Genomic DNA, 57,671 nt, shown 5'->3' on the forward strand with positions numbered 1-57,671 from the left:
ACTATTTATAGCGTTTTAAATGGTACTAAATCAAAAAAAGCCCACTCTTTTTTTCAGACAAATACTAATTTTCAACAAGAATTAATTACACGCTATGCTCTCACTCCTCGTGAGGTAGAAGTCATTAAATTGATTGCTCTCGAATTTCTCTCCTCAGAGATAGCCACCAAACTATGTGTTAGTGAATTTACGGTTGATACATATCGTAAAAATATTACTAAAAAGCTCAATGCCCGAAATGTTGTAAGCATTGTCAACTTTGCTCATCGTTGGCAACTGGTTTAAAAATTACTGAAACTAATAATAAAAGGATTAACCCAAAACACGCTGTAAAACCCAAAAAAATCATCTGCCATGACACAGTTCGAAACACCCAAAAACAATGAGATTACCTATCTTGAAGCGGACATAAATTATACAATTTTTCATTTGAATGGTGGAAAAAAAATTGTCTCCTCATTTACACTCAAAAAATATGAATCTGATAGCCGGCTTTCTGGTTTTTTACGTGTGCACAAGTCAATCTTATTGAATCCAGGATATGTAAAAAGTATAGAAAAACAAGGAAAGAAAGCCACTGTTAAGATGGCAGATGGTACTGTGTTGCAGGTTTCTCGACGTAAGTTATATCTTGTCAACAACCTTAATCTTTTTTAAAATAGTTCTGTATAAACATCTTAATATGTGCTTAAAATATTATTTCTCATGTTATTTTTTTTATAAAATTATTGATGTAGAAGCATGTAAAAAGTTTGCCAAAATGCAAAAATATGATGATTAATTATTAGCTCTCTTAAGCCTTTAAGATAAAATTAAAAATACCACGATTGTGGTATTGTTTACGCAATAAGTAGGTGCCAATTTTACATTCTTATAGAACTTCAAGCCCAATTATAACCATAATGAAAAAACTTTTATTCTTTCTTCTTTTCCCATTCATAATAAATGCACAAATAACACTTTCGGGAAGTAGTTATACCAGTTCAGGTTATATATCTTGTGGAACTGTCAATCGAACTTATGCACTTGCAAATATATACAATGGGAAAAATAGTTATGTGTTTTCCAGTGGTGATGGTACTGTAATATATTGTTCATATATTATCCGATGGAATTCTACAAGTAATATATGGGAATTAGTTTATCGTTCTCTTTCGAGCCCTCCTAATAACTATACAGAACAAATATTTGATACAGTTTCGGGAGCTACAACAGACCCACCTTGTGGAGCTGCTTTTGGAGGTACAATTGCTGGAGCAAGTTGCTCACAAAACTGTATCAATTCGATGACAGTCAGTGGTACAACTAATATTTGTTATGGACAATCTACAACTTTAACAGCCACAGGTTGTGCAGGCGTTGTTACATGGAGTAATGGTACAACTGGCGGTTCAACAACAACTGCTAATAGTGGAACAATTACAGCAAATTGTAGTACATCAGGTGTTTGTTCGGTGAGTAAAACGATTACTGTTAATGATGCAGCTCCTACACCTACGCTCAATTCGGGTAGTAAAACATTGTGTCAAGGTAGCAGCTTTTTACTTACAGCAAGTGGATGTAGTGGGTCACTTTTATGGAGTAATGGTGCTACAACATCTGCATTGACAATTGCATCAAATGGTTCGTATTCCGCTAGTTGTACGGTTAATGGTTGTACAAGTACCTCAACTTATGCCAATTTTACTTTCGTACCAATGGTAACAATAAGTGGAAGTAATTGTTTAGGTACTACACTTACTGCTTCTGGACAGGGAGTATTCCCTATTCAATGGTTGAAAAGTGAAGAGGTAATTGCAGGGGCAACAGCAAACACATATACGCCTATAACTACTGGGACATATCAAGTGAAAGTTGTTGGAAATGACGGAAAATGGACAGTTACTGGTGCACCAAACCTTGCTAATGCTTTAGACATGTTTTTTATTGATGATAATAATGGTTGGCTGCTTAATCAATATAGCTTTTTAAAAACTACCGATGGAGGAAAAAACTGGAATACTTTGAGTTCAAATAATAATAGTTTAAAAGCCTTCCATTTTTTGAATGCAACAACAGGGTTTGCTGTCGGAAATGCTGGTGTTATTAAGAAAACAATTGATGGTGGTATTACATGGACAAGTATTACATCACCTACCACAGCTAATTTGCGGTTTATTCAATTTGTTGATGCCAATAATGGTTTCATTATGGATAACTTTAAAGAGACTTTAAAAACAACTGATGGAGGAACCACCTGGACAATCGTATCGGCAGCAGACCCAAATACTTCAATAGGGGGTATAAATGATATGGTTTTTGTGACTAATACCATAGGTTTTGCGACAGGGAAGACCAATGGAAGTTATTTAGGAATTTGGAAAACGGTAAATGCTGGTACAACTTGGACTGCTCTTTCGCTTGTTGCAGGACAATCTATGCCTACAGAGCCAAGTTATCCTAAAATTTCAATGTTTGATGCAAATAATGGATGGCTTTTTCGAGGAAGTTATATTTATAAAACAACTGATGGTGGAGCCACTTGGGTAAATAAGCCTTTTTTTGAATCCTTATATAATGCAAGATTTATTAATGTAAACAAAGGCTGGATTTTAACAGGTGATAATTTTACATCTGAAAAAAAATTATACTCTACGAATGACGGGGGAAATACATGGACAAAAGAAGAGATTGAAATTGCTCCAAATACCACAGATTTTAATGGAGATTTCTTCGCTTTTAATGCCAATACTGCTTTTTATTCTGGAACAATTACCTACTCATTTTCAGGAAGTACATATCCAGCGATAGGCAGGTATGAAAAGCAAATGTGTTTATCTGCTACAAAAACTATTATTTCTGTTCAGGCTCCAAGTGTCAGTGTTTCAGGAAATGGAGGTGCTACCATTTGTACTGGCTCAAGTATCACACTTAATGCCAATGGGTGTAATTCTCCTGCCATTTGGATTGCTCCTGCTACAACCGCAAATGCTATTACCGTTTCACCCACTACTACTACTACTTATCAAGCAAAATGCGTTGATAGTGGCTGTGAAAGTTCAATGGCGAGTATCACTGTAACAGTCCATAATACACCAACGATTTCAGGTGTTACTTGTGTTGGCTCTACGCTTACAGCTTCGGGTTTTGGTTCTGCTTCCATACAGTGGCTTAAAGATGGTGTAGAGTTAACTGGGGCAACTGCCGCCACCTACATTCCAACGCAAGCTGGTGTTTATCAAGTAGCAACAACTTCATTAAATGGAGCTTGGACATCACTTACATCTCCCACAAATCAATCAATTAATGGCGTGTATTTTGTGAATTCTGAGCAAGGATGGATAGTAGGAGGTGCTGGGATTATCTATAAAACTGTAAATGCTGGAACTTCATGGACACAGCAAACAAGTGGTATAACCTCGTCACTTACCTCAGTTTTTTTTACTGATAACAATAACGGCATAGCTGTTGGTAATAATGGAAAAATTCTTCGGACAACCAACAGTGGTACGTCATGGACAGAGATAACGAGTAATACAACGAATACACTGTATGATGTTTTCTTTATTAATTCAACTACTGGTTGGGCTGTAGGCGGACAATATATTGTACTAAAAACTACTGATGGAGGAGCATCATGGACGACAATAAGTATTGATAATACCGCCTCAACAAGCGATTATTATTCAAAAGTGCAGTTTATTGATGCTAACACAGGTTATGTTTCTGGAGGAAAATCAGATTTTTCGGAAAGTTTTGTTCGTAAAAGTGTTAATGGTGGTACTACGTGGACGTCTTCCTATTCATCGGGCAGTGCTTCAGGTGCCTTTATGTTTGGATTATCATTCATAAATGCTAATACAGGCTGGGTAGGGGGATCAATACAAGGTTCGGCTCCCTATGCACATAAAACTACTAATGCTGGTTCAACATGGAATAGTTTATCATTTGCAGGATTAAATATTTATAATTCAATAAGAAGCATCCAATTTGTTGATGCTAATAGAGGTTGGATGCTTGCTTCAAATAGTTCAATGGGTTATAATATGCTTTCAACAACGGATGGTGGAGCAACATTCACCCGAGATATTACGACTAATGCTTCCCAAATAACTTCCCAAGCCATTGGTAGAAAATTATTTATGCTACCCGATGGAAAAAGTGGCTGGATGGTCGGCTACATTGGTTGGGGGCAAGGCTACCTAATGAAGTTTTCAACCTATAAAATTTGTAGCTCAAATACATTAACTATTGGTGCCACGCCTGATGCTCCTACGTTAAATCTTACCGGAACACAAACACTTTGCCCAAGTGCCAGTATTAATCTTATTGCCAGTGCTTGTTCAGGTACGGTTAATTGGTCTAATGGTTCTACTGGTTCCACACTTACTGTCAGTTTAGCCGGCACTTACTCTGCTACTTGCACGAATCTTTGCGGAACGAGTACCCCAAGTACACAAGTGATTGTTACGAGTGTACCCGCTTCACAGACACTTTCAGGCATAGCCACCGATGGAGTAAAACAAGCAGGTCAAACTATTACGTCAACCCAAACAATCAATTCGGGTATTAATACAAGTTATAAAGCAGGAAAAAGTGTTTTGCTCAATCCTACTTTTCAGACACAAGTAGGTGTAATATTTAAAGCTGAAATTGGGGGATGTAATTAAATATCTCAGAAATCGCTATATTTGACAATGCAAAAATATACCATTTTCTTCATCATTTGTTGGCTCTCAATTAATAGTAATATGTATGGGCAAACAACTTTTAAACCCCAATTTATATTTCCATCAGGACAAGCGTGTAGTGTTCCGATTGAAAATATAAAACTACCTAAATATAACATTGATGCGAATGCCGCTACTATTCCACCACGACTTCGAGTGGCATATATCATACCATCAAACCGTACCGCACAACCTAATGCAGTTGAGAATATTCAATACATGGTAATGTTTGCTCAAGCTTGGTATAAAGAGCAAATGAAATTAAATGGTTTTGGTGAAAAAACTTTTGTGTATGAAAGTGAGCCAAATACAAATAAACCTAAAGTAAATATTGTGAACACAAGCAAAACGGATACCTATATGCGAGGTAATTCTAATGAAGATGCTTTGGGACATGCAATTGAGGAAGCAAATGCTAATGGACTTACCGTATTGACCCAAAATGAAGTTTGGCTTTTATATACTGAAAGTCATTTAATGAATCCTAATGGAACAATATTAGGAACAAACGCTCTCGGAGGGGGTGGAAGTGGGTCTTCTGGGGGAGTTTGTACTGTTGGAAGCGACCATTTATCTTTTTATACTCGCTTAACTGATAATACTCCTTATAACGGACAAATTGTACCGAGTCTTGGCCCTTATCCAATGGTCTATGAAACAACTTATTCATTGGCTGAAGGTTCAACTTTTAGTGGGGTTGCTTCTTCGTTGATGGGAGCTGTTTGTCATGAATTAGGCCATGCTTTTGGTTTGCCTCATGATTATCGAAATGATGGAAATCGCAATGGAAATGTTATGTATAACGGACTTCGAGGCATTCGTGGAAGTGTATATCCATCTCTTTATCCCGACGAACACACACGTCTTGAATATGCAGGTGCTTTATATTTGAATACCAGTCAAAAGTTTAATAGAAATAATAGAATTACCTCAAATCCTATTGTAAATATAACTACAACTTCTCCCGTATCTTTAAATAATGGACAGCTTACAATATCATTTACGGCCTCAGACAGCGATACTTTGGCTTCTGCTACTTTAAGATTTGATGGAAATACAGTTAGTGAGATGAAACTAAATTCCAAAGATATTTCTTCTCAGTTTGTTATTCCTTATTATGACTTATCTTCTACAAAAGAATATCAAGTTGTCATACTTGATAAACAAGGGAATATCAATGACGCAAAAGTAAATTTAGCTGTACTTCAAAATGGCTCAAATCAAGCACCAAAACCATACATAGAGACGATTGAGCATTCACCAAAAAAAGATGCAACGGTTTTAATGAAATCCAGTGCTTCTTCCGATGTGAATGATGGTATAAATAACTGCCAAGTTCAATGGGATACTAACAATGACGGAATTTATGAGACAGGCTGGATGAATGCTAATACAGACTTTAGTACACTATTTCCGAATGAGGGTAACTATCTTGCAAAGTTAAAAATAAAAGACCCAAGTAATGCAGAGGTTATTTCAACGCCCGTTAGTTTACGAATAAGTAATACTTCGGGAGCTTGTCGGTATATCATGCCGCCTATTATTATGGCCGATACATCAAATACCACGATTATGCTTTCCGCAAAAGGATGTCCCGGTACAATAAAATGGTCAGATGGATTCGCAGGTTCGCAACGTACTATTCCACGAACAAGCCCGACTTATACAGCTTTTTGTGAATTACCTTATGAATGTTTGCCAACTTTCTCAACTGCCTGTACACCAACCTATTCTGTTGGTTGTAATAGTTTTGGAATAGGAATAAATGGCGTTACAATTGGAAGTACCGTATTAAGTTCTAATTCAGGTTGCTCACCTAATGCTTATGCTGCCTTTCCAAGTCCTATAATAAATTTAGAGGCAGGGAAAAGCTATAACTTTACCTTAAATTATTTGGGTAATTTCAATGGTATTCAGGTATCAATTTGGTTAGATTGGGCAAATAATGGAACATCCATAAAGTTATTTTCAACAAATGTCTCAGCGTTTGGTACACAAACAGGAAGTTTTACAATTCCTGCAAGTATGTCATCGGTCAATGGTACTAAATTAAGAATTGTTTCAAATTTTTTCTCAACCCCAACAGAACCATGCGGAAGTTATGGTTACGGAGAAGCAGAAGATTATTTAGTAAATATTTGTTCTACTCTAAATGCTCCTACCTTAAATCTTTCAGGAACGCAAACGCTTTGTCCAAATGGTAGTATCAATTTGATTGCAAGTGGCTGTAGTGATACCATCGTTTGGTCGAATGGTTCAACTGGTTCTACATTGACAGTCAATTTGTCAGGAACATATTCGGCAAGTTGTACAAATCTATGTGGTGCTAGTACACCAAGCTCACAAGTCATAATTACGAGTGTACCTGCTACACAAGAGCTCTCAGGCATTGCTACCAATGGCATCATTCAAGCAGGTCAGTCAATTACTTCTACTCAAACTATCAATACGGGAATAATTACAAGCTATCGTGCAGGAAAGAGTGTTTTGCTCAATCCAACTTTTCAAATTCAATCGGGGGCAATATTTAAAGCAGAAATTGTAGGATGTAATTGACTTTTCGAATGTCTGTTCAATGATTGTATGTCATTTAATCAAGTAAAGATTAAAAAAACTTTAGCCTTATACCTTTTTGCAATGCTTTCTTCTATTGGCTTTGCTCTAAAGATGAAGTGATTTTGGGTAAAGTTTTGGTTGTAGAAACTATTCGATTAAATGTAAGACAATGATTGATACATCAGATTAATTGGCTTATTTTTTTTAAAATGGATGTAAGCTTTGCCAATCGTTTTTGTAAAGGTTGTATAATAAATAATAATTGCGTTGTGCTAAAAAATGTTGTAATCAGGCTACAAATACAACAAAAAGTACCGTATAATAAAAATGGTACCGTTTAATAAAAATGATTAGGCATTCATTCCTTTAAGCAATTTATTTGACATTTAAAGATTTGTATATGCTTGCAAGTTGCTTTAGCCTCTATCACTAATAGTATATTAATTTTATTTTTTTATAAACTCAACCGCAAAGCAGTAAAGAATATTTGAAAATATTTACTTATTAAAATTTAACTCCCTAAAATAACATGAAAAAAATATCTACCTTCATTCTTCGTGTGTTTGTGACTTTTTGTTTTTGTGCCATTGTTGGTACCTCAGTTTTTGCTCAAACTGTTCGCCGTGTAAACAAGACCCCAGGCCTGAATGACCCTTCGATTTATACCTCAGTACAAGCTGCTCATGATGCCTCAGGAGCTGGCGATATTATTTATGTTGAACCTACTGATGTTGACGCTGGTAGCTATGGTAATGTCACTCTCAATAGACGAGTAACTATCATTGGCACTGGGTATGATTTAGGGAATACACCTAATACTTCATTTGATAAAAGAGGAGTTTCACTGGGGAACTTAAGTTTTGACAATGGGAGTGCAGGAAGTTTAGTAATGGGGATGTCTATAGGTGGTGTGGGTATTTACGACATAAACTGTACAATTACCCGATGTACAATGAATAGTCTCGGTTTGGGTCAATCTGGTACATTATTAGGTGGGATTTATTCACAAGGTAACTATGCTACTATTACAAATAACAGATTTGAATCTGGGATTTCTGGAAGTGGTGTTGCAGGTGGACAAGCAATCAATTGCATTATAACAAATAATATTTTTAATAATAGAGCCGGTGCCGTATATATTAATTCGTTTTCTGGTGCAGTGATTAACTATAATACCTTTTATTGTAACGGTGGTAGCATTCTCAATGATGTAGATGGCAGTACAGTTACAAATAATATTTTCGATGCACGTGACCGTACTCTTGGGTATTTAGTAATGGGAGCAAATTCAAATGGCACCACAGTATCTAATAATCTTTGTACAAATGTGGCAGGTTTACCAGTGGGTGGTGGTAATGTTAATAGTGCCAATCCCAATTTAATTTTTACGGTAGGAAACCCTTGGAGTCCTTATAGCAATGATGCTAACCTACAATTGGCTACGAGTTCTCCTGCCAAGACAGTTGGTCCAGGAAGCACACCCATTGGTGTTTTTGCTGGTAATAATCCTTATGTGCTATCTGGTGTACCAAATGTGCCAGTTATTACTACTTTTACCAATACAGGTTCGGGTACCACAGCAACGCCACTCAGTGTAACGATCAGTGTAAGATCAGCTAATTAGTAATAAGGTTTAAAATTATTTTTTACCTAACTAATTACCAAACATGAAAAACTTCTCAATCTTATGGGTAAGTATGGCTTTCCTATGGCTATTTGTCATGGGTAAAGCATCTGCCCAGACTATAAATAGTGTCGAATACTTTATTGATAATGACCCTGGTGTAGGGAATGGCACGGCAGTTTCAATTACAACGGGCAATGTTGTCACGCAAACTTTCCCTGTTTCACTCTCGTCAATAAACCTTAAGGATGGTATTCATCGTATCAGTGTAAGGGCTAAAGATAGCAATAACCAATGGTCTTGGGTAGCTAATAGTTTGTTTGTTAAAGAGAGGATTACCAATACTGCCCCTCCCATAGACATCACAAAGATTGAATATTTTTTTAATCTTGACCCAGGTGTTGGGAATGGCGTTGATGTGCCTTTCACACAAGGCACTTCTGTGTCAAATCTCGGCTTTGTTACGCCTTTACCTTCTTTACCTATCGGTTTTCATTACCTAAGTGTACGTGTAAAAGATGCCCGTAATGGTTGGACACGTTGTATTTCTCGCCCATTTTTGAAAGAAGAAATACCTTCTAATATTCCATTGCCCAATATCACTTATATGGAATATTTCTTAGATGAAGACCCTGGCGTGAGCAATGGTACTGCCCTTACTTTTACGCCAGCTACAAGTATTAGTAATTTATCGTTTACCATACCTCTACCAGACAATGTTTCGCCTGGTATTCATACTTTTTCAGTGAGAGCAAAAAATGCCAATAACAAATGGAGTATTGTCACAAATCGAGCTTTTTTAAAAGAAAATATTCAGTCTTCTATACCACTATCGGCTATTAGCAACTTAGAATATTTTTTTGATAATGACCCTGGTGTTGGAAATGGTACTGCGGTCAATTTTACAGCAGGAACGACTGTAAATGATTTGTCATTTAGTGTGCCATTATCAAATTCATTACCCAATGGTATTCATACTGTTACTGTTAGATTTAAGGACAATAAAGGCAAGTGGAGTACTGCAGTTGTCAGACCATTTTACAAAGAAAATACAAGTACACTGGCAATTTTGCCAAATATCAATCGAGTTGAATATTTTATTGATACTGACCCAGGCTTCGGGAATGGAATCAATGTACCAATTACACCCAATTCGAGCTTATCAAATATCAGCTTTACGGCAGATTTGACAGGCCTACAGAATGGTAAGCACCTATTAGAAATTCGTGCCAGAGATATAAATAATAAATGGAGCACAGTAGGTTTGAGAGAATTTGTTTCTTGTATGAATCCATTCGCAGTGGCGATTTCGCCTGCAGCGGAGCAAAATACTTGTGTAGGAGTGCCAATAAATCTAAGTGTTCCTACGGGTTATACTTATCAATGGCGGCTCAATGGGCAAGATATTTTTAATGCAAGTTCAAATACATATTCAGCTACGCAAACAGGTAATTACAGTGTTGTAATTGCACAAAATGGCTGTTTATTTACTTTAAATTCTGTAAAAGTTAATGTTACTAATACGCCAAATCCACCAACAGTTATTACGCAGAATCAAACAATTTGTAACGGTCAAAAAGTTACCCTTGAATCAAGTAATTGCGGTGGCTTAGTTACATGGAGCGATGGAAGCACTGGTGGTGCTGTTATAGTAGCACCAACCACAACCACTACTTATACCGCAACTTGTACCATTGGGGGTTGTACCAGTGGAAATAGTAGCTCATCAGCAATCATTACTGTAAATGCAGCTTTAGCAATACCAACCATTACAGGGCCGAATTCGGTTGTTTGTCCAAATTCGAATGTTTCACTCTCAGCAAACGGATGTGCAGGAGTTATTACATGGAATAATGGACAAACGGGAAGTTCATTAAACTTTATAGCAACGGCATCAGGAACTTATTCGGCTACTTGTGCATCAGGTGGTTGTGTAAGTGTAGCAAGTAATACTTTTTCTGTAAATGTTAGTAATACTACTTCAAACGCCATGACTTTGACTGCTTTGAATGCGAAGATATGCAATGGTCAGTCAACGTCCCTCACAGCATCTGGCTGCGGAGGTAATATTTTATGGAGTAATGGTAGCACAACCTCAACTATTACAGTTTCACCGAGTGTCACAGGTACATATTCTGCCACTTGTACAGATAATGGTTGTACTGGAAATAGTGTCAATATTCTACAAATCCAAGTAGTGCCAATTCCAAATGCACCAACTCTTTACGGACAAAGTCAAATAATTTGTAAAGGAACAAGCATTAGTTTGAGTGCCTATAACTGTATTGGTGGAGTAATTAATTGGAGTAATGGATTTGTTGGGCAAACGCAAAGGATAACCCCAATGACCACAACTACTTATACAGCTACTTGTACGAAGGATGGTTGTCCAAGTGCAAATAGTAGCGGCATTACGCTCACAGTTTCAGAATGTGAAAATCTTGCAGTAAATATTACAAAGATTGAATATTTTATTGATAATGACCCTGGTTTTAACAATGGTATTGATGTACCTATAACCGCTTCTTCTGCTATTAATGACCTTAATATTATTATACCAATTCAGGCGTCGTTTGCCGATGGCTTACACAATCTTTCTATAAGAGCTAAAGATGCCAATGATCATTGGGCTTGGACAATAGTAAGACCATTTTGGAAAGAGGCTTTACCAAGTATTAATGTTTTACCAGATATTGTAAAACTGGAGTATTTTATTGACAATGACCCTGGTTATGAAAATGGTACAAACATTCCGATAACTGCAGGTGTATCAATTAATAATTTGGTAGTGACAATGCCTTTGGATAATTCATTAGTTACAGGATGGCATAATCTTACCATAAGAGCCAAAGATGCTAATGGAGGCTGGAGTATCGTCGTAATTCGACCTTTTTACAAAGATATTTTGCCTTCAAATGCTAATTTGCCAAATATAACCCGTTTAGAATATTACATTGATACTGACCCTGGTTATGATTTGGGGACAGAGATTCCAATTTCTACAAACTCTACCCTTAGTAATACCCCTTTGATTATCAATATGACAGGTCTTACTCCTGGGTCTCATTTTTTGGCGATTCGAGCCAAAGATGTTGATAATAAATGGAGTACAGTTGGTATTAAAAACTTTACTTATGGTACTAATATCGTTTCAATCGGAGCCATTCCCTCGGATTTGTGTGGGCAAACAAATTTAATTTTACCATATACACTCGAAGGAACATTTAATGAAGAGAATACACTTACCGTTCAGCTTTTAGATGCAAATAACAATATTGTCAACGCCAATTTGCTTACGAAAAATGCAACAAAAAGTGGTATATTGACAGTTACACTACCAAATGTAAGTGTTAATACAATTTATAAATTCCGAATCATCAGCTCTTCTCCTTCGTTGATGAGTGATCCAGTTCAGTTTACTTTAAAACCATCTACAATTCCTTCCATCTCTGCCGGAGGTTCCACTACTTTTTGTTTGGGTAATAGTGTTTTATTATCAGTTAGTAATTGTAATGGAACCGTTATTTGGTCAAATGGGATAACTAATGATATGATAAGTGTTACAACTTCTGGTACTTATAGTGCTACTTGTAATACACCAAATACCTGTAGTATGCCTACAAATAATGCTATAATTGTCACTGTTTATGGTGAATCAAGTCCCGTCATAACAGATACATCCGTCTGTGGCATAAATAGTACAGCCACTTTGACAGCATCCGGTTGTACTGGAGGTAATTTTGCTTGGTATTTAACGTCAACAGGAGGTACAAGTCAGTTCGTTGGAAATCCTTATACAACACCACAATTAGGTTCAACAAGTACATTTTATGTGAGTTGTGTTGTAAACGGTTGTGAAAGCACTCGAACACCTGTTACAGTTACCGTAAATATTCCACCAGTAGCGAGTATCACAGGAACAACGAATTTGACGTGTACGAATTTGAGTGTGAGTAGAACAGCGAGTGGCGGGGGTAGTTATTTATGGTCAAATAATTTAGGAACTTCCGCTACAGCGACTATCACGAGTGCAGGGACTTATACAGTGACAGTAACTTCATTGACAAATGGATGTAGTGCAACAGCGACGACCTTTGTTTCGGTTGATAGAACAGCACCAGTAGCGAGTATCACAGGAACAACGAATTTGACGTGTACGAATTTGAGTGTGAGTAGAACAGCGAGTGGAGGAGGTAGTTATTTATGGTCAAATAATTTAGGAACTTCCGCGACAGCGACTATCACGAGTGCAGGGACTTATACAGTGACAGTAAGCTCTTTGACAAATGGATGTAGTGCAACAGCGACGACCTTTGTTTCGGTTGATAGGACAGCACCAGTAGCGAGTATCACAGGAACAACGAATTTGACGTGTACGAATTTGAGTGTGAGTAGAACAGCGAGTGGAGGAGGTAGTTATTTATGGTCAAATAATTTAGGAACTTCCGCGACAGCGACTATCACGAGTGCAGGGACTTATACAGTGACAGTAACCTCTTTGACAAATGGATGTAGTGCAACAGCGACGACCTTTGTTTCGGTTGATAGGACAGCACCAGTGGCGAGTATCACAGGAACAACGAATTTGACGTGTACGAATTTGAGTGTGAGTAGAACAGCGAGTGGAGGAGGTAGTTATTTATGGTCAAATAATTTAGGAACTTCCGCGACAGCGACTATCACGAGTGCAGGGACTTATACAGTGACAGTAAGCTCTTTGACAAATGGATGTAGTGCAACAGCGACGACCTTTGTTTCGGTTGATAGGACAGCTCCAGTAGCGAGTATCACAGGAACAACGAATTTGACGTGTACGAATCTGAGTGTGAGTAGAACAGCGAGTGGCGGGGGTAGTTATTTATGGTCAAATAATTTAGGAACCTCAGCGACGGCAACTATCACGAGTGCAGGGACTTATACAGTGACAGTAAGCTCTTTGACAAATGGATGTAGTGCAACAGCGACGACCTTTGTTTCGGTTGATAGGACAGCACCAGTAGCGAGTATCACAGGAACAACGAATTTGACGTGTACGAATTTGAGTGTGAGTAGAACAGCGAGTGGAGGAGGTAGTTATTTATGGTCAAATAATTTAGGAACTTCCGCGACAGCGACTATCACGAGTGCAGGGACTTATACAGTGACAGTAACCTCTTTGACAAATGGATGTAGTGCAACAGCGACGACCTTTGTTTCGGTTGATAGGACAGCACCAGTGGCGAGTATCACAGGAACAACGAATTTGACGTGTACGAATTTGAGTGTGAGTAGAACAGCGAGTGGAGGAGGTAGTTATTTATGGTCAAATAATTTAGGAACTTCCGCGACAGCGACTATCACGAGTGCAGGGACTTATACAGTGACAGTAAGCTCTTTGACAAATGGATGTAGTGCAACAGCGACGACCTTTGTTTCGGTTGATAGGACAGCTCCAGTAGCGAGTATCACAGGAACAACGAATTTGACGTGTACGAATCTGAGTGTGAGTAGAACAGCGAGTGGCGGGGGTAGTTATTTATGGTCAAATAATTTAGGAACCTCAGCGACGGCAACTATCACGAGTGCAGGGACTTATACAGTGACAGTAAGCTCTTTGACAAATGGATGTAGTGCAACAGCGACGACCTTTGTTTCGGTTGATAGAACAGCACCAGTAGCGAGTATCACAGGAACAACGAATTTGACGTGTACGAATTTGAGTGTGAGTAGAACAGCGAGTGGAGGAGGTAGTTATTTATGGTCAAATAATTTAGGAACTTCCGCGACAGCGACTATCACGAGTGCAGGGACTTATACAGTGACAGTAAGCTCTTTGACAAATGGATGTAGTGCAACAGCGACGACCTTTGTTTCGGTTGATAGGACAGCACCAGTAGCGAGTATCACAGGAACAACGAATTTGACGTGTACGAATTTGAGTGTGAGTAGAACAGCGAGTGGAGGAGGTAGTTATTTATGGTCAAATAATTTAGGAACTTCCGCGACAGCGACTATCACGAGTGCAGGGACTTATACAGTGACAGTAAGCTCTTTGACAAATGGATGTAGTGCAACAGCGACGACCTTTGTTTCGGTTGATAGGACAGCTCCAGTAGCGAGTATCACAGGAACAACGAATTTGACGTGTACGAATCTGAGTGTGAGTAGAACAGCGAGTGGCGGGGGTAGTTATTTATGGTCAAATAATTTAGGAACCTCAGCGACGGCAACTATCACGAGTGCAGGGACTTATACAGTGACAGTAAGCTCTTTGACAAATGGATGTAGTGCAACAGCGACGACCTTTGTTTCGGTTGATAGGACAGCACCAGTAGCGAGTATCACAGGAACAACGAATTTGACGTGTACGAATTTGAGTGTGAGTAGAACAGCGAGTGGAGGAGGTAGTTATTTATGGTCAAATAATTTAGGAACTTCCGCGACAGCGACTATCACGAGTGCAGGGACTTATACAGTGACAGTAAGCTCTTTGACAAATGGATGTAGTGCAACAGCGACGACCTTTGTTTCGGTTGATAGGACAGCACCAGTAGCGAGTATCACAGGAACAACGAATTTGACGTGTACGAATTTGAGTGTGAGTAGAACAGCGAGTGGAGGAGGTAGTTATTTATGGTCAAATAATTTAGGAACTTCCGCGACAGCGACTATCACGAGTGCAGGGACTTATACAGTGACAGTAAGCTCTTTGACAAATGGATGTAGTGCAACAGCGACGACCTTTGTTTCGGTTGATAGGACAGCTCCAGTAGCGAGTATCACAGGAACAACGAATTTGACGTGTACGAATCTGAGTGTGAGTAGAACAGCGAGTGGCGGGGGTAGTTATTTATGGTCAAATAATTTAGGAACCTCAGCGACGGCAACTATCACGAGTGCAGGGACTTATACAGTGACAGTAAGCTCTTTGACAAATGGATGTAGTGCAACAGCGACGACCTTTGTTTCGGTTGATAGGACAGCACCAGTAGCGAGTATCACAGGAACAACGAATTTGACGTGTACGAATCTGAGTGTGAGTAGAACAGCGAGTGGAGGAGGTAGTTATTTATGGTCAAATAATTTAGGAACTTCAGCTACAGCGACTATCACGAGTGCAGGGACTTATACAGTGACAGTAAGCTCTTTGACAAATGGATGTAGTGCAACAGCGACGACCTTTGTTTCGGTTGATAGGACAGCTCCAGTAGCGAGTATCACAGGAACAACGAATTTGACGTGTACGAATTTGAGTGTGAGTAGAACAGCGAGTGGAGGAGGTAGTTATTTATGGTCAAATAATTTAGGAACTTCAGCTACAGCGACTATCACGAGTGCAGGGACTTATACAGTGACAGTAAGCTCTTTGACAAATGGATGTAGTGCAACAGCGACGACCTTTGTTTCGGTTGAAGCCTTACCTCCAACACCAATCATTTCGCCAATAAATCCCCCTGCAATTTGTTCTGGGCAAAGTATTTCGCTTACAGCAAGTGGCTGTTCAGGTTTAGTGACTTGGTCAAATGGTGCAACTGGAAGTACCATTTCAGTTTCTCCTACAGGGACAACTACTTTTACAGCAAATTGTACCATTAATGGATGCGTGAGCAATAATAGTCAGCCAACAGTTGTAACTATAACAGCAAATTGTAATAATTCAATTAAAATTTCACCATCAAAAGTTTTTGTTTGCCCGAATACGCAATTAACACTTACTGCAACAGGTTGTTCAAGCATGATTACATGGACTGGTGGAATAACAGGTAATGTTCTAACAATTACACCAACTGTAACAGGATCTTATACTGCAACTTGTTCGGCAGGAGGAAGTAGTACTGTTGTTGTAACAGTTGGAACAACTTCCGCTATATTAACAAATGCTGATAATGTTTCAACTGGGAGTGTTAAATTTCAAGTTACAGAATCAATCACTTCAAATAGTATCATTGGAGAAACTTCTGTTATTCCTAAGCCGAATGTTTTATATCAGGCGGGTAAATCTATCATTATGCAACCCGGTTTTAGTATAACCGCAGGAAGTGTGTTTAATGCTAAGATTCAAGGCTGTAATTAGATTATCAATAATTCTATCTAAGTTTTCAAGATATTTAAGCCAAAGTTTAATATTTTTTGAAATTAGTATCTCCTTCCTCTCCTTTTCTTATCAGGACAAGGGGAGGAAGATTTTTTTTATCATAGAAACAACAATCAAACTTTCAAATCTCTTCAATTGATACTAAAAAAGTTTACTACATTGCTGATTATCAATACCTTGGTGAAAACGGTAAAATTAAAGAACGGTTATTAGATACGTGAACATATTGGAAAGATAATTTCAAGAGGTAATACTCATTAGATTTGAATTGCTAACTATTGCTATGTAATATTCGACTATAAATAATGGCTAAAAAAAAGTTGAATAAAAAGCTTAAAAAAGCATAAAAAATCATCAAATTTAATGCTTTAAAAAAGACAAATAATTACTCAAACTCAATCATGATTCAAAATAAACTTTATAACATCAATTATATAGCAATACCTAAAGCAGTTTTATTACATATCTTGATAATTTGTCTTATTCCATTTTTTGCAATATCACAAACTCTCCAATTAGTAAAGGATATTAATAGTAATTTTCTGCCATCATCTTCACCTACAAATTTTATCAATATTAATGGAATTTTATATTTCTCAGCGACTAATCAGAAATTTGGAATGGAGTTATATAGAAGTGATGGCACATTGTTAGGAACTAAATTAGTAAAAGATATTAATCAAGGTTTAAATAGTTCTAATCCTACAAATTTTACAAATATCAATGGAACTCTTTATTTTAGTGCTAATATAGGTTCTGGCTATGATTTGTGGAAAAGTGATGGTACTGATGCTGGAACAGTTTTAGTTAAAGATATTTATAATGAATTCTATTCGTATCCAAAATTTCTTACCAATGTCAACGGAACTTTGTTTTTCACTGCTGGAGATGAAATAAATGGCACTGAGCTATGGAAAAGTGATGGAACAGAGGCCGGAACTGTCATGATAAAGAATATTTTGTCAGGTCGTGGAGGATCTGCTCCAGAAAACTTATTTAATCATAATGGTGTACTTTACTTTTTCGCTTATCACAATTTATATGGGTACGAACTTTGGAAAAGCGATGGTACTGAAGCAGGAACAGTTATGGTCAAAGATATATATACGGGGCCAAATAGTAGTCATAGCTTATACTACCCAAATAATTTTGTAAGTATTGATAATACCTTATATTTTACTGCAAATAATGGAATAAATGGCTCTGAAGTTTGGAAAACAAATGGAACCGACTTAGGTACTGTTATGGTGAAAGACATTTATGTAGGAGCCGATAATGGTGTAAATCCTGCTATTGATAGATTAATAAACATGAATGGAAACATTTATTTTTATGCAAATGATGGTAATTTTCAGGAAGAATTATGGAGAAGTGATGGTACTGAAGCAGGAACAGTGATGGTCAAAGATATTGCGGTAGGAAGTAATTCTTCTTATCCACGAGATATTACAAAGGTGAATAGTACGTTGTTTTTTTCTGCAGCAAATGGCATAAATGGGGTAGAGCTATGGAAAAGTGATGGTACGGCTGTAGGAACAGTGATGGTAAAGGATATCTATGAAAATGATAATAGCTATATTAATTCACCTAAAGGATTTGTTGATTTGAATGGTACCTTATATTTTGTGGCAAATAATGGAATCAATGGTTATGAACTCTGGAAAAGTAATGGTACGAATGCTGGGACAACGTTAATTAAAGATATTTATGAAGGGACAAATAGTGCTTATGATTTTTCGCCAAAGCTTTTTGCTTTAGGAAATACATTGTTTTTTAGTGCCAATAACGGAATAAATGGCTATGAACTTTGGAAAAGTAATGGTAAAGAGGAAAGTACTTTAATTATTAAAGACATAAATGTAGAAAGTTCAACACCTTCAAATTTGATAAATGTTAACAACATTTTGTATCTATCAGCCAATGATGGAAAAGTAGGACAAGAATTATGGAAAAGTGATGGAACAGCTGTGGGAACTACTCTCGTAAAAGATATAAATATTGGAGCTGGTAACTCAAATATTTCAATGCTTGGTACGGCTAATAATAATCTTTTCTTTAATGCAAATGATGGAAATACTGGTCTTGAACTTTGGTCAAGTATGGCTAATAATACTCAATTAGTGAAAGATTTTTTCAATGGATACAACGAATATTCGAGAATAAGTTATTTTGCAAGCATCAATAACATTATGTATCTTAGTGTTACTGATAATGGTGTTTTAGGGACTGAACTCTGGAGAACAGATGGAACTCCTGCTGGAACAGTTTTGGTTAAAGATATTTGGCCAGGGAGTGGAAGTTCTGAACCAAAGTTTTTGACAAACCTTAATAATACCCTATATTTTCTTGCATCCAATCCTGAGACTGGATTCCTTGGGCTTTGGAAAAGTGATGGAACATCGGCTGGAACATTATTGGTTCGTGATACTGGAGGAATTCCCAGAGAGATGATAAACGTTAATGGTACATTATTTTGGACAACAATTAATAATCAGATCTGGAAAAGTGATGGTACAGAGGCAGGAACAGTTCCTGTGAAAACAATACCCAGTGCATTTTCAAATGATACTTATTTTTTGACAAATGTCAACGGTACATTATTTTTTGTTTCTAACAATGGATTAGAAGGTGGAACTGGAAGCGGTGTTGAGCTTTGGAAAAGTGATGGCACAGAAGCAGGTACTGTATTAGTTAAAAATATTAATCTAACAGGTAATTCTTACCCTCGTGATTTGGTTGATGTTAATGGAGTGTTATATTTCTATGCCGATGATGGAATACACGGAATGGAACTTTGGAAAAGCAATGGCACGGAAGCGGGTACGGTGCTCGTCAAAGATATTAATATTGGAACCTCAAATTCATCTGACGGTACGTATCCCTTTGATACCTATTTAACCAATTTAAATGGTACTTTATATTTTGTAGCCAATAATGGTGTAAATGGGAGAGAATTATGGAAAAGTGATGGAACTACAATTGGTACTGTAATGGTCAATGATATGAGTCAAGGCATCGAAAGTTCTACCCCTAAAAACCTTACAAAAGTAAATGATGCACTATATTTTTCGGCAGATGATGGAATATATGGAAATGAATTGTGGAAATTAACACCGCCACCTTGCCCAGTAGAAATTATCTTGCAAAGCCCCACTAATGATTACACAAATGGAATTCTTATTCAAGAAGTAAACCGTATCATAGGCACAATTGCTGCTGCCAATAAAATAACCAATACCGCTAAAGTTACTTATCGGGCAGGAAAAAGTATTACCCTTCATTCTGGATTTATGGTTGATAGTGGAGCGGTTTTTAAAACCGAATTTGGTGGTTGCAATAATTGAAAGAAATATTTTAAAACATTTTCCCTAACTTGCTCAATAATCTTTGAGCAAGTTTTTTTATGCAAACAGTCATCATCAACGCCACTATTCATACTGGCACTGAAGTACTTGAGAATCAATCAATTGTCATTGAAAATGGCATAATTTCAGGACTTAGTCAAAATCAATCGGCATCGGAAGTAATCGACCTCCAAAACAAACATATTTCCGCAGGATTTGTTGATACGCATATCAATGGAGGAGAAAAATTTTACTTCACCCAATATGCCAACGAAGAAACGATTCAAGATATTTATGAGTCAAGTCTGAAATTGGGTACGACACACGTTTTGCCTACGCTCATTACTTCTCCACTCGAAAATATCTTGAAAGGTATTGAAGCCACTCGTAGCTTTTTAGAGAAAAATCCAAACGCTGGCGTACTCGGAATGCACCTTGAAGGTCCTTTTTTGAATCTTGCTAAACGTGGAGCTCATTTAGCAGCCTATATCAGAAAACCAACCAATGATGAGTTAGCTGAAATCATCAAATATGGCAAAGGTATTATTAAACTTATGACGGTTGCTGCTGAAAACTTTACTACGGAACAACTGGAGATGCTACTCGAAAGTGGCATAAAAATATCGCTGGGTCATTCAAATGCTACTTATAAACAAGCAAAAAGTGCTTATAATCATGGGATTACGCTTTGTACACATTTGTATAATGCCATGACCCAAATGGGGCATCGTGAGCCTGGGGTAGTTGGAGCAACTTTTGATAGTACTGATGTTTATGCTCCTATTATTTTAGATGGTTTTCATTGTGATTATGCAGCAGCTCGCATTGCCTATAAAATAAAAAAAGACAAACTTTTCTTGATTTCAGATGCACTTTTTGTGGGAGAAAAAGTTAAACAATTTCAATGGGAAGAATTTGATGCGTATTTAGAAAATGGGAAATACCGAAACTCGGAAGGAAATTTGGCAGGAGCGGCGGTTTCGATGGCAGATTGTGTTAGAAATGCTGTGCATCATTTAGGAGTTTCATTGGAGGAGGCAATCAAAATGGCAACGATTCGTCCAGCAAAAGCATTGGGAATTGATGATGAAATTGGTCAGATAGATAAGGGGTTTCCCGCAAAATTTGTTGTATTTGATGAAAACTTGAATGATTTTAAACCTTTAGTTTTTTAACCCAATTTTTCAAATCGTAATGATTATTCTGAACAATTTGGAAAATTGTATTACAATACTCAAACCATTTCTCGATTAAATCCGTTATTCAAAGAAGATAGTTTCAATGTCCGAAAATTATACATTCCCCAAAATACATTATACATTAAATTCATGCCTTTCGATAAGAATATTTTAAAAATCAAGACACTCGGCGAATTAAAAGCCAGTGGCTACCGCCCAAAATCAATTAAACAAGAACTTCGTGATAATTTAGTTGAAAAACTTAAAAATAAAGAGTCTGTTTTTCCAGGAATTTGGGGTTATGAAGATACCGTTATTCCTGATGTAGAAAAGGCAATTCTTTCGATGCACCACATCAACTTGTTGGGTTTGCGTGGGCAAGCAAAAACTCGTATCGCTCGTTTGATGGTTAATCTTTTAGATGAATTTGTTCCAATCGTGGCGGGTTCAGAATTAAATGATGACCCTCTCGAACCACTTTCAAGATTTGCTAAAGATTTAATTGCCGAACACGGTGATGCTACCCCCGTTTCGTGGCTACCTCGTGAAGAACGTTATAATGAAAAATTGGCAACACCAGATGTTTCTATTGCTGACTTAATTGGCGATGTTGACCCAATCAAGGCGGCAACGTTGCGATTGCCTTACTCTGACGAACGAGTCATTCACTTTGGTATGATTCCACGTTCGCATCGTTGTATTTTTGTTATCAATGAATTACCCGATTTGCAGGCACGTATTCAAGTTTCATTATTTAATATTTTACAAGAAGGCGACATTCAAATTCGTGGCTTCAAACTCCGAATGCCGCTTGATATCCAGTTTGTATTTACAGCAAACCCTGAAGATTATACCAATCGCGGAAGTATTGTAACGCCACTAAAAGACCGTATTGATAGCCAAATCGTAACTCATTATCCAAAATCTATTGAAATAGGACGCAAGATTACAGAGCAAGAAGCAATCATTAAAGATGGTCAGAAGAAAATTGCTGTCAATGATATTTTGAAAGATTTGGTTGAACAAATTGCCGTTGAAGCTCGCCAAAGCGAATATGTTGATGCCAAAAGTGGCGTGTCGGCTCGTATGACGATTTCAGCTTATGAAAACTTGTTGAGTTCAGCAGAAAGACGTTCATTGATTAATGGCGAAAAAAATGTAAATGCCAGAATATCAGATATATATGGGGCAATTGCTGCCATCAATGGAAAAATAGAATTGGTTTATGAAGGTGAAGTAGAAGGCCCTGTTTATGTAGCTCAAAGCCTTATAGGTAAAGCAATGCGAACAGAGTTTTTGAAATATTTCCCCAATCCTGAAGCAGTCAAGAAGAAAAAATCAGGTAAAAATCCTTTTCAGCAAGTATCAAATTGGTTTGGCGAAGGAAATGTAATTGATTTTACAAATGACTTAACTGACCGTGAATACCGTGCCAGACTAAAAACCATCGAAGGTTTGGAAGAATTGGTAGAAGGTTACCACGGACGTTTGAGTGAAGATGATAAATTATTTATGATGGAATTTGCTCTGCATGGATTAGCAGAATATTCATTAATCAGTAAGCAAAATTTAGATACAGGCCTACAATTCAAAGATTTATTGGATAGTATGTTCGACCCTAATAAGATGAAGTTTGATGATGATGACGAGGATTTTAGGTAAAAAGCCGTCAAAAATTTTGAATAAAAGGGTTAAATCTAACATTCAGATTTAACCCTTTTGGTTTATGAGTCATAAACATCTCTATGATGTCCGATTTTTACAATACTCTATAATCTCCAATTCTTATTCGATAACGATTTTCTTCTCCTTTCAATTTTTTACAATTAGTAGGTCTTGGCTCAATAGCAAGTAATTGTATTTCAGGAATTATTCGAGCAATCAACTGATTAGATAATTTTCTTAATTCTTTAGCTGCTGATTTTGTGAAAATTATGCTATACATCTCGTTAATTTTTATATCTACCTTAAGCTTTTAATTCACTTAAAAGAGATTCTAAAGAAATTGTTTCTTCATTCTTTCTTTCTTCAAAAACTAAGAAATCAAAAAAGTCTTCTAAACTTTTTCCATGTTTGCGAAGGTTGATAACAACATCTGTCCGCTCGCCCTTTTCATCGGTTATATATTTTACTCCCGTCATACTGATATTGATTTTATACAAATATAATACTATTTATTAAAATCACCCCAACTTAGCCAACGCTTCTTCCAAAGCTTTAATTTTAGTTTCGGCATCAATCAATTTTTGGCGTTCTTTTTCAATGATTTCTGGTTTTGCATTTTGTACAAATCGTTCATTTGATAATTTAGCTTCGGTTGATTTCTTGAAACCTATGATATAATCTAAATCTTTTTGCAAAGCAGCTTTTTCTTCCTCAATATCCAAATTTTTTCCTAAATCAATTGTCAATTCATCACCTTTAATGACAAAACTCATACCATCAGTTTTATCGCTAACGTATTGAATAGCAGAGATATTTGCCATTTTTTGGATTAAACCCGCTAAAGTTTCATAGCGAGCTTGATTGTCAGTTTTTACTGCTAAAGGCAAGGCTTCTTTTGGCGAAATTTGCTTGGCATTTCGAGTATTACGAACTGTCGAAACGATTTCAAACAATAATTCAAAATCAGCTAAAAGGCTTTCGTTTACTTCGCCACCTGTTGGGAATGCTGCTAAACAGATCGAATCATTGGCATTTCTTTCTTTAATCGACTGCCATAATTCTTCTGAGATAAACGGCATCCAAGGATGAATCAAACGCATTAATTCATCAAAAATTTCGAGTGTTGCATTGTATGTTTCTTGGTCAATTGGCAAGCCTTTTCCATCAATATAAGCGGGCTTTATCATTTCCAAATACAATGAACAGAAATCATCCCAGATAAGATTATAAGTACTCATCAAGGCATCCGACATTCTGAATTTATTGTAGTGGTCGAGTGTTTCAGCAACAACCTTATTCATTTTTGTTTTGAACCAAGATACAGCCAGTTTATTACTCGCAGGAGCTGCTTCTGCACTTGTTTCCCAACCTTTAATTAAGCGGAAAGCATTCCAAATTTTATTACTAAAATTACGGCCTTGTTCACATAATTTTTCATCAAAAGGCAAATCATTTCCAGCGGGCGAACTAAACAACATTCCTGTACGCACACCATCTGCTCCATATTTTTCAATCAACTCAATTGGGTCAGGTGAATTACCCAATGATTTCGACATTTTTCGGCCTTGTTTATCTCTTACAATACCCGTCAAATATACATTTTTGAATGGATAGGTACCTTTGTATTCATAACCCGCAATAATCATTCTGGCTACCCAGAAGAATAAAATCTCAGGGGCAGTTACTAAATCATTGGTTGGGTAATAGTAGTTAATATCCTCATTATCAGGGTCTTTGAAGCCATCAAAAACTGAAATTGGCCATAACCATGAACTGAACCAAGTATCCAAAACATCTTCGTCTTGCGTAAGGTCTGTTTCGCTTAAAGCAAATAATTGGTACTTATCACGAGCAATTTTCAAGGCTGCCTTTTTATCTTTTGCTACGATACAAGTACCATCGGGCATATAAAATGCAGGAATTCGATGCCCCCACCAAAGTTGGCGACTGATACACCAATCACGTACATTTGCCATCCAGTGATTGTATGTATTCTTAAATTTCGGTGGAATCAGTTGAATGGTATCATTCATTACATTTTCCAATGCAGGTTCTGATATACGTTTCATTTTCAAGAACCATTGTAATGAAATCTTAGGTTCGATAATCGCCCCTGTTCTTTCTGAAGTTCCAACAGTTGATTTATAATCTTCTTCTTTGACTAAATTGCCCGATTCAGCCAATAATTTTGCAATCTTCTTACGTGCCACAAATCTATCCTCACCTACCAAAATCAAGGCTTTTTCATTCAATTTCCCATCATCTGTCAAAATGTCAATGATTTCTAAACCATGTTTTTGTCCGAGAGCATAGTCGTTTTGGTCGTGGGCAGGTGTTACTTTCAAGCAACCCGTTCCAAATTCCATCGTTACATATTCATCAGCAATGATCGAAATCTCACGATTGATTAAAGGAATTTTTACTTTTTTACCAATTAAATCTTGGAAACGCTCATCGGCTGGATTAACACAAATCGCTGCATCAGCCATGATTGTTTCTGGGCGAGTAGTGGCAATCGTAACGCTCCCTTCTTCTCCATCATAACGAATGTAATACAATTTCTGTTGAACATCTTTCATGATTACTTCCTCATCCGAAACAGTAGTTTTGGCTTGAGGGTCCCAGTTTACCATGCGGTGTCCACGATAAATATCTCCTTTGTTATGTAAATCAACAAAAACATCAATTACGGCATCATACAAACTTGGCTCCATCGTGAAGCGGGTTCTGTCCCAATCACATGAAGCACCTAATTTGCGGAGTTGTTGCAAGATGATTCCACCATATTTTTCTGTCCATTCCCAGCAATATTTCAAGAATTCTTCACGAGTAAGGTCAGCTTTATTGATTCCTTGCTCTTTCAGCATCGCCACAACTTTCGCTTCAGTTGCAATAGAAGCATGGTCAGTTCCTGGTACCCAACAAGCTTCTTTGCCTTCCATCCGTGCTTTACGAGTCAATACATCTTGAATAGTATTGTTGAGCATGTGTCCCATGTGAAGCACACCCGTCACATTAGGTGGGGGAATCACGATGGTATATGGTTCTTTATCGGGATTAGGTTTCGACTTAAAGTATTGATTATCAATCCAATACTTATACCATTTGTCTTCTATCTCTTTCGGATTGTAAGTTTTGCTGATTTCTGCCATTATGCTGAGAGTCGATGGTCGATAGCCGACGGACGACAGTTTTTGTTTATAATAATGCAAAAATACAGAATTTTTAGGCATAAAAAAACCTGTAAGGTCTTTTTCGGACGGTGTCGTCCAGACCTTACAGGTTTTAGTTTTAGCAAATTTACAATCAATTAGCATTGAAAATTTTCCCTGAACCAGAAATATATTTGCTAATACGTGGATTTCCTCTGAACCATACACTTCCACTTCCCGAAATATTCACATCAAGATTACTCAAAGCAGTAGTTTCACAACGTCCCGAGCCACTGATGGCAACATCTGAATTATCGGCGTGCATATCAAACGACTCAATTTTTCCACTTCCTGAAACTGTATAAATTGCATTATAAGTATCTCCTTCCATGAAAATTAAACCCGAACCATTCAAATCGGCAACTAAATCATTTTTTACATCGAGAGCCATGTCAATTAAGCCACTTCCTGACAAACGTAAACTCATGTTTTTTGAAAAAATCTTGTTATCGCTGATAACTTTTCCACTTCCTGAAACATAAACAGCATTCAAATCAGGCACTTGGATATAAATTTTGACATTATTAATGCCACGCAAGCGACCATTATCATCTAAAATCAATGTATTTCCGCTTACTCGACTAATGACGTAATTAATAATATTACTTTCCGCAACAATTTCAATGTCTTTGGCAATGCCTTGACGTACGATGACTTCGGCAGGAAAATATAATTCTAAACGATTAAAATAAGCAGTGCGACGATATTCTGTTTGCACAACACCGCTTCCTTCAATATAATTATAAGTATTACAAGATGACAATCCAAATACTCCCAAAAGGACTGTACACATTACGACGAACGAACGTTTCATGGTTTCGATTAAGTTTAGCTTTTTATAAAAATTGTTGTCTTTGAGGATAAGATGCTATAAGTTTGTAAGGCGTTGCTTGTTGATTTGTTAATGACAAGTTAATAAAGTCCACAGTCCACCGACGACGGTCGATAGTTAAACATTCGGCATTATTTATTTTACATTATCAATTAAAAAAATCAACCTTATTTATAAAAATGAAGACACTTTGGGGCGTAGATTTAGGCGGTACAAAAATCGAAGGCGTTGTAATGAATGCCGAAAACAATGAAGTTTTATCAAGGAAAAGAATTCCAACTGAAGCCAATAAAGGCTATGAACATATTATCAGTCAAGTTGCCAAATTGATTGATTCTATCAAAGAAGAAGTAAAAATCCAGCCCACAGCCATTGGTTTTAGTACGCCAGGGACAACCGACCCTACTACGCAAACCATGAAAAACTGTAACACCACTTCGATGAATGGCAAACCGATGAAAGCTGACCTTGAAAAAGCCCTCGGTGTACCTGTTGAACTCGCCAATGATGCCAATTGCTTTGCTTTAGCAGAAGCCACTATGGGAATTGTGAAAGATGTTTTACCTGATGCAAAAGTAGTATTTGGAGTAATTCTTGGTACAGGCGTTGGTGGGGGAGTAGTAGTAAACGGACAAGTAATCAATGGTCGTCATGGCATTGGTGGCGAATGGGGACATAATTTCTTTGAAGACGATGGTGTGATGTGCTATTGTGGAAAAGTGGGTTGTAACGAAAATGTATTTTCAGGCCCAGCTTTGCAGCAATATTATAAGAAACTAAGCGGAAATGACCTAACCATGAAGGAAATTTATGAACTTCACAAAGCAGGAACCGACCCGAACGCAACAGCTACGTTACAACATTTAATTAAATCATTCGGAAGAGCCATTTCTTCTATTGTGAATGTGCTTGACCCTGATGCGATTGTGATTGGTGGCGGAGTTGGTAATATTGATATGCTTTATACCGCATTCCCAGAAGAACTGAAAAACTGGATTTTTAATAGCAGAAAAGTAGAAACACTCTTCCTAAAGCCAAAATTAGGCGACAGTGCAGGTGTTTTTGGTGCGATTGAATTGGTTAGGAGGTATTGAAAGGGGAAATTTTTAAAAAAAGCAAAACCCAAAGCCAATGGCGAAACAAATTATCACTACTGATAGAATTGAAAACATATTAAGCGGAAAAGAGTTAGTTTTCATTGATAATTCAGGCGTTCAACCTCGAATATTGGTAAAAGAATGTGAATTTGGCTTTTTTGCTTCAAATAATTCAATTAAAATTCCTTACGATTTGATATTTGAAGGATGCAATTTTATGCAAACTTTTTATTTAAACGGTATTTCAAATAAATCTATTTTTTTTAAGAATTGTTCTTGTTATGAAGACTTGTCGTTAGGAATAATATGTGATGAACTACATATAACTTATTCTAAATTTTCCATATTCCTATCATTAGGAGGCTGCAAAATCAATAAAGTCATATGTATTTTAATGACCTCTTCTTTTAGAGTTAGTAGAGGAGAATATGGTCAATTTTCTGTAATTAACTACGATAAAAATAATACTCTTTCACTAGATTTTAATGCTCCAACCTTTAAAGAATATTTAGAAATAATTAGTCAAGATGATAAGATAAAGAACATTTTTAAAATTACTTATTTTAAAAATTTAATAGCAAAAAAAATTAAGTTTTTGAATTTGATTATTGAAAGTAAATTTGATATACAAGGTGAAGAATCAAACATTGAAAATTTTGATTTTCAAAAAATAATTTTTAAAGAAGTCCTGAAGGTATTTGATGGAAAATTTGGCACACTGTCAATTTTGGAGTCATCTTTCGAAAAAAATCTTGAACTTAATAAAGGCAATTTTAAAATTGTAAAAATTGATAAATTAGAAAAAGTAGGTACTATTGAAATCCAATCTCCTGTTTATATTGATGAATTTGAACTCGCTTCAACAACTAAACCTTTTACTCTTTTACTTAATAGTAGCAGTCATAATAAAATTTATCTCAAAAATTTAAACTCCAGTAAGGATAATTTTATCTGTTTTAATCAAATAAGAGTTAATGATTTAATGTTCAACAAGTTTATCAATTTTGGCAATATTTATCTGATAAATCTAAAGCAAAGCAATAATCCAGTAAATAAAGATTCAACAATCTTTATCTTAAATTCTGATTTAGGGAAGACAACTATGATGGATTGTAACCTAGAAAATTATAGGCTTGATTTCCATTCATCCAAAATCAGTGAAGTTTTCTTGGCAGGAACTAAAATGCCCTCACACAATAAAATAAATCGAAATAGTGGAGATAAAGAGCAAAAACGCCTTGCATTAAGCCAAATAAAGAAAATTTATGAAAATAGAGGTGATTCATTGTCTGCAAATGAATATTATGCAGAAGAAATGAAAACTTATATGAGCCAATTGTTTAGTAATTTTAAAATCTCTAAAATTCCAGAATTACTAAATCTGTTATTTAATTATATCTCAAATAATTTCGGACAAAACTGGCTTTTAGCTCTTATAAGTACAATTTTAATAGTTTTTATCAGCCTTGAATTATTTACCCGTTCTTTAAACTTTCCAATAACTGACAATATTTTTGAGGCTTTAAAATGGAAAATGGGGCTAATGTTTGAGTACATTAATCCTACAACTAAAATCAAAGATTTTGCAGATAGTTTAGGGCTAGCACATGAAAAATTGACCTCAAACAGCAAATTTATTTTCGGAATAACTCGATTTGTTGTTATTCCATATTTTGTTTATCAATTAATTGCGGCCTTCCGTAAGCACGGTAAAAAATCATAATTTATGTTTAGCGACGCTGAAAGCGTCAAACATGAATAGCACCGATTGCAAATCGGTGTAGGAGATTCTAAAGCAAACGAACCCTAAATGGGTTCAACCCTTTCAGGGTGGAGTTCCTTTTTATTATTTCTCCCCCGATTGCATCGAGGGCTAATCAAGTTAAACACTTTCAGTGTTTTTTATTTAATTTATTTAAGTTTGAGACATATTTATTTAATTTTAAAAAATAATCCTCCTCTCAGGAACTAATCAAATAATAAAACTGTAATATTAATAATTACAGAATGAATAACGCAAGATTTCAAATATCGGTACATATTCTTACATTGCTTGCAAAGGCAGATGGCGAGCCTATGTCTTCCGAGTTGATTGCTGGAAGTATCAATATCAATCCTGTTTTGGTGAGAAAAGAAATTTCTGTTTTACGCAAGGCAGGTATGGTACAAAGCAAAGAAGGTAAAAATGGTGGTTGTTTTCTGGCCAAAAATGCCCAAAATATTTTACTTTCTGATGTTTATCAAGTCGTTAGGCAAGATGCGAGTGTTTTGGGTAAAAGTAAAAATATGCCAAATCCCGCTTGCCTTGTTGGCAGACAAATCAATCATCACATTGAAGGAATTTATCAGATTGCTGACGATGCCATTTTGGAAAGTCTTGGTAAAATCAGCCTTGCGGAGTTCACTAATAAATTTGAATAATTTTTTTAACAAAAACTGTAATATTTTTAAATACAGTTAATTTAAAACAACAAAATAAATATCATGAAAGTAGCAATTATTGGAGCATCAGGCTTTGTTGGTTCGGTATTATTAAACGAAGCTCTCTCACGTGGACACCAAGTAACCGCCATCGTACGTAACCCAGAAAAAATTACAGTAGAAAATCCCAATCTAACCATCAAACAAGGCGATGCTTCAGATAGCGATGCTTTAGCAACTTTGCTTGAAGGAAATGAGGCTGTTTTAAGCACTTTTAATGCAGGTTGGACAAATCCGAATTTGTATGATGATTTCTTAGCAGGTTCAAAAGCAATTCAAGAAGGGACAAAAAAAGCAGGAATCAAGCGTTTATTGGTTGTTGGTGGTGCAGGTAGCTTGGAAGTTGCTCCCAATTTGCAATTAGTGGACACCCCACAGTTCCCTGCTGAATGGAAAGCAGGTGCAACAGCCGCACGTGATTATTTGACTTTCTTGCGTGAAGAAAAAGACCTTGATTGGACATTTTTAAGTCCAGCTATCATGCTCGAACCCGGTGAACGTACAGCTAATTTCCGCTTAGGTGGCGACCAATTATTGACTGATGAAAAAGGCGATAGCAAAATTTCAGTGCAAGATCTTTCAGTCGCTTTGGTAGATGAATTGGAGAAAAACCAATTTATTCAAAAGCGTTTTACAGTTGCTTATTAATTCTGAAAGGCTGCCTCAATCATTTTATGCTATCAAGCATTTACTTTTTGGGGCGGCCTTTTTCAAGAAAAATCTACCATTCAGTAATATCTTTTTATAATTTAAAACTTGATTAAAAAAAAATATAAATTTGGCTATTAATCTTAAAACGATTCTTAGTTATGAAAACTTTCTTCTTTACTACAATTTTGTTTTTATCTTTCCTTCTCGGAAAATCTCAATCAATAACCATCTTACCGAGCAATGGTATTGCGTTGTCAGACGCACAACAAAGTATTAAATTCCCCGAACAATATGTAGCCAATGTGCCAATGATGTACTTGTTTGCTGGTGGTACTCAAAATACAACAAGAATGGTAATTGCCCATTCACCTACTTACCAAAATTATGGGTTGCAATACAATGATGTACAAGATAAGTTTTATTTTGTTGGTGCAGGAATAAATGCTTGTTCGATTGATTTATATAATCGTATTGTCGATGTAAACGGCTTGACAAAAACCAATAATCTTCAAATTGCAAATGGAGGTAGTTCGAAAGACTTTTTAGTTAAAAACGATGTAAATGGCAATGTTGGTTTTACCAAAGGCAATAATCGAGTAGGAATTAGCTATATCATTTCGTTAACGGGAGTATTCCCATCAAGAGAATCAATGTCATCAAGAATGAAATCAATTGATGGAGTAGCTGGTTTAAACCCATTCTATGGTGAAATAACAATGTTTGCGGGTAATTTTGCACCTATGGGATGGGCTTTTTGTGATGGACAATTGCTATTAATAAGTGAAAACCCTGCATTATTCAGCATTTTAGGAACTACTTATGGAGGCGATGGTAGAACAACTTTTGCTCTACCAGATTTAAGAGCCGCAACACCAGTTCACGTTGGTACTTCAAATGGAATTACTTATGAATTAGGTGAAAAACATTAGCATTTAATTAAATCCAAAGGTATAGCTTCCCCAATAACTTTGCCAGTCGGCTTCGGTAGGTTTTGTGTGTGGTACCATGTTTACTGCACTCACCATCCATGCACCTTTTGGTTCAAAACTGAAAGTTACTTTTCCATTGGCATCACTTCTAAAATTTCGCTTATTTGGTTGCTCAATTCCCTTTTGCCAAACTACAACCAAAGCATTTTTCAGTGGTTTGTTATCAAATAAAACCTTGAAAGTCAATGATTTATCACTACTATATGGATTTTGCTCAGGAATAATTTCGAGCCTCATGCCAGTATTGATTCGATAAGTTTCGTCATGAGTATTGCCCACTTGTAATAAGGTTTTTACACATCTCTGGTATTGTTCAGTACCTCTTTTGTTTAATTGACCATGTTTTTTTCGGTAAGCCGCCACATTATCTAAACCATCATCTTTCAGATATTCATTAAATTTATCAGCTTCCAGTTCGATGTGTTTGTTTGAGTTATTAAAGGCAATCAAGTGATTTCCTTCGGTTTCAAATTTTAGAAAATCACTCAGGTTTTGTTCGGTCAAATCGCCTTTGGTATTTTGTTGGCCTTTTGAGCTGTAATGGGTAAATTTTGTCACTTTAAACTTGGAAAAATCTACTTCTTCACCAGTAAAATTTTCGCCGACAAAGACCCTGAAATGAATTTTTTCACCGATTGCCAAGAGAAATTTTTGTGGTTCAAGCCAAAACTCGTGAGCAAATGCAATGATTGAGGCAAATAGAAAGAAGAGTAAGAATGTAGTTTTCTTCATAAATCAATGTTTTATATAGTTATAATCAAATTTTAATGAAAAAAAGACCTTCCAAATCATCGGAAGGTCTTAGTGACTATGAAATAAGTTGGACTTGTGTCCTTCGGAATGTTCGGTTAAGGATTCCACGATAGATGCTTCCAAATTTTTCGTAGCACCATTTTCTTAGTTCTCTAATTTCACGGAATGTCAAAGCCTTTATTCCTTTTTTCAATTCTTTTTCAAACAAACTACTTTCAAAGCTGACTTTTTCTAAAATCAACTTTACGTATTCAAGCATTTTCATGGAAACCTGTTATAATTAAACTGATGGATTTAAGAGGAATTCTAAGTAAATTTAAAAAAGAAAATACTATTTATCAAAGAAAAATTGAGAAATAATCTTCGCTTAATCGTATATACTTTTGAGTTCCATTTTATAACGTTTCCAATACGTCTTCTATTTCTTTTGAGGTGTTAAAAAATGATAAAATTTTCAACATTACTGCTTCCATTACTGCATCAGGGCAAGAGGCTCCACAAGTAAGCATAATTATAGTTTTTTCTTTTTCTGGCAGAAAAATTTCAATAATTTCCTGTTTATTGTGCAAATCGTAGCGTTTAATTTTGTTTTCAGGCAAGATACTTTCTTGTGATTGGATAAAAAACGTTGGCAATTTTTCTTCACAAAGCTCAACCAAATGTGATGTATTGGAGCTATTATAACCACCCACCACTACTGCAAAGTCGGCTTCGTTTTGGAGTAGAGCATAAGTTGCTTCTTGGTTGTCGTTGGTAGCATAACAAAGCGTATCACGAGTATTGGCAAAATGTTTGTCTACTTCAAGGGGTTTCAATTGATAATGTTCAATAATAATTTGTTTCAGATAATCAGAAATACCCTGCGTATCAGAGGCAAGCATCGTAGTTTGATTGACGACACCAATGCGTTCTAAATCTCGCTCGGGGTCGAAGTTTTCAGAGTATTGCCCCGCAAAATCTTGATAAAATTGTTCTTTGCTTAAGCTTTTTGTGATGTATTTGGCCAGTACTTGTGCTTGTGCTAAGTCTTTGACAACCACCGTTGGTGCATTTTGTTGACTGTGCGAAAAAGTTGCTCTTGTTTCTTCATGATTTGGTTTGCCATGCACAATGATGGTATAACCACGTTCACCAATTTGTGCTGCTCGGTTCCAGACTTTTTCAACAAATGGACAAGTAGTATCAAATTTATAAGGGTCGATTCCTAAGCTTTCTAATTGCTTTTGAATCTCTAATGTGGTGCCAAACGCAGGTACGATTATAGCATCTTCGGGTTTTAAATCTTGCCAATCAATGATTTGATTTCCTTTGGTATCCATCAAAAAACGCACACCTTGTGATAATAAGTCTGCATTTACATCGGGATTATGAATCATTTCACTCAATAAAAAAATCCTTTTATCGGGATTTTCATTGATGGTTTTATAGGCGATTTCGACTGCATTTTCAACACCATAGCAAAAACCAAAATGTCGAGCAATCAAAAATTTTACTGGGCCAAAATCCAAAACTGAAGGGGTAAAATCTTTTTTTAATTTATCTTTAGAACGACGAATTTCTTTGATTTTTCCAATGATATTGCTCTTGTAGATTTCTGGAATAACGAATGATTTCATATTTTTTTTGCTGTTAGCCTTTAGCTTAAAAACTGTTTATGATTTCTATTTTTGGGCTAAAAGCTAAATGCTAATCGCCAAATACTATTTTAAATTACAAAACTAATAGATGAATGAGACAAACTAAGGAATTATCTGTATTTTCGCACTAATCAATTAAGAAAGCAGTTTTATGCGTTTGAATCTTACTATTCTTTTTGGAATATTTTTATTAAAAACATCCGCCCAAAGTACATATGCTCCTTTGAATGACGAATATTCGCATTTGATTGAGCGATATGAGATAAAAAGTGGTAGTTTATTAAATCTTCACAGCAATATAAAACCCGTACGTAGAAAAGATTTAATAAAACTGAGCACAGATTTAGAAAAAGATACAAAAATAAAACTTTCTAAAGTCGATTCTTTTAATTTGTCTTATCTTCAAAACGATAGCTGGGAATGGCTTGATGATGAAAAACTGACGCAAAGCAATAGCACAAGAAAGTTTTTAAAATATTTTTTTAAGAAAAAATCAGATTTTTATAATGTTCAAAATAAAGACATTGATTTTCATATAAACCCTATTTTTCAGCTCGCCTTTGGCAATGATAATCTCGTAGAAAGCCAGCCTACAACCAATACTCGTGGTATTGAAATTAGAGGGACAATTAATAAAAAATTGGGTTTCTACTCCATGTTTTCCGAGAATCAAATCGTTTACCCTGAATATGTACGTCAGTATGGTCGTTTTTATAGTGCCAATCCTTACGAAGGTTTTACTAAGATAACAAATTCCGACTCAACAAAGTTTGCAACTGATTTTTTTTCAGCAAGAGGTTATATCACTTTTCAGGCTTTGAAAAGTATTCAAATTCAATTTGGACACGATAAAAACTTCATTGGTTCGGGCATAAGATCTTTGATTTTGTCCGATTTTTCAGCTCCTTATTTACATCTCAAAGTAACAACACAAATTGGAAGATTTCAGTATGTCAATATTTTCGCACAAATGCTCAATAAGCAAATACCACTTGCAGTTGATGGTACGGAGCAGATGCCGCCGAAATATTTTTCATTGCATCATCTGAGCCTAAATATTTCAAAAAACTTCAATGTTGGTTTATTCGAAACAGTTGTTTTTGGAAAACGTCCGATTGGTTTTGATATTAATTATTTAAATCCAATTATATTCTTACGTTTTGTTGAAGGGAATTTGGGTAGTGTTGATAATTCGATTGTTGGAGCAGATTTTAAATACAATTTTAAAAGACATTTCTCATTGTATGGACAATTGGTTTTAGATGAATTCAATTTAGAACATTTTAAAAGGAATAAGTGGTGGGCAACAAAATATTCGACACAAATAGGAGGAAGATATATTGATATGTTAGGTATCAAAAACCTCGATTTTCAGGTAGAATACAATGTAGTACGACCTTATACATATAGTCACTTCTCTTCATTTAGCAATTATGTCAACTATAACTTACCTTTGGCACACCCACTGGGGGCTAATTTTAGAGAAACATTACTTGTATTGCGTTATCAGCCAATTAGAAAATTATTTTTAAACTTGACAAGTATGTCGGCCAAGCATGGGGAAGATTTCGATAATCTGAATTGGGGTGGAAATATTCTTCGTAATTATATGATTGCTCGCCCAAGAGAATATGGCAATGAAATTGGGCAGGGGCGTTTGGCAAAGATTCATCATTTGAGCTTTGGAGCATCCTATATGCTCAAACATAATCTATTTATTGACTTTAAATTTCAAAATCGTAATATCCAGTATTCAGATGAGGTGGATGCGACTAAGAGTAAGATTTTTTCTTTTGGAATTCGCTTGAACTCTGCACAAAGACAACTATTATTGTAAATATTTTACCAAATTAACTCTGAAATCAAATGTTTGTCTTGACTGAAAACAACTCTTTAGCCAATCGTTTTCTTGCCGAATTGCGAGATAAAGAAACACAACAAAATGCCATGCGATTCCGAAATAACTTGGAGCGTCTGGGTGAAATTTTTGCTTATGAAATCTCCAAAACATTATCGTTTCAAAAACAAGATGTAGAAACGCAATTAGGCATAAAAGGCACATATCAGATTTCGCAGGACGTGGTTTTAGTTACGATTCTTCGAGCGGGACTTCCTCTGCATCAAGGACTTTTGAATTTTTTTGATACAGCAGAAAATGCTTTCATAGGTGCATACAGAGGCAAACATGATGATAAAGAGGCATTTGAAATAGAAATGGATTATATTACCAGCCCTGATATTCATGGCAAAGTCTTGGTAATCAGCGATCCTATGTTGGCTACTGGAAAATCTATTGAAAAAGCGTACCATGCTATGCTTCGCTATGGCGTGCCTGCAAAAACACATATAGTTTCAGCTATTGCCAGTCGTAGAGGAGTACGATTTATTCAAGCACGGTTGCCACAATGCCGTTTGTGGGTAGGTGATGTAGATGAAGAAATGAATTCAAAATCATATATCGTTCCTGGTTTGGGCGATGCAGGTGATTTAGCTTTTGGCGGGAAAGTGTGAATTTGTTATCGGTTACTTGTTATAAGTAACCGATTGCTTAGTAACCAGTTTTCCAGTCACAAATAACCAAATTATTTCAGCCTTTCAAGGGTAGCTTTTAAGCGATATTGGAATACTACTTTTTTTCCAGAGACATTTTCTAAAAGAGGCTTTAAAACTAAATTGGCATTCTTTTTGGTTTGTTCTAATATTCCCATTTCTAATGCTGATTCTCTGATTTTGTCTTCTGCACGTGTATAAGCTTCATTCATGAGCGACTGTTCGTTCATAAAGGCATATTCCGTATCATAAATTTTGGATTTACTATGGTCAATTTTATAGCTGCATAGTTCGGGGTCGGGTAAGTGAATAATGAGCGTATCATTTTTGGAAGAAATATCTTCAGCTTTTACTTTAGATAAATCAATACATCCGATGGCTTCTCCTTGAACAATTAAAATTGCCTTTGGATTAGGCAAATAATCTCTTACCAATTCTTGCTCTACAATATCCCGAAATGCAAAATTGGCTAACTCCAATTTTCCTAAAAGACTCATTTCTTTTAATACCATATTATGCGTTGTTTTTACTTCTTTAACTGAAAAAAGGCTAAAAGTTTTTAGTTTTTCCCAAAGAAAAATCGAAGCGACAATGAGTATGAAAATAAAAAATATTTTGAGATAATTTCTAAACATTGAGAAAGGTGATTGTGTTTACATTTGGAATCATTTTATACAAATTTACGCATCATTTATCAGAAATAATACCAGTATTTTACAAGGTATGAGCGATTGTGTGTGAGTAGTTTGATTTTTTTTTAATATTAAAATTATCAATGTTTTAGCCTAATGTATTATTCACAAAAACAGGGTTATAATCGTATGATTATCAGATGTTTGAGCATATAAAATTGTTTTTTCTTGCTTTGAAAATTAGCTCATAACATCCAATCAAAATATCAAACTGTAAATTATATGATGTTTTTTTATATCTTTGTCGAGTCAAATTAATCCAAAACTTATTTAAAGTGACGCTGATAAAATCAATTTCGGGTATTAGAGGAACTATTGGAGGTAAAAGTGGTGAAGCCCTTACTCCATTAGATGTTGTGAAATTTACTGCTGCTTATGGTTCTTGGCTCAAGAAGAAAAATAGTAAAAAAACTTTGAGAGTTGTGCTTGGTAGAGATGCTCGTTTATCAGGGAAAATGGTTTCTGATTTAGTTTCTTCGACACTTGTAGGTATTGGTTTTCATGTAATAGATTTGGGACTTTCTACTACGCCTACAGTCGAAATTGCAGTTCCACTTGAAGATGCTTTAGGTGGTATCATTCTTACAGCCAGCCATAATCCGATACAATGGAATGCTCTTAAATTACTCAACGAAAAAGGAGAGTTTATTTCAGGAGCTGATGGAGAAGAATTATTGCAAATGGTTGATAATGAGGATTTTGATTTTGCTGATGTAAAAAACTTAGGTAAAGTTGAGGCCAATGATACTTATATCAAGAAGCACATTGAAATGATTTTGGCTTTGCCATTGGTTGATAAAGCAGCCATTGCAAAAGCTAATTTCAAGATTTGTATTGATGCAGTAAATTCAACAGGTGGTATAGCAGTACCGTTGTTGTTGGAGGCTTTAGGAGTAAATGAAATCAAGAAAATTAACTGTGAACCAACTGGGATTTTTGCTCATAATCCAGAGCCACTACCAGAAAATTTAAGAGAAATATCGAGCGAACTTCGTAAAGGTAGCTATGATTTAGGTATCGTTGTTGACCCTGATGTTGATAGATTGGCATTTATTAGCGAAGATGGCGAGCCTTTTGGCGAAGAATATACTTTGGTTGCTGTTGCAGATTATATTTTGAGCAACACAAAAAAGAAAAAAGGCTTAACAACCGTTTCAAATCTTTCTTCTACATTGGCATTGAAAGATGTGACATTGAAGGCAGGAGGTGAATATTTTTCAGCTGCTGTGGGCGAAGTGAATGTCGTAACAAAAATGAAAGAAGTCAAAGCCATTATTGGAGGAGAAGGAAATGGGGGGATCATCTACCCTGAATTCCATTATGGGCGTGACGCATTGGTTGGTATAGCTTTATTTTTAAGCCATTTAGCCAAATTTGGTAAAACAATAGGGTTTTTACGTAATACATACCCTAATTATCATATCGCTAAAAAGAAAGTGGAGTTAACGGCTGATTTGAATGTGGATGAGGTACTGAATGAAATCAAAGCGAAATATGACCGCTATCCAGTCAATACCGAAGATGGTGTGAAAGTAAATTTTGAAAAAGAGTGGGTGCATTTGCGTAAATCAAATACAGAACCTATTATTAGAATTTATGCAGAATCAGAATTTGAAACGACTGCCTCAAACCTTGCTGATAAAATAATTAGAGATATAAAAGAAGTCATTTCTCTTAAATCATAAGGGAGAATTAGTTACAAAAAAACTGCATTAAAATATCATATCGCTGCATTTATAAAAAAGAGATTGAGATTGGCTCTTAAAAAAAGATTTAAGCCAATTTTAATCTCTTTTATCCAATTATTTAACGCTTAGTGCGTTACATTTGTAAATTATTTAAAATTCGTGCTTGCCTTAAACTACTAATTAAAATTGTTTTTTAAGTTCTTCTCCGTTATTCCTTCGGGTATTCTTCGGTCTATGATTGCTTTTGGCACTGATTTTGTGCAAAGATTTTATGTATTCGGTTCGCTATATGAATGATTTGTGCAATCATACTATCAATTTGTTTTTAAGATGTTTAGGAAAAAAAGAAACGCTCAAATTATAGCATTTGTATTAATGCTGATAGGCAGTTTGCATTCTAATGCTCAGGGTTTGCCAACTATTATCGAATGGCAAAAGTGCTATGGATGGAATGGCTGGTATGCTGATGAAGGGAGTAAAATTATATCCATCTCCAACGGTAACTATGCAGCCGTTGGAAAAAAAGCCTTAGACGGCTTTGAAACCATTTGGATATCTAACATAAATAGGAAAGGTGACCTGATATGGGAAACAACCATCTTTGATGATCAGTCCTATACTGGCTTCAAAGGGATAGATATTATTCAAAGTACCGACGGTGGTTTTATTGTATTAGGAAGAGTAAACAATTTACAGAAACTAAGATTTAATGCTACCAATGGCCGTCAGATAGCTGAGCAGAAAGGACAAGGTTTTTATGATAATTTAGTCGTTAAGCTCAATAGTGAGGGCAGAATGGTTTGGTTTAAGGTTTTGGGAGGTTCGGGTGAAGATATACCTGTAAAGATTATTCAGACTGGTGATAATAATTTATTATTATTGAGTTACACAACTTCATTGGATGGAGATTTAGTAAACTCTAATAAAAATACTGTTGGCTTTAATCGTGATTTGTGGGTCGCAAAGCTAAACCAAGATAATGGAAATATCATTTCAAAAAAATGTATCGGTGGTAGTGGGGATGAAATAGCTTCCGATATTAAACAAACTTCTGATGGGGGGTATGTGATTGTTGGTAGTACCACTTCTAATGATGCTGAAATTAGTCCAAATAAGGGTGGGAAAGATATTTTGGCGGTGAAGATGGATGCTTCATTGAATGTCTCATGGAAAAAAACTTATGGGGGAAGTCAAAGTGACGAAGCTCGTAAGATAGTAGCCTTATCGAATGGGGATTTAATTGTTGGAATTACTTCTAATTCAATGAATAATGACTTTGATAATCCCATAAGTGGTGATTTTCCAAACAATTATGAAGGAAATATTTGGTTGTTTAAGCTCAATTCGAGTGGAGATTTTCAAAAAAGAAAAATTTTAGGAGGTTCAGGGAATGATGTATTAAATGATTTAATACCTACGCAAGATGGTAACTTTGCAATCACAGGGTCAACCAAATCATCCAATGGAAATATCACTGATCGTGGACGAATAGCCAATAATAATTTTGCAAGTTATGATGTAGTTGTGATGAAAGTGACAAGCAATTTTGATCTTATTTGGGAAAAAACGGCTGGTGGTTCGGCTGATGATGAAGGGAATGGATTGGTTGAAAGCGAAGATGGTACATTTGTTACAATTGGTACCACCCAATCTTTTGATGGGGATGTATCAGGTAATCATTATCATGAACAAGATAGCCATGATATATGGTTGGTAAAACTCAATTATAGTTGTCAGGCAAATATTACAACCGATAAGGATTTCATAGCTACCAATACTGATATACTTGCCTCTGAAACAGTGAGTACCTCAGATAAAGTAACTAAAAATTCTTCTATTCACTATGGAGCTGGTAAAAGCATCGATATTACTTCAGGTTTTGATTCAGAATTGGGAAGTGTATTAGAATTTAATTTGAGTGGATGCAATGATATTTCAGCAACTGAGAGCCGTCCAATTCAGATAAAAATAGCCAATGAATGTAGAGAAGGTGGCATGAAATTTAAATTTTTGCCTTTTACTCCTAATTCGGACTTATCACAATACCGGATGTCTATTCAAAATCTTAGTCCTAAAATTGAATTTAATTTTTCTGGGAATACACTTATTACGAAAAATAATATTCCAGATAATGGAAATGCCTATTTTGTATTGACGGTATCAAGGGATGGATATGAAGACTTTAGTTATCAAGGATATACCAGTACCTGTGAGCATGATAATGCTCCTATCAATTGTCCAGAAAACAATGAAAATGTGATTCTTGATAAAGATTACTATCAAGCTGGTGAAACTTTTACTGCAAAATGGACTGGGACCTTATTGCCACAACAGTCATTGAATTGGTTTATTGAAAATGTTACAATAATATCTAATTCTGGGACTTCATGTACGGGTAGAATTGACGCTTTTCCAGCTCACATTCAAGCACAACCAAGTTCGTTACCTGACGGTTCTCGTCCTTGTCATGGTGCGATAAGAGTTGATTTTAGAGGTAGTAAGTAGCAAATGTATGAAATTATAAGTCCTCTCAGATAAACCTTATCTGAGAGGATTTTTTATTTTGCTTTTTACTCGTTATTTTTGCAGATATTTTAAGTACCCAATGATATAAATTATTCACTTAGCAAGATGTTTTGCAAGGTATATAATTATCAACGAAACAAATTGTTTGATGTTGATTTCTCACTTAACCAAAGAATTCTGCTGACAATGCGAAAACCAAGCATTACCATTCTATTATTATTGATTGCCTTTACAAGTTTTTCTCAAATAACAATCAATTTACCGTTATCAAGAAGTGTATTTCAAAGAGATAATAAAAACTCATCTGCTATTTACATCTCTGGGAACTATGATGATGTCCTCGAAAAAATTGAGGCAAGGCTAGTACCTATCAAACAAGGTCAAGGTACAGCTACTGATTGGGTAATATTAACTGACAAACCAGAGAATGGAACTTTTGTAGGTACTATCAAAGGTACAGGTGGATGGTATCAGTTGCAAGTGAGAGGCTGGAAAAACGGGGTAATAGTTGCTCAACCAATTGTAGATAGGGTAGGTATCGGCGAAGTATTTCTAATTACAGGACAGTCAAATGCTGAAGGAAAACGTAATTTTGGTGAAAAACCTTCAATTGATGACCGTGTTAATTGTTTTGATTACCAAAAAATTGATTTTTTAGATGACCTTCCACCTTTTAAAGCTTTTTCTCATTTAGAAACAAACTCATCAATCGCTCCACGTGGGCAAGGACCATGGTGCTGGGGTGAATTAGGTGACCTCTTAGCTAAGCGACTTAATGTTCCTATAATGTTCTTTAATGCGGCCTATGAAGGGTCTTCAATTGAAAATTGGTACAGTAGCTCTATAGGAGTTCCAACAATACACCCAGGTTTTTTATTTACTTATCCTCATGAAACACCTTATTCTTATATAAGAACCACCTTGCAGTATTATGTATCGCAATTAGGAATGCGTGCTGTTTTATGGTGTCAAGGTGAGTCAGAATTGGACTTGAAAACGACAGAGGATTACTATGCAACGGCATTAAAAAAAGTAATTGATAAAAGTAGAGCCGATTCTGGAAAAAAACTTAGCTGGGTCATTGCTCGTACTTCGCTAACAAAATTTGACCAGACAAGTCCTGCTATTATTAAAGCACAAAATAGACTAATTAATCCGGCAGATGGCATTTTTGAAGGACCATATACTGACTCGATACAAGTTCCTCGAACCGAAGGTGTTCATTTTCAAAATTTATCTTCTAATAATGCTGGCATCACTGATTTAGCAAAAGCATGGGATAAAAAACTAAATGATACCTTTTTCAATCAATCTGTTCCTTTTTCAGCAGCACCTATTTTGGCTTTGAAAGCTACTTGTGCTACATTCGATAAAGTTACGTTAAGTTTACCTTCAAATTATACATCTTTGCAATGGTCGAATAATACAAATGCAACTACTCTTACTGCTGCTAACGGCGTGTATAGCTGCCTTGCTCGTGACCAAACTGGAAATTACTTTTTTACTTCCAGTATTGATGTAAAGAATGCTTTTCCAACCAAAATTCCTTTTGCTTTTCCTAAGAAAAGTGCTTTTTTCTGTGAGGGGACTAGTACAGATTTATTGACAGATTCACCTGATTTTAACTCTTTTTTATGGAGTACCGGTGAAACACAAAAGCAAATTTCTGTAAAAACATCAGGCACATTTACGGTTCGTGGTATCAATGCTATTGGATGTGGTTCGCAGGAGTCTAATTCAGTAGTTACGCAGTCACTTATCCCTCCTGGAAAGCCAGTAATTTATCAAAGTGATAATGTGATTTGTGAAGGCAATTCTATCACACTGGCCTCGACAAGTACAAAAGAAAATACATGGAGTAACAATGAAATAGGACCTGTTATTTCGATTAATAAAGCAGGGGATTATAGTATAACGGTGAAGGCAAAAGACGAAAATGGATGTATTTCAGTGAGTTCAGACCCAGCCATATTTTCAATTAAAGCACGACCTGAGACGCCAGAAATAACCCAAGTAGGAGCGTTTACACTTCAAGCAAAACAAAAAACAGAATTGCTCAATTTAAGTTATGAGTGGAAAAAAGATGGTGTACTTTCTCCAAATAAGACAGCTTTTTTGAAAGCAACCCAAGCAAGTTTTTTTACTGTATCTTCAATCAAAAACTATACGCTGGCTGATAACAAAAGTATTACATGTCGCTCGAATCTTTCAGGTGCATTTTCTTTTATTCCAGATGTTAGTATTGAAAATGTTATCATTTATCCAAATCCTTCACCTGATGGTCTTGTAATGTTTGAAGCAAAAAGCGATGTATCAGATTTTACATTAATAGTTTACTCTTTAAAAGGACAAATTGTTTATTCAGCTCCTATCCCTGCTCTCACCGAGCGTCGTGTAGTAGATTTGTCATTTTTAAATGAAGGTAAATATTTTGTTAAAATACTCAATGATACTTTTGAAGAAACCAAGCAAATTTGGATTGAGAAAAAATGATCAACTTTCTTTCTCAAGAAACTCTTTGATTCGATGTGTTTTGTCTTTACCAATCAATTGAATAAGTTCTTCTTCTGGAGCATTTTTTATATTTGAAATAGTTTTGAATTGTTTCAAAACCTTTGTCGCTGTGAGTTTGCCAATGCCATCGGCACTTTCAAGGCTACTAATTAAAAAATTCTTACTTCTTCTATCTCGATGATGAGTGATACCAAAACGGTGAGCTTCATCTCGGCAGCGTTGGATGAGTTTCAACGATTCTGATTTTTTGTCTATGTACAAGGGCAATGTATCCTCAGGAAAATAGATTTCTTCCAAACGTTTGGCAATGCCCACAATTGGGACTTGTCCATAAATGTTAAGTTCTTTGAGTGCTTCGCAAGCTGCTGAAAGTTGCCCTTTGCCACCATCAATGATGATAAGGTCAGGTAAATCGGCTTTTTCTTCCAAAAGTCGAGCATAACGCCTGCCAACTACTTCTTTCATTGTCGCAAAATCATTGGGACCTTCTACTGTTTTAGGAATATAATGTCTATAATCTCGAACTGATGGTTGACCATTAATGAAACATACCATCGCCGAAACAGGATTAGTCCCTTGAATATTCGAGTTATCAAAACACTCGATGTGGCGTGGAATGGTTTTTAGTTGTAAATCTTGTTTCAACTTAACCAATACTCTGTCTCGTTTATTGGTTGCTCCGCTTGCTGCAATTGCCTCACGTTCTGCTTTTTCTCTTTGGAAATACATCACATTTTTCAATGACATATCCATTAGTTTTCGCTTATCTCCGATTTGAGGTACCGCAATTTCAGCTTTCATATCAATATCTAATGGAATATTTGATACGATTTCCTTCGATTCACTTTCATATTTCTGACGAAGCTCAATGATAAGCATCGTTAAAATTTCTTCTTCTGTTTCATCTAACTTCTTTTTTACTTCAAGCGTTTGGCTTTGCGTAATTGTACCATTGATGACTTTGAGATAATTGATATAAGCCGAATTTTCGTCAGAAACTATACTAAAAACATCCAAATCTTTGATTGCTGGATTAACAACAGTTGCCTTACTTTGGTAGTTTTGTAAGAAATCTAATTTTAATTTAAATTGATGGGCATCTTCAAAAGCCAATTTTTGAGCTGATTCTTGCATTCGTTGCACAAAATATTGCTTGGCAGGGGCAAGACTACCTCGTAAAATATTATGTACTTGCTCTATCTCTTTGTTGTATTCTTCTTCCGACTGACGGTTTTCGCAAGGTCCTTTACAGTTACCAATATGGTATTCTAAGCAAATTTTGTATTTTTTGGAGGCAACATTCTCTTCCGAAAGATTCAAGATACAAGTGCGAATGGTGTATAATTGACTGAACATTTCAAGCAAAGCATACATGGCTTTTGAATTGACAAACGGGCCATAAAGCTTACCTTTTGTTTTATCTTCAATCCTTCGTGTAGTGATTACTCGTGGAAAACGCTCATTGGTGACACACACATAAGGATACATTTTATCGTCTCTTAGCAAAATATTGAAACGAGGTTGGTATTTTTTTATGAGCGTATTTTCGAGTAAAAGAGCATCAAATTCGGTAGGTACGATGGTGAATTCTAATTTGCGAATACAAATAACCAAACGGCGAGTTTTACGGTCGTGTCGATTGAAGTTATAGAAATAACTGCTAACTCTATTTTTTAAATTTTTGGCTTTTCCAACGTAAATCACTTCACCTGTTTCATCAAAATAACGATAAACCCCTGGTTCTTCGGGAAGTTTGGATAATTCGGCTTTATAATCGAATATAATTTCAGACATATTGTGAAAGTAAAATAGGCGTTCAAAAATAACAGTTCTTTGTGCAAATGCGTTCGAGTTGAGGAAATAATTTGACCCGAGTGTATTTATTTTTTCTAAATTTCCACATAAACGATCTACATATCTATTAAACCTGCTTTGCGTCAAAAATAAAATGATTTAATGGTTCAATAATTTTTTGAATCTTAACCTTTTGGCGAGATAATATTTATTTTTGTTTTGGAAATCCCAATGACAACTGATATGAAAAATATGACAACGCTGTGGCTAAAATTAACAATTTTATTGATATTTTTTGGTTTAATAAGCCAAGCACAACCTTCTGGATTTATTGATGAGGTAATCTCAAATGAATGGAATTCACCAACCGGTCTCACCTTTGATGCCAATGGAAGAATGTATGTTTGGGAAAAAAGTGGTAAAGTTTTTATTGTCGAAAATGGGATAAAACAAAAGCTTCCCATTATTGATATTTCGGAAGAAGTACTCAATTATGGCGACCATGGACTCAATGGTTTTGCTCTTGACCCTAATTTTCAGAAAAATGGCTATGTTTATTTGATGTACGCCGCTAAACGCCACCATGTATTGTTTTTTGGAAAACCTTCATATAATCCTGATGATGATAGCCCGTTTCAGAATACTATTGGGCGAATTACCCGATATACACTCATTGCCAGCAAAGATTTTAAAACAATTGATTCTACTTCAAGAAAAATATTAGTTGGTGAATCTGCTACTACAGGTATTCCCATTTTGGTTGATAATCATGGCGTAGGTTCATTGGTTTTTGCTGCTGATGGAACACTTTTGGCCACCGTCGGTGATGGTGCCGTTGCCACCGAAGGAGTGGTAGATGATTCACAAAACGCATGGTTTCAAGAAGCTATCAAATTAGGTTTTATAAGTGCTGATCAAAATATCAATGCCTTTAAAAGCCAATCTTTAAACTCATTATCAGGTAAAATCTTGCGAATTGACCCAAACACTGGTGATGGAATTGCCTCAAATCCATATTTTGAAAGCAACAATCCTCGCTCTGCCAAATCACGGATTTGGAGTATAGGGCTAAGAAATCCATTCCGTTTTTCAATTAAACCTAATACAGGAAGTAGCAAAGTAAGCGATGGAAATCCTGGAATGATATTCTTAGGTGATGTGGGTTGGTTTCATCGTGAGGAAATTAATATTGTCACCAAAGGTGGGCAAAATTTTGGTTGGCCAACTTATGAAGGTATTGATTTTGTCAATAAATCATATCAAAATTCCCCTTATGCTGCTCCAGCTACTTTTCAAAAGCCAGTCATTGATTGGCGTGGAACGGTGGCACAAGGCTTGATTAATGGTGAACCTTTTGCTGTAAATTCGCCACAATTCAAAGGTAATTCGTTTAATGGAATTGCATCTATTGGGGGGCTTTGGTACAATTATTCACAGTTTCCAAGAGAATACCAAAACTTATATTATCATGCCGATTATGAAGGTTGGATAAAAGCCTTTAAATTTGATGAGAAAAATAATCCAGTTGAAGTCATTGATTTTGTGGATGAGGTACATCCTACTTGTTTGGCTATTAACCCTAAAGATGGAGCGATTTATTATACTAATTATTTTTACCCAAATATTCAGGAAATAAGACGATTGTCATACAATCCCAATGCTAATCGTAAACCTAATATTGTACAAACAGCAACACCCATTTATGGAAAATCTCCTTTGAAAGTAAATTTTAAAGCAGACCAATCAAGCGATCCAGAAGGTACATCTTTAAAATATGAATGGGACTTTGGTGATGGGAAAACTTCAAATGATGCTAATCCTGAACATATTTATGAGTCGAAAGGCGTTTCTGCTACCTATTATGCCATTGTAAAAGTAACTGATGCAGCAGGACTAACAGCTACAAAAACACTGAGGGTTTTTGTAGATAATTCACCACCTGTCATCCAAAGTACAAGTATTGATAAGATAGATTCTTTTGATAATTTGAAAGATTTTCCAATAATACTCAATGCTCAAGTCAGCGATGCTGAACAAACTCAAATAAATTATGTGTGGTCAGTAATGCTTTACCATGATGACCATGTGCATCTGATTACAAGTTTCTATAAATCAAGTGGCGAGGCGATTTTAGGAACTGTTCCTTGTGATGCTCAAACCTATTTTTACAAAGTCTCACTTACTGTGACTGATTCAGAAGGGCTAAGTTCTACTTTTGAAAAAAAAATAAGACCCAAATGTTCAGGCTCAGAACCAGAGCCCTTGAGTATTTCGCCAGAAACTTCTCCTTTAGTAATTTTCCCTAATCCAACGAATGCTTCAATTGATATTTTCCCGATAAATGAAATAACAAATCGGAAAATAAAAATGGCTCTTTTTCAAACAAATGGAGTTATATTGCTTGAAAAAGAGGGTTTTTGGCAAGAAATGAAGCCATTAATCGAAAATGAATTGAAAAGAGTAGGGGAAGGGAATTTTTTATTAAAAATTAACTATGAAAACTTCTCGAAAACATTTAAAATTGTTAAGAATTAAGCTCCAAAATTAGAAATGTCTTTACAGAAAACAGTTACTTTAAGTTTTTTTGCTCTATTGATTTGCCTACATGTAAATGCCCAAAGTCTTTTCATTGGGCAAGATGAAGATGCGATTTATCATTATTTTCATATCGAAAAAAATGATGATTGTCTCACCTACCGTAATTTTCCTCAACCTGTTGGTTTGACACAATACATTGATATTTTCAAGTTAGAAGGTCTAAAAAAGCCTGTGGATAATGGTGCTGGCTCGAATTGTGTCAAGAATATTTTGGATGATAATTGCCTAAAGCGATATAATAAAAATATCCCTTTTAATATGGCTATTGGGGTTTGGATGAATAATGAATTAGAAATACAAAACCTTGTCAATGGCCTTTATGATGCAAAAATCAATGAATTGGCTGATTTTCTGAAAACTTATCCAAATGTGAAGTTTTATCTCAGAATTGGGTATGAATTTGATGGGCAATGGAATAAAGCTTACGAAGACCGCCGTAGATATATTGTAGCTTTTCAAAGGATTCATGATATTTTAAGGGTTAATTATGAAAAAACTAAAACCAATCGAAATTGGCTTTCAGTTTGGCAGGCTTGTACCTCTCCTATAGATGATATTATGGAAAATAAAATCGAAAATATAGGTGATTGGTATCCAGGCGATAAATATGTCGATTTTTGTGGACTTTCTTGGTTTTTGGCAGGAACAAAAACTGCTCCGAAGTATGCTAATAGCACCAATGTAGTGTATAAACGTAGCCAAAGAAGTTTAGCCAATGAAATGATTTATTTTGCCAATTACAAAAGTAAGCCTGTGATGATTTGTGAAGCTACTCCTCAGGGCTATAACCTAAGCGGACTTTACAGGAAAAATATTGGCCCCTATTGGGATGGAATTGCTGGTGAAAATATAGTAAAACTTACACCTTTGCAAATATGGAATGAGTGGTATAAACCTTTCTTTGAGTTTATCGAAAAAAATAAGCAAACCATTAAAATTGTCGCCTATATCAACCAAAATTGGGACGAACAAACCAAGTGGACTTTGACAAAATCAGGTACTTATTGGGGCGATTCTCGCATTCAGACAAATGATAAAGTGAGCCAATGGTGGTCTGAGATGATCACAAATACTTGGGAGAAATAATGAAAAATTTTAATCAATTCCTACTGAAAAATGATACCCAACACCTTTGAGAGTAGTAAGTTTGATTGAAGGGTCATTTTTTAGATATTCTCGCAATTTAGTGATATAAACATCCAAATTGCGAGAATTGAAAAATGAATCATCACCCCAAATTTTCATCAAAACTTCCTTTCGACTGATGGTGAAATTACGATTTTCGGTGAAAATTTTTAATAACTCAGCTTCTCTATAAGAAAGTTTTTTTATGTTTTCTTGAAATATAAGTTCGTATTTTTGAGGAAAAAATTCGTATTCGCCTAATTGAACACTCATCCCTTGTGAAATCGTTTTTTTATTGGCTAAACTTAACAAATTATTGATTCTAACAATCAATTCTTCCATGCTAAATGGCTTTCTAATATAGTCATTTCCGCCCGACTGAAAACCCTTTAATACATCTTCTGTTTGCGTTTTAGCAGTCAAAAAAATGATAGGCATAGCCGAATTTTGCTGCCTGATTTCATTCCCAATTGTATAGCCATCTTTGTTTGGAAGCATGACATCAAGTACACAAATATCAGGTTTAAATTGCATAAATTCTTTTAAAGCAAAACGGCCGTCAGTCACCATTTTTACTTCAAAATATCTACTTTCGAGACTTTCTTTGACGATTTTTCCTAAAAAAGGCTCATCTTCGACATAGAATATTTTAGTTCCTGTATTTGACATTTTTATAGCTTTTAACTATTAGCGGTTAGCTTTTTTTATAATTTAAATTTTGACTATGAAGTTTAAATGACTGAGAAGAAGTTTTTTGCTAAAAGCTTAATGCTAATAGCTAAACCGCTAAAAGCTAAAAACTCAAAGTAAAACAGCTCCCTTCTCCAATTTTACTACTAACTTGTATTGTTCCATTGTGTTTTTCGACAACACTGTGAACATAGCTCAAACCTAATCCATAGCCTTTTGTATTATGAACATCGCCCGTTGGTACACGGAAAAACTTTTCAAATATTTTAGGCAAATATTCCTCTGAAATACCGATACCATTGTCTTGAATGGCCAATTTTATTTCTTGATTTTCTTCAGTCAAACGAATCGAAATGAGTGGATTTGGACTATATTTTAGAGCATTTTCTAATAAATTATACACCACATTGGTGAGATGTATAACATCACCTTCGAGCGTGAAATAATTACCTAAAAAATCATAATCAATTTGAGCATGGTATTTTTCAAATTGGAGTTTCATCGTTGCCAATACATTTTCGACCAATGATTTAAAGTCTAATATTTCTATTTTTAAAGCTAAATCTTTCTGCTCAAAAATGCTCATTTTTAGTACTTTATCTACCAAAATGGTGAGGCGATTCAACTCGTTCTTTGATATTTCCAGATATTCTTTTGTCTGTGCAGGATTTTGTAAAACATTAAAATTACTTAACGCTTCAATCGCTACACTTACTGTCGAAATAGGCGTTTTGAGTTCATGAGTAACGTTGCTAACAAAATCATTTTTGAGTTCAGTCAAGCGGCGTTGTTGTTGCAGATTTCTAAAAATGAGTAGAAATGAAATGGTTGTAATGGCGATTAGAAAAAATGAAAACAAAATTTGAGGAATGATTTTTTTTGTTAAAAACCATCGGAAATTGTCAAAATTTGCTTGATAAGTGAGCAATCCTAAGGTAGCTTTTGCCGTAATTACATTTGGCGTATTGTTTTTTTCTTTTGGATTGACAGTGATGGAAAACGGTAAAATTATCTGTTGTTTTTGAAGTTTTGAACGATATTTTTCTTGTATTTCTGCTGTTTTTAAGGAGTCATTGACCAATTTGATTACAATATTATCAGATTTCTGAAACTTTGTTTTGAGAGCTATTTTTTTTGGAGTTTGTTCTATTTCGCCTTTGAGGCTCGACATCACCATTATTCGATTGGGAGTATTGAAGTTGTGCTTGGAAGAAGAGTCTAATTTTAACTCAATTTTTATGCTTCTTCCCCCGGAATCTAAGCGAAAAGACTTAATCATTGAGCTTAGAAGTCGGCGACCCATCGAATCAGAAAGATGCTGCCTATTGGTTGAATTGACTGAAATTTGTTCAAAAAAGACCGAATCACGCTTTAAAATTGGCTTATTGTTTGGTTTACTGATATATACAATACTTCGGTTATCTTTTTTCAAATTTATATCAGTTACAGTCTTTTTAAGTTGATATTTTTGAGCCTTTTGGCCTTTCATTGCTTCATCTACTTGCTTTTTTATGAGCGAATCTTGCATCGAAGCAATGGTTTTTTCAAAAGTATTATTTATATCTTTTTGTAGATTATTTTGCTGTTCACTATAATTTTGCCGTAGCCAAAACAAATTGAATAGCGTCAGCAATAATACGCTCACGCACATCAAAAATAAGGAGGTTTTATTTTGCTTGAAAAATTTCAAGGGCTTTGATAAATTTAGGCAACTACCAATTGGCTTTACTAATGTTCAAAAATAACAGAGTTTTTTGTTATTCTATGCTTTCATTAACCTTAATTAACATTATTGTAAGGCAGATTAACCTTTGAAGCAAGATTAGAATAATACTTTTGTGACATAAAACTTATCACGAAATCAAAACCTATATGAAACCTTTTTTCAAATCAATTGCCAAGGTTACTTTTGGCACTCTTTTAGCACTTATTTATAGCCAGTTTTCTTTTGCACAAAGTCAAGAAGGTGTAATTGAGTTTGAATTCAAAGTAAATATGCACAAAAGTATCACAATGGATAATGAACAAATGAAAAGCATGATTCCAGAATTTAGAACGAGTAAAAATCGCTTGTTTTTTAAGCCTAATGCGTCATTTTATACAAATGTTGAGGAAGAAGACCAAGAAATTAATACAACTTCGGGTGGAGCGAATGTTCAGATGAAATTTAATCGACCTCAGCAGGATATTTATCGCAATTTTGATAATACACAATATACCATGTTGACTGATTTTGCAGGAAAGAAATTTCGTGTGGAAGATTCTTTGAAAACGATGGCATGGAAATTTGTTGATGAAACGAAGAAAATTGCTGGATATGATTGTAAAAAAGCTACCTATCACAATGACGAAACCAAACAAGATATTGTAGCATGGTTTACTGACGCTTTGGTGTGTTCGTCGGGGCCACAAAATTATTGGGGATTACCAGGAATGATTTTAGGAGTTGATATCAATGATGGATTACAAATGATTACTGCTCAGAAAGTTACTTTGACTGATGTAAGTAAAGATTTAAAAGTACCCACAGGCGGCAAAAAAGTAACTGCCAAAGAATTCAAGAAAATCAGAGATGATTACATGAAAGAAATGGGTATAAAAGATGGCGGCCCAGGAGGAGCGAGAATCATTATCCGAAATAATTAAAAGTATAATTTTCTAAATTATGAAAGGTGGAGTGCAATCGCATTTCACCTTTTTTTGTTTAAAAATTACTGATTTTGAACTAAAAATTTACTTTAATATAGACATGTTTCATTGAAAATTTGTATAAGTATTTTTGTATATTTAAAACTTGGTGATGCCTTTTAGCCAGTATTTAGGATTAATTTGATATAAAATATTGTGTTTTTTGAATATGTTATTCAAATGCTCTTAAATCATTTTATAGCAGGCAAATTTTTTAAAAATAACCTATTATTTATATGTTAAATTACCTAATTAATTCCTTTAAAAGGAAGCTTGCTCGAAGAGTGACCAAAGAGTATTCAACGACATTAGATTCGTTTGAAACAAATGCTTATGGCACGATAAAATTTGCAAATTGGAACAATCCTCTCGTTGAAAAAAAAGACATCCCAGAAGCATCAATAGCGTTTTTTAAGAAATTTATTAACGAAGGCGATTTAGTGATTGATATTGGAGCAAATATTGGTCATACTTCTGTACCCATGTCGATTGCTTGTGGCAAAACAGGATTAACGTTATCATTCGACCCAAACCCTTTTGTATTTAAGGTTTTAGAACAAAATGCTACTTTAAATCTGCAATTGTCTAATATTCAGCCTTTCAATTTTGCGATTACTGATTTTGATGATGAATTTTTCTACACCTCATCAGAAGCTTCGTTTAATAATGGAGGTATTTCTAAGGAGAAATCTGGAAAACATGGCAAATATGTGCTTGAAAAAAAGATAAAAGGTATTAATTTGGAAGCTTTTTTAAAGAAAAATTTTGCCCAAAAATTACCTAAATTACGTTTTATAAAGATTGATACTGAAGGTTATGACAAAGAAATCATCAAATCAATCAGAAATATTTTAATCGAATTTAAGCCAATTGTCGTTTCGGAATGTTTTTTCCAATCTTCCCCTGCTGATAGATTTGAGCATTTTGAGGTGTTAAGTTCAATCGGATATTCATTATTTTATTTCAATGATTTTGAATTAAATACAGAAATTGTCCCAATTTTGCAAAAAGAAGATATGCTTAAATGGAAGCATTATAATTTTTATGCAATTAATCAAGGGTGATTTATTTTGAATACGACTGTTTTTGCCATAACACCGCCTTTTACCCAACTGAATACACCGTATCCAGCGACGGCCTATATTAAGGGTTTTCTGAAGACAAAAAATATCTCCTGCTTTCAGGCTGACTTGGGAATTGAGGTAATTTTAAAGATTTTTTCAAAAGAAGGTTTAATAGAATTATTTAGCTCCTTGCCCCCCGATGGAGGAGCTTTCTCCGCAAATGCGGCAAGAATTATTGCTTTACAAGAAGATTACGCCAATACAATTGATGCCGTCATCTTATTTCTTCAAGGTAAAAATCCGACTTTAGCCAATCAGATTTGTCAAGATAATTTCTTGCCAGAAGCATCTCGCTTTGCCCAGCTTGACGACCTCGATTGGGCATTTGGTTCGATGGGAATGCAGGACAAAGCCAAACATTTAGCAACACTCTATCTCGAAGATATTTCTGATTTAATCATGGAATGTGTTGACCCACATTTTGGATTTAGTCGTTATGCCGAGCGTTTGGGACGTTCAGCCAATAGTTTTGATGAATTATATGGCATTTTGCAGCAAGATTTTACTTACATTGATACAATCCTGATTAAAATTTTGGAAGAAAGGATGGCCGTGATTCAACCAAAATTAGTGGCTATTTCAGTGCCTTTTCCTGGAAATCTATACAGTGCGTTTCGCATTGGACAATGGATAAAAAAGTATTACCCCAATGTAAAAGTGGCAATGGGAGGTGGTTTTGCCAATACCGAACTTCGCTCGCTTTCGGATGCTCGTGTTTTTGAGTTTTTTGATTTTATTACGCTTGATGATGGAGAAGCTCCGATTGAAAATTTAATTGATTACATTGAAGGCAAACGCTCAGTTGAACAACTTAAAAGAGCTTTTACCTTAATTAATGGTGAAGTATCATATACCAATAATAGTCTAACAAAAGACTACAAACAATCGGAAGTTGGCACACCTGATTACAGCGATTTATTATTGGACAAATACATTTCGGTGATAGAAATCGTCAACCCAATGCACCGCATGTGGAGCGATGGGCGTTGGAATAAGCTGACTATGGCTCATGGTTGTTATTGGGGAAAATGTACTTTTTGCGATATTTCACTTGATTATATCAAAATTTACGAACCTATCGCAGCTAATTTACTTTGCGATAGAATGGAAGAAATGATTGCCCAAACAGGTGAAAATGGCTTTCATTTTGTAGATGAAGCTGCTCCGCCAGCATTGATGCGAGCATTAGCATTAGAGATTTTACGCCGAAAACTCACCGTAACTTGGTGGACAAATATTAGATTTGAAAAAAGCTTTAGTCAAGATTTGTGTTTATTGCTGAAAGCGTCTGGTTGCATTGCTGTTTCGGGAGGTTTGGAGGTTGCTTCCGATCGCTTGTTGGAGTTGATTCAGAAAGGCGTTACTGTTGCTCAAGTGGCACAAGTCACTCGCAATTTTACCGAAGCAGGTATTATGGTTCATGCTTATTTGATGTATGGTTTTCCTACACAAACCGCCCAAGAAACCATTGATTCGCTCGAAATGGTACGTCAGATGTTTGAAATTGGCACTTTACAATCTGGTTTTTGGCATCAATTTGCTATGACTGCTCACAGTCCCGTTGGACTTTATCCCGAACAATTTTCGGTACAACGTGAAAGTGATGAAATAGGAACTTTTGCCAATAATGATTTGGTTTTTTCTGACCCCAAAGGTGCTGACCATGACGCTTTTAGTTATGGTTTGAAGAAATCATTACTCAATTTTATGCACGGCATTTGTTTTGATTATCCACTTCAAGAATGGTTCGACTTCAAAGTTCCACGCACCAAAGTACCGAAAAATTATATTGAAAATGCCTTGTTGGAAGAAGAACCATACATTTTAAAGCCTTCTGCAAAAATTGTTTGGTTGGGTAAAAAGCCTTTGATTACATACGTTACAAACAAAAAAGGGGTAGTAGCTAATTTGACTTTCCACGACAAAAAAGAAACCTTCAGTATCAAACTCAATCAAGCTCAAGGCGATTGGTTAGCTGAAATTTTAGATAAAATCTCTCCCAAAAATGTCAAAGTTTATACCCTTCAAGAAGTAAAAGCACACTACGAAGCTGCAGGATTAGAAGATTTTGAACTATTATGGTATAATAAACCTGTCAATACTTTAAAAGATTTTGGACTTTTGGCTTTGTGATGAAATATTGAAGAATTCTTTACAAATTATTAGAAAAGATAGTTTATTCGAGTTTTTAGTTAATTTTATATCAAAATGGCTATAAAATGGGAGAGCGGAAAATAATTCGACACAAACATATTGGTGACCAATATCTGCATTTATTGGAAATGGGGCGAAAAATCACACCGACCGAAAGACTAATAAGTCTATTTCAAATGCAAGAAGAATATCGCCAAATTCATAATGAACCTACCAAAAAAACTCAACGTACAATCATTATCAAAAAGCCTACATGGATTTAGAAAATTCCGAATTTATGCGTTTTGTTGAGAGTGCCAATTGATATACTTACATTTGTACATAAGAAATTTGATTTTGATAAATGTTATAATCGAGCAAGAGTTCAACAAACCCAAGGTCATACAATTCGGGTACTTCATATCAACGATTTGCGTGAGATAAAGGTTTTTGCTAAAAGAAACCAAGATTTTCGAGATGTTATTATGATTGATGATTTTTTGAAAGAAGAAAAATCTGGCCAAAAGCAAATGAATATTTGGGCTAAAATTCAGTTTTGGAAAAGAAAATAATTTTATTGGAATCTTCAAAGAGCTAAATCAATTGGCTCTTTTTTTGTTAAGTTTGAATCAAACTAAAATAAAATTTAAAAGTATGTTTGTAGATGCAATTGAGGAGGTAGGCCAATATACAAGAGCAATTCAGTTTATTTCAAGAAATTATAATGAAAAAATAATAACAGGTGGA

Annotated in this window: 37 protein-coding genes and 1 pseudogene (2 of these 38 running past the window's edge); 27 read left to right on the forward strand and 11 right to left on the reverse strand. The window is 35.5% G+C overall.

Annotated elements, in window-relative coordinates; translation table 11 throughout:
- The 9 genes from ACQUQZ_RS06145 to ACQUQZ_RS06185 form a co-directional block, all read left to right on the forward strand.
- A protein-coding gene (locus ACQUQZ_RS06145) for a response regulator transcription factor (RefSeq protein WP_435353915.1) crosses the window boundary here: on the forward strand, positions 1-285 show its end. 342 nt of this gene lie to the left of the window's left edge; the window shows 285 of its 627 coding nt (coding positions 343-627); the start codon falls outside the window, past its left edge; the stop codon is at positions 283-285.
- 69 nt (positions 286-354) lie between these two features.
- Positions 355-657, forward strand: a complete 303-nt coding sequence (locus ACQUQZ_RS06150) for a LytR/AlgR family response regulator transcription factor (protein ID WP_435353916.1) — start codon at positions 355-357, stop codon at positions 655-657.
- Between the two features lie 245 nt (positions 658-902).
- Entirely contained in the window at positions 903-4,649 is a 3,747-nt protein-coding gene (locus tag ACQUQZ_RS06155) for a WD40/YVTN/BNR-like repeat-containing protein (protein WP_435353917.1), read from the forward strand.
- 27 nt (positions 4,650-4,676) lie between these two features.
- Entirely contained in the window at positions 4,677-7,265 is a 2,589-nt protein-coding gene (locus tag ACQUQZ_RS06160; RefSeq protein ID WP_435353919.1) for a 3-coathanger stack domain-containing protein, read from the forward strand.
- Between the two features lie 529 nt (positions 7,266-7,794).
- Entirely contained in the window at positions 7,795-8,889 is a 1,095-nt protein-coding gene (locus ACQUQZ_RS06165; RefSeq protein WP_435353920.1) for a right-handed parallel beta-helix repeat-containing protein, read from the forward strand.
- A gap of 43 nt (positions 8,890-8,932) precedes the next feature.
- Positions 8,933-16,942, forward strand: a complete 8,010-nt coding sequence (locus tag ACQUQZ_RS06170) for a beta strand repeat-containing protein (RefSeq protein WP_435353921.1) — start codon at positions 8,933-8,935, stop codon at positions 16,940-16,942.
- Positions 16,943-17,364: 422 nt separating this feature from the next.
- Positions 17,365-20,307 (forward strand): ELWxxDGT repeat protein, encoded by a 2,943-nt coding sequence (locus ACQUQZ_RS06175; protein ID WP_435353923.1) that lies wholly within the window; start codon positions 17,365-17,367, stop codon positions 20,305-20,307.
- Between the two features lie 59 nt (positions 20,308-20,366).
- The gene (gene nagA / locus ACQUQZ_RS06180; protein ID WP_435353924.1) at positions 20,367-21,482 is read left to right on the forward strand and encodes an N-acetylglucosamine-6-phosphate deacetylase; all 1,116 of its coding nucleotides are present in this window, start codon (positions 20,367-20,369) and stop codon (positions 21,480-21,482) included.
- Between the two features lie 153 nt (positions 21,483-21,635).
- Positions 21,636-23,147 carry a magnesium chelatase gene (locus ACQUQZ_RS06185; protein ID WP_435353925.1) on the forward strand — a complete coding sequence of 504 codons (1,512 nt, stop codon included), beginning with the start codon at positions 21,636-21,638 and terminating at the stop codon, positions 23,145-23,147.
- Between the two features lie 97 nt (positions 23,148-23,244).
- Here the strand turns inward: ACQUQZ_RS06185 and ACQUQZ_RS06190 are convergent, their stop codons facing one another.
- The 4 genes from ACQUQZ_RS06190 to ACQUQZ_RS06205 all read right to left on the reverse strand — a co-directional run bounded on the left by ACQUQZ_RS06190 (position 23,245) and on the right by ACQUQZ_RS06205 (position 27,176).
- A complete protein-coding gene (locus tag ACQUQZ_RS06190; protein ID WP_435353926.1) occupies positions 23,245-23,430 on the reverse strand; it encodes a type II toxin-antitoxin system RelE family toxin in 186 nt (61 codons plus the stop codon).
- Between the two features lie 22 nt (positions 23,431-23,452).
- On the reverse strand, positions 23,453-23,626 hold the full coding sequence (locus tag ACQUQZ_RS06195) for a hypothetical protein (protein ID WP_435353927.1): 174 nt from the start codon (positions 23,624-23,626) through the stop codon (positions 23,453-23,455).
- Positions 23,627-23,668: 42 nt separating this feature from the next.
- Positions 23,669-26,302 (reverse strand): valine--tRNA ligase, encoded by a 2,634-nt coding sequence (locus tag ACQUQZ_RS06200; RefSeq protein ID WP_435357641.1) that lies wholly within the window; start codon positions 26,300-26,302, stop codon positions 23,669-23,671.
- A 154-nt stretch (positions 26,303-26,456) separates the two neighbouring features.
- A complete protein-coding gene (locus tag ACQUQZ_RS06205) occupies positions 26,457-27,176 on the reverse strand; it encodes a head GIN domain-containing protein (protein WP_435353928.1) in 720 nt (239 codons plus the stop codon).
- A 197-nt stretch (positions 27,177-27,373) separates the two neighbouring features.
- On the opposite strand from ACQUQZ_RS06205, the gene ACQUQZ_RS06210 reads away from it, so the two are divergent.
- The 5 genes from ACQUQZ_RS06210 to ACQUQZ_RS06230 all read left to right on the forward strand — a co-directional run bounded on the left by ACQUQZ_RS06210 (position 27,374) and on the right by ACQUQZ_RS06230 (position 32,352).
- Positions 27,374-28,288, forward strand: coding sequence for an ROK family protein (locus ACQUQZ_RS06210; RefSeq protein WP_435353930.1), 915 nt, complete (start codon positions 27,374-27,376; stop codon positions 28,286-28,288).
- Positions 28,289-28,325: 37 nt separating this feature from the next.
- Positions 28,326-30,014, forward strand: coding sequence for a hypothetical protein (locus ACQUQZ_RS06215; RefSeq protein ID WP_435353931.1), 1,689 nt, complete (start codon positions 28,326-28,328; stop codon positions 30,012-30,014).
- Between the two features lie 284 nt (positions 30,015-30,298).
- Entirely contained in the window at positions 30,299-30,712 is a 414-nt protein-coding gene (locus ACQUQZ_RS06220) for an RrF2 family transcriptional regulator (RefSeq protein ID WP_435353932.1), read from the forward strand.
- Between the two features lie 63 nt (positions 30,713-30,775).
- Positions 30,776-31,420 carry an NAD(P)-dependent oxidoreductase gene (locus ACQUQZ_RS06225; RefSeq protein WP_435353933.1) on the forward strand — a complete coding sequence of 215 codons (645 nt, stop codon included), beginning with the start codon at positions 30,776-30,778 and terminating at the stop codon, positions 31,418-31,420.
- A gap of 161 nt (positions 31,421-31,581) precedes the next feature.
- Positions 31,582-32,352 carry a tail fiber protein gene (locus tag ACQUQZ_RS06230; RefSeq protein ID WP_435353934.1) on the forward strand — a complete coding sequence of 257 codons (771 nt, stop codon included), beginning with the start codon at positions 31,582-31,584 and terminating at the stop codon, positions 32,350-32,352.
- Positions 32,353-32,355: 3 nt separating this feature from the next.
- On the opposite strand, the gene ACQUQZ_RS06235 is transcribed toward ACQUQZ_RS06230, so the two are convergent.
- The 3 genes and pseudogenes from ACQUQZ_RS06235 to ACQUQZ_RS06245 form a co-directional block, all read right to left on the reverse strand.
- Positions 32,356-33,144, reverse strand: a complete 789-nt coding sequence (locus ACQUQZ_RS06235) for a DUF4198 domain-containing protein (RefSeq protein ID WP_435353936.1) — start codon at positions 33,142-33,144, stop codon at positions 32,356-32,358.
- Between the two features lie 76 nt (positions 33,145-33,220).
- Entirely contained in the window at positions 33,221-33,424 is a 204-nt protein-coding gene (locus ACQUQZ_RS06240; RefSeq protein WP_435357642.1) for a hypothetical protein, read from the reverse strand.
- A 136-nt stretch (positions 33,425-33,560) separates the two neighbouring features.
- Positions 33,561-34,784, reverse strand: a pseudogene (locus ACQUQZ_RS06245) (4-hydroxy-3-methylbut-2-enyl diphosphate reductase); the annotation flags it as partial.
- A 169-nt stretch (positions 34,785-34,953) separates the two neighbouring features.
- Between ACQUQZ_RS06245 and ACQUQZ_RS06250 the strand changes: the two are divergent.
- Complete coding sequence (locus ACQUQZ_RS06250; protein ID WP_435353938.1) at positions 34,954-36,639, forward strand: capsule assembly Wzi family protein; 1,686 nt, start codon at positions 34,954-34,956, stop codon at positions 36,637-36,639.
- Positions 36,640-36,668: 29 nt separating this feature from the next.
- Positions 36,669-37,313, forward strand: coding sequence for a uracil phosphoribosyltransferase (gene upp, locus ACQUQZ_RS06255; RefSeq protein ID WP_435353939.1), 645 nt, complete (start codon positions 36,669-36,671; stop codon positions 37,311-37,313).
- 71 nt (positions 37,314-37,384) lie between these two features.
- On the opposite strand, the gene ACQUQZ_RS06260 is transcribed toward upp, so the two are convergent.
- Positions 37,385-37,987 (reverse strand): DUF4230 domain-containing protein, encoded by a 603-nt coding sequence (locus ACQUQZ_RS06260; RefSeq protein ID WP_435353940.1) that lies wholly within the window; start codon positions 37,985-37,987, stop codon positions 37,385-37,387.
- 332 nt (positions 37,988-38,319) lie between these two features.
- On the opposite strand from ACQUQZ_RS06260, the gene glmM reads away from it, so the two are divergent.
- The 3 genes from glmM (at position 38,320) to ACQUQZ_RS06275 (ending at position 44,751) form a co-directional block, all read left to right on the forward strand.
- Entirely contained in the window at positions 38,320-39,729 is a 1,410-nt protein-coding gene (glmM, locus tag ACQUQZ_RS06265) for a phosphoglucosamine mutase (RefSeq protein ID WP_435353941.1), read from the forward strand.
- A 333-nt stretch (positions 39,730-40,062) separates the two neighbouring features.
- Positions 40,063-42,237 (forward strand): 3-coathanger stack domain-containing protein, encoded by a 2,175-nt coding sequence (locus tag ACQUQZ_RS06270; RefSeq protein ID WP_435353942.1) that lies wholly within the window; start codon positions 40,063-40,065, stop codon positions 42,235-42,237.
- 207 nt (positions 42,238-42,444) lie between these two features.
- On the forward strand, positions 42,445-44,751 hold the full coding sequence (locus ACQUQZ_RS06275) for a sialate O-acetylesterase (protein WP_435353943.1): 2,307 nt from the start codon (positions 42,445-42,447) through the stop codon (positions 44,749-44,751).
- On the opposite strand, the gene uvrC is transcribed toward ACQUQZ_RS06275, so the two are convergent.
- Positions 44,752-46,566 carry an excinuclease ABC subunit UvrC gene (gene uvrC / locus ACQUQZ_RS06280; protein ID WP_435353945.1) on the reverse strand — a complete coding sequence of 605 codons (1,815 nt, stop codon included), beginning with the start codon at positions 46,564-46,566 and terminating at the stop codon, positions 44,752-44,754.
- Between the two features lie 243 nt (positions 46,567-46,809).
- Here uvrC and ACQUQZ_RS06285 point away from each other — a divergent pair, with 243 nt between their 5' ends.
- On the forward strand, positions 46,810-49,101 hold the full coding sequence (locus ACQUQZ_RS06285; protein WP_435353946.1) for a PQQ-dependent sugar dehydrogenase: 2,292 nt from the start codon (positions 46,810-46,812) through the stop codon (positions 49,099-49,101).
- Positions 49,102-49,116: 15 nt separating this feature from the next.
- Positions 49,117-50,250, forward strand: coding sequence for a hypothetical protein (locus ACQUQZ_RS06290; protein ID WP_435353948.1), 1,134 nt, complete (start codon positions 49,117-49,119; stop codon positions 50,248-50,250).
- Between the two features lie 9 nt (positions 50,251-50,259).
- Here the strand turns inward: ACQUQZ_RS06290 and ACQUQZ_RS06295 are convergent, their stop codons facing one another.
- Positions 50,260-50,958, reverse strand: coding sequence for a response regulator transcription factor (locus ACQUQZ_RS06295; RefSeq protein ID WP_435353950.1), 699 nt, complete (start codon positions 50,956-50,958; stop codon positions 50,260-50,262).
- Between the two features lie 124 nt (positions 50,959-51,082).
- Complete coding sequence (locus ACQUQZ_RS06300; protein ID WP_435353951.1) at positions 51,083-52,669, reverse strand: sensor histidine kinase; 1,587 nt, start codon at positions 52,667-52,669, stop codon at positions 51,083-51,085.
- 182 nt (positions 52,670-52,851) lie between these two features.
- On the opposite strand from ACQUQZ_RS06300, the gene ACQUQZ_RS06305 reads away from it, so the two are divergent.
- The 6 genes from ACQUQZ_RS06305 to ACQUQZ_RS06330 form a co-directional block, all read left to right on the forward strand.
- A complete protein-coding gene (locus ACQUQZ_RS06305; RefSeq protein ID WP_435353952.1) occupies positions 52,852-53,625 on the forward strand; it encodes a GLPGLI family protein in 774 nt (257 codons plus the stop codon).
- A 278-nt stretch (positions 53,626-53,903) separates the two neighbouring features.
- Positions 53,904-54,731 carry an FkbM family methyltransferase gene (locus ACQUQZ_RS06310; protein WP_435353953.1) on the forward strand — a complete coding sequence of 276 codons (828 nt, stop codon included), beginning with the start codon at positions 53,904-53,906 and terminating at the stop codon, positions 54,729-54,731.
- 6 nt (positions 54,732-54,737) lie between these two features.
- Positions 54,738-56,924: a B12-binding domain-containing radical SAM protein gene (locus ACQUQZ_RS06315; protein WP_435353955.1), complete on the forward strand. Its 2,187-nt coding sequence runs from the start codon at positions 54,738-54,740 to the stop codon at positions 56,922-56,924.
- 86 nt (positions 56,925-57,010) lie between these two features.
- Positions 57,011-57,208, forward strand: a complete 198-nt coding sequence (locus tag ACQUQZ_RS06320; protein ID WP_435353956.1) for a hypothetical protein — start codon at positions 57,011-57,013, stop codon at positions 57,206-57,208.
- Positions 57,209-57,238: 30 nt separating this feature from the next.
- The gene (locus ACQUQZ_RS06325) at positions 57,239-57,496 is read left to right on the forward strand and encodes a hypothetical protein (RefSeq protein WP_435353957.1); all 258 of its coding nucleotides are present in this window, start codon (positions 57,239-57,241) and stop codon (positions 57,494-57,496) included.
- A gap of 82 nt (positions 57,497-57,578) precedes the next feature.
- A protein-coding gene (locus ACQUQZ_RS06330; protein ID WP_435353958.1) for a trypsin-like peptidase domain-containing protein crosses the window boundary here: on the forward strand, positions 57,579-57,671 show its 5' end (the start). 795 nt of this gene lie beyond the right edge of the window; only the first 93 of its 888 coding nucleotides appear in the window; the start codon lies at positions 57,579-57,581; the stop codon falls past the right edge of the window.

The organism is Emticicia sp. SJ17W-69 (assembly GCF_051209875.1).
In the GTDB taxonomy this organism is placed as follows: domain Bacteria; phylum Bacteroidota; class Bacteroidia; order Cytophagales; family Spirosomataceae; genus Emticicia.

Coding starts and splice junctions, on each gene's coding strand:
- ACQUQZ_RS06175 (WP_435353923.1), top strand. CDS start 17,365: ATGATTCAAAATAAACTTTATAACATCAATTATATAGCAATACCTAAA.
- ACQUQZ_RS06305 (WP_435353952.1), top strand. CDS start 52,852: ATGAAACCTTTTTTCAAATCAATTGCCAAGGTTACTTTTGGCACTCTT.
- ACQUQZ_RS06250 (WP_435353938.1), top strand. CDS start 34,954: ATGCGTTTGAATCTTACTATTCTTTTTGGAATATTTTTATTAAAAACA.
- ACQUQZ_RS06225 (WP_435353933.1), top strand. CDS start 30,776: ATGAAAGTAGCAATTATTGGAGCATCAGGCTTTGTTGGTTCGGTATTA.
- ACQUQZ_RS06240 (WP_435357642.1), bottom strand. CDS start 33,424: ATGCTTGAATACGTAAAGTTGATTTTAGAAAAAGTCAGCTTTGAAAGT.
- ACQUQZ_RS06150 (WP_435353916.1), top strand. CDS start 355: ATGACACAGTTCGAAACACCCAAAAACAATGAGATTACCTATCTTGAA.
- ACQUQZ_RS06170 (WP_435353921.1), top strand. CDS start 8,933: ATGAAAAACTTCTCAATCTTATGGGTAAGTATGGCTTTCCTATGGCTA.
- ACQUQZ_RS06295 (WP_435353950.1), bottom strand. CDS start 50,958: ATGTCAAATACAGGAACTAAAATATTCTATGTCGAAGATGAGCCTTTT.
- ACQUQZ_RS06285 (WP_435353946.1), top strand. CDS start 46,810: ATGAAAAATATGACAACGCTGTGGCTAAAATTAACAATTTTATTGATA.
- upp (WP_435353939.1), top strand. CDS start 36,669: ATGTTTGTCTTGACTGAAAACAACTCTTTAGCCAATCGTTTTCTTGCC.
- nagA (WP_435353924.1), top strand. CDS start 20,367: ATGCAAACAGTCATCATCAACGCCACTATTCATACTGGCACTGAAGTA.
- ACQUQZ_RS06210 (WP_435353930.1), top strand. CDS start 27,374: ATGAAGACACTTTGGGGCGTAGATTTAGGCGGTACAAAAATCGAAGGC.
- ACQUQZ_RS06290 (WP_435353948.1), top strand. CDS start 49,117: ATGTCTTTACAGAAAACAGTTACTTTAAGTTTTTTTGCTCTATTGATT.
- ACQUQZ_RS06190 (WP_435353926.1), bottom strand. CDS start 23,430: ATGTATAGCATAATTTTCACAAAATCAGCAGCTAAAGAATTAAGAAAA.
- ACQUQZ_RS06165 (WP_435353920.1), top strand. CDS start 7,795: ATGAAAAAAATATCTACCTTCATTCTTCGTGTGTTTGTGACTTTTTGT.
- ACQUQZ_RS06215 (WP_435353931.1), top strand. CDS start 28,326: ATGGCGAAACAAATTATCACTACTGATAGAATTGAAAACATATTAAGC.
- ACQUQZ_RS06195 (WP_435353927.1), bottom strand. CDS start 23,626: ATGACGGGAGTAAAATATATAACCGATGAAAAGGGCGAGCGGACAGAT.
- ACQUQZ_RS06200 (WP_435357641.1), bottom strand. CDS start 26,302: ATGGCAGAAATCAGCAAAACTTACAATCCGAAAGAGATAGAAGACAAA.
- ACQUQZ_RS06205 (WP_435353928.1), bottom strand. CDS start 27,176: ATGAAACGTTCGTTCGTCGTAATGTGTACAGTCCTTTTGGGAGTATTT.
- ACQUQZ_RS06275 (WP_435353943.1), top strand. CDS start 42,445: ATGCGAAAACCAAGCATTACCATTCTATTATTATTGATTGCCTTTACA.
- ACQUQZ_RS06320 (WP_435353956.1), top strand. CDS start 57,011: ATGGGAGAGCGGAAAATAATTCGACACAAACATATTGGTGACCAATAT.
- ACQUQZ_RS06260 (WP_435353940.1), bottom strand. CDS start 37,987: ATGTTTAGAAATTATCTCAAAATATTTTTTATTTTCATACTCATTGTC.
- ACQUQZ_RS06270 (WP_435353942.1), top strand. CDS start 40,063: ATGTTTAGGAAAAAAAGAAACGCTCAAATTATAGCATTTGTATTAATG.
- ACQUQZ_RS06235 (WP_435353936.1), bottom strand. CDS start 33,144: ATGAAGAAAACTACATTCTTACTCTTCTTTCTATTTGCCTCAATCATT.
- ACQUQZ_RS06155 (WP_435353917.1), top strand. CDS start 903: ATGAAAAAACTTTTATTCTTTCTTCTTTTCCCATTCATAATAAATGCA.
- ACQUQZ_RS06160 (WP_435353919.1), top strand. CDS start 4,677: ATGCAAAAATATACCATTTTCTTCATCATTTGTTGGCTCTCAATTAAT.
- ACQUQZ_RS06185 (WP_435353925.1), top strand. CDS start 21,636: ATGCCTTTCGATAAGAATATTTTAAAAATCAAGACACTCGGCGAATTA.
- ACQUQZ_RS06220 (WP_435353932.1), top strand. CDS start 30,299: ATGAATAACGCAAGATTTCAAATATCGGTACATATTCTTACATTGCTT.
- uvrC (WP_435353945.1), bottom strand. CDS start 46,566: ATGTCTGAAATTATATTCGATTATAAAGCCGAATTATCCAAACTTCCC.
- ACQUQZ_RS06310 (WP_435353953.1), top strand. CDS start 53,904: ATGTTAAATTACCTAATTAATTCCTTTAAAAGGAAGCTTGCTCGAAGA.
- ACQUQZ_RS06230 (WP_435353934.1), top strand. CDS start 31,582: ATGAAAACTTTCTTCTTTACTACAATTTTGTTTTTATCTTTCCTTCTC.